A 57,671-nucleotide genomic window follows, 5' to 3' on the forward strand; every position below is an offset into this window, starting at 1 on the left:
GAAAAGCAGGATCTTTTCTTTGATACAACGTCAGGATCTGCGGTTGAGGTTGACTTGTTTTTGTATACCAACCTGCCACAAGTTGTAAAGTATGCTGAGGGAGAAGATAAGGCTGAAACGCTTTTGTTTGGAAACCTTACATCTTTGGATCTTGGCAAGCTGCACCGCGCGCCTTCCAAAGTCCGGGTAAAAGTTATTTACCGTAAAGCTGGGGTAGTTGTCGCCATTCAGCAGGCAGATGTTTCTTTCCGTGTTCCGCTTGGACCTGAGGATTATTCAGGGCTTCGGTTTATTTCGATTAAGCAAAGCGGCGGTATTGGCATTACTGTCATTGACGCAAATATGCCAAAACAGGGGCGTAGTTATGTGTTGCCCTTACCTGAATTTTGGAGCGCTTCGGCTCGCAGCTTCAATGGCGAGTTGTTTAATGCCGTAAAAATAGAATTGTCGAAGGATGGAATATGGCTTCGAACTGTGGCAAATCCTGATTGTGTTACTTATTTTGAGCACACAGAGATTGTTACAGAGCTTCCATCCGATGATATGGCCTACGTTGTAGGTACTAATATAGACGGCATCCGGTTTCTGCGCAGCATTGCGGACGGAACGTTAATACCAATTGATGACCTTGGTGAATTTGTTGTAAAAGCAACATTTTATCTGAATTCTGTTGAGATTGGTGTAGTGCAGTCTGAATTCACGTTGACAGATGAAGAACCGGAAGATCTCGAATATGAGCCAGTAGATTTCCAGGCGATATTTGATGAACTATTCGGGTTAAAGACAACGGATGATCTGCCAGAGGGCGAAGAAAATCTTTATTTTGAAGAAATCCGGGTGCTTGACACGATTCTTGTCGGTCTTCCTACCGGAGTTAATTCTCCAATTGTAGAGGGGACTTCGGTATTGCAAGCATTCGCCGACCTGCAAAAACAGATTGACATGCTGGTTACGGGCGGCGGTGGTCGGTATGTATCACTTAATCCAATCCTTGGATACGCAAGTGATACAATGGCAAGCTTTAATCTGGCATCAGTTATTAATTCAAGTCAGTTCTATGTTACAAACCTGATTGACGGGCCTTTTGCAAATAATGGATTTGTAAGCACAGTATCCCGAAACGGATCATCCCATTTTCAAACCGTAGGATCCGAAACAGTTGAAGATTCTTTCTGGTGGAGAAGAAAGTCAGGCGGATCGACCGGTGCCTGGTATAGGGGTGCAAGTCAATCCTGGACGAATGTAAATTACATGTCTTATGTAAACTTCCCTTCTTATTTTTCGTCTTTTTTTATAACCGCATTCAACCTTAAAAGGCCAGATATTGAAGCGTGGGTAAGAGCTACGCCTTTGACTGGGTATGCAATCGGAACAAACGCAGCATTATCGCCAACCGATACGGTGCTATCCGCATTCGGGAAACTGGAAGCAAAAATTAACGCAACCGGATATTCTGGAACGTTAAATTATTATGCGAAATATACGTCTGCCGGATTGGGAATTGGGTTGATGTACGATAGCGGTACGCGCGTTGGTATTGGGACATCTTCACCAGGCGGACGACTGCATGTGTCTGGTGCGGAATCTGGCACGGGTACTGCTGCATCTTTGCTTCTTAGCAACACTTCTGCAATCGGATCAAATGTCTGGTATGTAAATGCAAACGGCCCTGGATATTCCGGTTTTTTAGACGGCGGTTTTTCTCTTTCGGATAATACCAATTTCCGCTTTACAATAACCAGGACGGGCTTAGTTGGTATCGGGCTTGGATCTGTCGCTGCGTCTGAATTATTGCATGTTGGCGGTAATATTCGAACTTCGCTATCTTTCATAAGTGACCGCACCTCTGGCGCGCCAATGGTCGTTAATTCAACGTCGCTGGTGTCGAATTTTAACTCTGATTACCTGGATTCACAGCATGGAGCTTATTATCTTGATAGGGTAAATCATACCGGCATGCAGGCCATCAGCACGATAACCGGACTGCAAGCCGCATTGGACGCAAAAAGCCCTGCACTAACCGGGACGGGGCTAGTTAAGTCAACGGGTGGGGTAATCTCCTACATTACTGACAACTCGGCAAACTGGAACACTGCTTTCGGATGGGGGAATCATGCCGGACTATATTATTCAAAGGCCTATATTGATGCCTTGGATATGGTTCCTGGATTTAGGATAATCTCCGCTGGAACTGGATTATTAGGGGGAGGTAACCTGTATGCAGATAGAAGCTTTTCGGTTCTTTACGGCACATCATCTGGCACTTCGGCGCAAGGAAATGATAGTAGAATACTGAACGGTCAAACTGCATTTACATGGGGGAATCATGCACTTGCGGGCTATGCTTTAAGTGCGGCAATATCGGGCACTGCTGGTCAGATTATGAAGTTTGGGACTTCAACGACAGCGGTTAACAGTATCATGGCCGAAACCTCAGGAAGGATCACAACATCCGGAACCCATGCCGCAGTTAACTTTGAAAGTAATGCAGCGCCGAACGCTGTTACAGCCTATGGGTATGCCTGGAAAAACGGAACTACTGCAAGGTGGGAGTTATCTAAACTCGGTGCAGAGAGTAGTGGTAACGCAGGCTCTGATATGTACTTTTCCAGATTTGCTGATAATGGTGCATTTCTTGGGAATATTTTTTCAATAACAAGATCAAGTGGATTATTGACATTCTCCCAGGTGGTGGCCGGCGTTAATCCAACAGCATCAAACCATTTGTTGACACTCGGGTATGCAGATGGAAGATATGCACCAATAAGTCACACGCATACTTTTGCCTCCCTTACCAGCAAGCCAACCGATCTGGCAGGGTATGGTATAACTGATGCGTATAACAAGACATACATTGATGCGATAGACAGAGTGCCTGGAAATAGAATCATAAGTGCAGGGACCGGACTTTCGGGCGGAGGCAACTTGTATGCAGACCGTTCATTTGCTGTAATTTATGGAACATCTGCCGGAACTTCCGCGCAGGGGAATGATAGCAGAATCAACAATGGTCAGACTGCATATACATGGGGTGATCACAACGGGCTGTATTACAATAAGGCTTATATTGACGCAATTGACCGTGTTCCTGGTTCGCGTATTATAGCAGCTGGAACAGGTCTTTATGGCGGCGGGAACCTTTATGCAGACCGGACATTATATGTTTTATTTGGTTCAGGATCTGGCGAAGTTGCACAAGGGAACGACTACCGAATAAATAACGGCCAAACTGCTTACTCTTGGGGGAACCACGCAGGCCAATATTTAAGCAACGGTGCGCAGATAACTTTTAATGGCAATACTTACAATTTAAACAGTAATCCAAACATTGGATCAAGTGGAGGCGGAAGTAATTGGAGTGTTTCTGGGAGCGATATATACAGAGCGTCTGGTAATGTTTCAATTGGGCGAACATCAAGTATTGGTAGTGCGCAATTATCTGTGCAAGGTGAAATTTATACGTATTCCCGAGTTTATGCAAGTGGTTTTACTTGCGCCCCTGGCAATATCACCTACTTATACAATACACTAATTGGAGGAGGGGGGTTAGATCCTAGTGCTGCTCTTCAAATAACATCAACAACGCAAGGATTTTTACTACCCAGAATGACAAGAGCGCAAAAGTTGGCAATAGTTAGTCCCGCAGACGGATTGATGGTGTGGCAAACGGACTCCCCGTCCGGCTCAACGGGAGGGGCATATGTAGCAAGCGGAGGTAACTGGCTAAGAATAGATAATGCAACAACACCTTCATAACAAATATCATATTGATATCATTATAGTATCACTTTTAACCGGTCTGGCTTTTAGCTATTCCGGTTTTTGTGTCTGCAATATGTATGCAAAACTACAAAGGTTCGGGTTCCTGATTCAACTCAACGAGTGGAAGTATGGCGTTATGTAATTTTGTTCCTCTTAAGTTCGAGAAAAGCAATCCTCTCGTGACTGAGATAGATACTAATGCAACTTTATCAAGAATGTCTATTGGAATTAAGTGCTTGCCTGTGTCGTCTGTGGTTACAGCGTTTTTGAGACCTTCAATGTTAAAAATATTAGATACTTCAAAGATAACTAAGTTCTCCTTCTCGTAGGAAATCGTTATAGATACATGAGAGTTGATGAACTCTTTTCCTTCCAGTATCTGCTCACTTACTCTATTATCGACGTTAATGCCATAATTAAGCACTAAGTTATCGCTGTTAACACGATTTATTTCAGGACTTAAAAACAAGGATAAAATCTGGATTTTCCCTAAATGATAGTTAAAATCAGGCATATATTTAATTTAAATCGAATTCCATATCCATTTTTCCAACTGCACTATATCTCTTTGTTGTTTCCAAATGAATTTTTTGTGGCGCAAATTGCTCAAAAAACTCATTTAGGTCGAGTAATGGTGTTGTCTCTTTCTTATTGAAATTATATTTATGAGAATGGATTTTAACAGATAGCAAATTTGAAATCTTGCAATTAAAAGCCATCGCTATTAACGTTAGTTCATTGGTGTCAAAAACATGACCTCCACTTAACCAATCGTGAACTGTGTCCACATCTTTATCTACTAAGGCCGCAAATTCCGGGATGCTTAATGACTTATCAGCCATAATATCGTCTATTCTTGAAGATATTATCATCTGCGTTTTCGCGCTTTCTTTTTCCAAATCTGGTATTTGGCTGTAAATTATTTCTTCTATTGACATTTTAGTTTATTTTTAAAGGTTATTCCTCATCATCATTTAAGTCAATAAAGTTGAGTCTCCCCCCAAACTCACCATTCGATAAATAAAAAATATCACCTGCTTTAATTCGTTGCGTCAAGTCCTTCGAAAGTTGTTTAATAATATTAGCTTCTTTATCTAATATTTCATCCTCCTGATATGCCCTTATCGCCTTCGATTTGGGACCACCGCCACCCAATATTATATTGTCTTTACCATTTTTCAAGAAATATACTCTTAATTCTTTATTTGGACTATCAAATAGAGCGCAGACACCATCAAGCAAGGCTCCCTCATTTTCCTTATAAAATCCCAATCGTAGCCCAGTATCGTTCCCAATTACTTTTAATCGAGACACAATGGAGTTAATTTCAGTTTTGTAATCAGAATAATATTTCGATAGAAATTTTTCGAACTGAGTCACCTTTTCCCCTTCTAATTTTATTGAATAAATAGTGGCGGCATCCCCTGAAAGCTTCGATTTAACGAGTTCGTACTGCACATTAGTGTATTTTCATTCGGTAAAGTCTGCAAATGTATGTATTCGATGTGGTAAATCTATAATGTTTAACAAAAAGCGTAAAGTAATAGTGCGAAGAGTTATTTAATGGTAAGATTTATAGCGAAAGTTCTTCTAAGCAAAGCTCTTTCAATTCCTGGAATTACTCACTCGGTTGTCGGTGCTTTCCGATATAAGTCTGGATTTAAGTACGTTGATAACGCTTTTGGTAAAGGAGCGCGCGCTTTGGATATATTCGGCAGTGTGGCCTACGGAACTATGCTTAACGATTGGTTCATTAAGAAGGGCGGCTATCATTATGGACAAGGCTCAGAGAAGGTAAGTTCAGCAGCTGGCAAAAACTGGATTATTGGCAAAGCAACTCCTCTCGGGCTTGGATTGGCAGGAACGCTGAACCTGATAGACTTCAAAAAACTGGAAGAACGGAGGCCACTGCTGGGTCTATGTTGAAGGTGATACTGAATATTACCATAGTTTGCCTTATCAGGGACGCGTTAAGTGGCATTACACCGCTTCGTTTATCATAATCGCATCGACACTGCTTTACCTGTCTTTTAAGCTGGTGAAGTGGCTTTATTTACTGCAATTCACACTATTTTCATGACATTTGAACAAGCTATTGATCATGTGACCGATAAAGAAGGAGGTTTTACCAAAGATCCTGATGATTCAGGCAACTGGACATCGGGAGTTATTGGCAAAGGAATCCTCAAAGGCACAAAGAAGCGGATAAGCGCGGGTTCATATCCTGATTTGGACATCGAGAAGCTTACAGATGCTGAAATCTATACAATCTACCGCCGTGACTTCTGGAATGCTGTAAAAGCTGAATATTTGCCGCCACAAATACGACTGCATGTGCTTGACTTCGCTGTAAATGCAGGTCAGCAAACTGCCCGCGTATTACTTCAAAAGATTGTGGAATTAAAACAGGATGGGATTTTTGGCCCGGCAACGTTAAATGCTGCATCAAAGACTACACCCTGGCAATATGCTCAGGGTCGTATTGATCACTATAATGCCGTTGTCATTAAATATCCGGTTAAGCGTAAGTATTTTTATGGCTGGATGAAAAGGAATTTAGCGGTAACGGAATTGTGCTTTAAGAGTTGACGTGACAGGATATGAATAAGGGAGGCTTACCGCCTCCCTTATTAACTACTTCCTAATGCGAACTCCTAGTTTATTTATTATCCCTTCTGTTCTCTTAATTTTAGCTATCCGACTCGAAATTATTTGATCAATATAGTTATCAAAATCATTGTTGTAATCCTGCAGATCTCGTTTAAGATTAATTGTATTTTCCTTCAAAATGTTTACAATAGAGTTAAAATCGCTTATAATTTTCTTATCATCTCCTCCATTTACAATTTTAACAATAAGTACCTTTTTATCAGGGTCAGCTTCAATTTCTCCGGACGAATTGTACGTTCTAATCGACGATCGAATCTTCAACAGACTCGCGTCACCGGTATATGGTATGTGATAAACAATAATCTTTTGCCCCCCTATTTTCTCCTCTTTTGCTGATATGTCAGAGTAGTCTAACTCCGGGAAATAAATATGGACTCGCTCTTTAATCCTCTTTGTTAACTCCGAAAGTATCGGATTTTCAATTTCACTATCTGAGATTTTACTAACTTCATATTTAATTTCTTCCAATTTTTCGCTTCTGAAACTCGAAAAATCATTTTCAGCGAAAAGCTTAATTGTTTATATCATATTATTTATTGATTTAGTTATCTACAAAGTTAACTATTATCAAAATAAGTATACTTAACAATCTCAAGTCGGGTATTATTGGTTTCTCATTATCTCATGGATTTTTTCATAGACTCGATCTGACAAATTGCCACTTCCGAAAACGACACTTATAAATTTCGGGACAATAGTATTGGCTTTTTTTGCTCCACTTACTATATATTCAGCCAGCTCTGCATCTCGGTCATATGCCTCTAATTCGGTTATAACTTCCTGTGTTGACCTTATTTTACCAAGAACTTCAGCAACTATTGATGTTCTAACAAAATCTCCCTCTGATTCAGCAAGAACCTTATCAAGTTCACCAATAAGGGACTCCAATTTTTGCTTTTCATCATTAATTGACTCTTGCCTTTTGTCTATTACATCCTTTAGACCACTGGCGAATGTGCCCATTTCATCTGCAAGTCCTGATATTCTATTTAGAATCATCGAGTAAGCCTTTAATTCTGGATCATCTTGATGATATGGATATCGAATTGTATGATCAACCTCGCTCCATGCTTCCTCATTGATTGTACGCGCCTGAAATTCAGCTATATATGGAACACCTTCGTTTTCAATTTTTACGTCATAGTGAATAGACCGATAACCTTTATCATGCTTTTTTATTGTTACATCGTTGTTTTTATATTCATCCAATAAGTCTTGGGAGTCTCCATCTCGGACGTTTGCTATTACCGGATTATTGCAGTCGAAATTCCCCTTAATATGATCAAAAAGTGGTTTCCAGTCCTTTTTGAACAAATGAAGAATTCTGACGCCAATTAAATCTGTTATTTGAGAAGTATAGTTGCCAACATTAATTACAACATGCGGGTCTTTAACTTTCTTTCTGATTATCTTTTCTACTAAATGCTCGGGATCTTTAACCCTGAACTTAGCTGTGTGGACGATATCATTTTCCAGAATATGATTCATCATTTCTTTAGCCACGTCAGTTAGGTAGGGAACTCTCGGGAAATAGTCAGTATAAATGTCTTCAAGCATATTCCATTCAAGTCCAGACTTCTCGAAATTTTCCCGGCTGTTTGGAAACTTTGCAAAAAACTCTTCTTGACTTATTAATTTTTCTGGAAACATAAAGCGGAGGGTTTGTAGATTTCAGATTAAAGTAACCGATCTAAACTATTTACTTCCTGTTCTGGTATTTTGTTTGTAGCTCAGGATGATTCTTTCTTCAAAGAAATTAATTATCCAGAGATATTGGAGCGAGCAGATACAGATTGGATTGATCAGACCAGGATTCAGGTAACGCTACTTGAAAAAAATAGCTCCGCAAATAATGTCATCGAGAAAATACTTTTGTCGCCATCGGATTCTGATACTCTTCGGCAATCTTGCCGGGATCAGCTTGGCAAAACTGCTGAATACGTTGAGTCTTGTATAGCGCACATCTATGATGTAGAACATCAAGATGAGTGGCTGCATTAGTTATGGAATAGTACATAATAGTAAATCTGAAATCATCAAACTAAAAAGTATATGTCGAAAAGAGATGAATCATACCCAGACCATAAGCTGTGGAGAGACGGAACGCGTCAGGAATTGATTGCTGACCCCGGAGAAGGGTTAGATGATGCTATTGGTTTCATGAAGGCATCATTAGCATTCTACAAGCATCGAGATCTAACATTTTTCAGAAATGAGATAAAAAAAGAAGGGAACAGCTATTGGTTCACTTTAAGAAAAACAGATCCAAAAAGAAATAGGCTTTTCAGGAAGGAGTCGTTTGATAAGGTTTTGACTTAGACTTGTTCTTGCAAATCGACTGTTTATCACGCCAGTTTATTTAGGAGCTGCAATAAAGATTGATTAGGCAATTCATTGCCATGCTCCTTATATAGCAGCCACACTTCAAACCAAAAGTCGCTACCCTCAACTGTATTTTCCCACTTGCAAAAGTACTTTATCCATTCTGATAGGGGAGCATTCTCCTCAATCTTTGAGCCATCTATTTGAGTTGTCATGCGTTCACTCAGAATTGCGGGGAACTTCTCTATACACTGTTGTGCTTTGTGTTTTAGAAATGCTTCCTCGGCAGAATCAGCTGTAAGATTCTTGGGTACTAAATCCTTTATAAATCGTTTAGTTGAAATATCTTCAAAAGACCCAAGGTACTTCTGGGTTGTCTTCAAGCTACCGTGTCCTAGGGATCTTGAAATGAATGTCAGTGGAGCTTCTGACCTCAATAGTGAGGTGGCAAAGCTGTGCCGAGCTTCATAGGTATTAATCTTTCCTTCGATGCCAAGCTCGTTGGCAATTTTGTTCATGTGAAGATTGATATTTTTTGTTACCTGGTTAACAAGTGGCTTTTCCTGCTGAGGAGTAACATTTTTGGGAAGGAACGGAAAGAGGAATGATTCCGGATCCTTGTCATCAGTTTTCCATTTTTCTATAATGTTTAAAAGCTCAGGCAACAGGGCTATCGAAATTTTAGACATGCCTTCTCTCTTCGTCTCCATGGTTTTATCACGGAAGAATGTAATCTCTGCGTTTTTGTAATGAACATCTTTATGTTTTATTTTACAAAGATCTACTGTATTTAATCCATTGCCAAGGTAGATAAATAGCCACATATCCTTCCACTTATCCCGGGAGCTGCCCAGTTTGCACTGGTAATTAAATATCTTCAATAGCACTTCATCAGAGAGTGCCTTCTTCTTATTCAATACTTCCGGAATCTTGTAGCCCTGGTCTCCGAAGGGATAGTCCTCATCTTTTATAATCTTTGCTCTTTTGGCATCATTAAATATCTTCCGGATCCGGGCTATGTATATCGCGACTGTGGTTATGCTGGCCGGCTTCTCTTCTCCGTCCTTCTTTTGCGGCGCCTTGCCTTTTACCAACATCCATTTTTCATAAAGGCGGAGGAATTTAGCTGTTACAACTGGAATAGGTAGTTTAGCTGTTTCGATGGACTTAGCTAGCTTAGCGTACAATGTATAGCGACGTAAGCTCATTGCTGCTGAGTTAAAGAGGTTTCCGTTACTCATGTCGCCTTCGGCTATGAGTTCGATAGCTTTATTTTCAAGAGCCTTGATGAGGTCCGCATCAACTGTTGCTTTCGTCTCAGGTTTAAAGTCGCCCGCAATTACCCTGGCGAAGATTTCAAACGAAAAATAATCCTCGATTTGTTTTGCAGCATTTCTACCGATAGTTAATACACTCGGTATATATTTGCCTGTGACCTCATCGGTATGTCCGTCACCGTAGATCTTATGCCAGAGCTCTCGGAGATAATCATCTTTTACGCGGCCGGATAGACCGGTTTTATTTTGCTTCAAGAATGCGACCTCCTTTTCAGTGACGATTTTACCGGAGGCGTATTGTTTCTGCTTTGAATCGAAATACACCGACCATTTTACCTGATATGAATCAGCTGGCATATTACGGTTGTCGAAGTAAATGGAGATAGAAGGTTTCTTCATCTGAGACTAACAATGTACTAACAATGAAACTAACAATGTAAATGTATACAATGTAAGTATAATGTTAATCAACAGAACGCTAATAAATTTTAAAATATGCTATTAATCAAGTAGTTGGAGATATGGTTCTTTGGCCTAAATTAACTGAAAATAATAGAGCAACTGCCTTCTAAGTAGTAGGTCTTGTGTTCGAATCACAACGGGATCACCAGAAAATCAAGCACTTAGCGAGCTTTGCTAAGTGCTTTTTTATATGCATACGGTGGCTATCAAAAGTTCTGGTTTTAAAATTCCGCAATCACCCCTCCATCGACGTACAAATTTCGATCAAAAATCCATCAATATCTTTTACGTAAGCTACCGTTTGTCCCCATGGTTTTGTTTTTGGTTTTTCTACCAAAAGCGCTCCGGCTTTTAAAGCGTCATTTAAAGTTTGCTCCACATCATCAACGGCAAATCCTATTTCAATACCGAAAGGTTTGGAAGCTGAATTACTTTCAATAAAGCCTTCCGACAGATTTGTGTTTGCCAAATCCTTTGATGCAAAAGAGATCGTGGTTTCTCCCGTTACCAGCTCAGCATAATCTTGGTCCGGAGAAATAAACCTTCGTTGTAAACCGAAAGCCGTTTCGTAAAATGAAATTGAAGAAGCCACATCTGTGACGTACAAAATAGTATATGCAAATTTGATCATCATTAAGAAGTTGTGTTGGTTGTGAAATGATTAAATTGTTTCACAAATGTAAGACCGGGCTGGGTCATCACCTATATTCAAAATAATATCTACACATCCATCCGGTAAAATCTTTTGAGTTTTCAGCTCCGGGCCAACTCCTGTTACTTTCCAGCAGCCGTCGATAAAGGGTGTCAGCTTGGGGTGCGGTTGAAATTGGATATAACTCATAAAAGTGAATCATATCAAGTATCTCAAAATTATTAACCAGGTCAATTTGGTCAAGGCGAAAAGGATTAATAGTGATTGCAAGTCAAAAAATGCTGCCTGGTATCAAAACCTCCAAACCTTTTTTATTGAAATTGAAACTGACTTTCATAAATTGGCTTTTCAACAATTCATAATTCTGCATGAAAATCAGTTACAGAAGATCCGGCTTGCTATTTATTTTTTCAATGACGGTTATAATGGCAGCAGGACAGGACGTGCTAAAATTTGTCAACCCGGAAATTGGAACTGCACATAGTCGCTGGTTTTTTTACACTCCTGCCGCATTACCTTATGGAATGGCAAAACTGGCGCCATCCACCAATGGACATTATGGAAACCCATCGGGCTGGGAAGCAGTAGGATATGATACCCGGCATCAATCCATTGAAGGTTTTGTGAATTTTCATGAATGGCAGATTGGCGGTGTAAGTTTCATGCCTACAACAGGGAAAATTAAAGTCCGTCCAGGCGACCTTGAAGGAGATTCCACCGGATATCGTTCGAAATTTGATCGTAAAAATCAGATAGCAGAACCCGGATATTACAAAGTTTTTCTGGATGACTATGGAATCACGGCTGAGCTAACTGCGACCAGGCGCGTAGGTTTCCACAGGTACACGTTCCCGGAAAAAAAACAATCACATATTGTTTTGGATATCGGTAACAAGCAGGGTGAAAGCGGTGACGTTACTGATGCCAGCATCAAAATGATCGATGAAAATCATTTTGAAGGTTTCGTGGTAACCTACCCAAAATATGTTCAGCTGTATGATCCGAAGGGCAAAATCACGATGTACTTTTTCGGGGAACTTAGCAGAAAACCTGAAAATATTACGGCATTTACAGGAACTGACGTTAAGGAAAATACTTCATCAGCGCAGGGAAAAGGCGCAGGTCTTGTTTTAAATTACGAGACTAAAACCGATGAACAAGTGACTATTAAAGTCGGACTTTCTTATACTTCGATCTCAAATGCGAAAGAAAATCTGCTGACCGAAGCAGTTGGCCTCACTTTCGACAATGCAAAAAAGAATGCCCAGGAAATCTGGCGGAACGAGTTGGGGAAGATTCGGATAAAGGATGATAACGAACAAAACAAGACCAAGTTTTATACAGGATTATTCCACGCGTTGCTGGGGCGGGGCATAGCAAGTGATGTCAATGGCTCGTATCCTAAACATGCGGGATTGTCCGGCAAACTTGTAGGAACCGGAAAAAATAAGCGTCCTGAATTTATGAATACGGACGCTATCTGGGGAGCATTTTGGAATATCACGCAGCTTTGGTCTTTGTCGTATCCGGAGTGGTACGGGAACTACGTGAATACGCAACTGCAATTGTATAAGGATAAAGGCTGGTTGGGCGATGGTATTGCAAACAGTGAGTATGTTTCTGGTGTGGGGACCAATTTTGTCGGCCTGGCTATCGTTGGAGCATATAACTCAGGCATCCGGAATTATGACGTTAATCTGGCTTATGAGGCCGTGAAATCCAATGAACTTAATTGGAAAAACCGAGTGGAGGGTTCCGGGAAAATGGATACAAAAGTGTTTACTGAGCGAGGTTTTGTGCCATTTTTGAGCACAGAAATAACGGACTCGACCGGCTCTCAATATTCAGCCTCGCACACGTTGGAGTATAGTTTCAGTGCCTTTGCAGCCGCTCAAATGGCGAAGTCTTTAGGGAAAAAGATGGACTATGAGCGTTTCATAAAGTACTCAAATGGCTGGAAAGTTATTTTTAATCCCGAAAATAAATTGATGCAGCCGAAAGGAATGGACGGGAAGTTCATCGATAAATTTGATCCTTACCAGCCTTGGCGTGGTTTCCAGGAAGGAAATGCCGTACAATATACTTTTTATGTTCCGCAAAACCCTGCCGGTCTGATCAACGCAATTGGCAAGGAAACTTTTAATAACAGGCTCGACAGTATTTTTACCGCATCTGAACAGAACGGGTTTGGCGGAGGAAAAGTGATTGATGCTTTTGCGGGAATAAAGTCAATTTATAACCATGGAAATCAACCGTGCCTGCACATAAGCTGGTTGTTCAATTTTTCCGGAAAGCCGTGGCTAACTCAAAAATGGACGCGTGCGATTTGTAATGAATTTTACGGAACCGAGCCAATTCACGGATATGGATACGGTCAGGATGAGGATCAGGGGCAATTGGGTTCCTGGTATGTGCTTGCATCATTGGGGCTGTTTGACGTAAAAGGATTCACGGATGCAAGGCCTATTATCGAATTTGGCAGTCCGTTATTTTCTGAATCATTGATCCGCTTGGGAAACAACAAACAGTTGAAGATCGAAGCTGTGAACAATTCCAAAGAGAATATTTATATACAATCAGCCGAGTTTAACGGAAAAAAACTGGATAATTGCTGGCTATACCGCGACGAGCTTATGGCGGGAGGCACGTTGCGTTTTAAAATGGGAAGTCAGCCAAATAAATCCTGGGGTGTGCAGGTTCCACCTCCTTCGGCACAGTAAAATTCCAAAACTTGATGATTTAGAAAAGGGTGGAAAGGTTGGTGTTTAATTCCTTAAACTAACGCAATATTGTCACAAATGCCCCTTGAAGATGTCGGTTCTGCACGCGCAAAATTTATTCTCCTCTCATTAATTTTGACTTTTTAAATCATTATTAAATCTCATTCATTATGAAAAGTCGGATTGTTTCGCAGAAGATCACACCAAACTTATGGTTTGATAACAATGCTGAGGAAGCGGTAAATTTGTACTTGTCCATTTTCGAAAATTCCCGCTTATGAAGAATTGTTCGTTATGGAAATGAGGGCCAGGAAATACACAAAATGCCGGAAGGCTCAATAATGATCATCGAATTTATTATTGAGGACCAGGAATTTGTTGCCTTAAACGGTGGTCCTGTTTTTCAATTCAGTGAATCTGTTTCGTTTGTTATCAATTGCGATACGCAGGAAGAGGTGGACTATTATTGGAAAAAACTTTCCGAAGGGGGTGATGAAAACTCGCAGGTTTGTGGCTGGTTGAAAGATAAATTTGGTTTGTCGTGGCAAGTAGTCCCAACTATTTTAACGGAGCTAATGATGGATGAAGATCAGATGAAAGCAAATCGGGTAATGGCCGCGATGTTGAAAATGAAAAAGCTGGATATAGCTGCTTTGGAAAAGGCCTACCACGGTTAGTATGTTTAACTGAGTCGTTACCAGAAATTAAAATAACTTGATTAGTACCACACAAACGTTGACTTCTACCCTTGTCAGCTTTCGTTCTCATATACCTTTGTTATGACAAAAAAGACAGACTGTTCTGTTTTCTGATAAAATTAAAATTATTTATTTAGCTAACAAAATGGAAAAGAAATTTCCTTTGCCACCATTTGATTTTGAAAGTGCAACGCATAAAGTTCAGCTGGCGGAAGACGCCTGGAATAGTCAGGACCCGGTTCGCGTTTCACTTGCGTACACGCTTGACACGGAATGGCGCAACCGCTCTGAATTCATCAACGGAAGGGAAAATGTTGTGCATTTTCTGTCAGGAAAATGGAAACGCGAGCTAAACTACAAATTGAAAAAAGAACTTTGGGCGTTTATGGATAATCGTATTGCGGTGCGTTTTGAGTATGAATACCACGATGTCAGCGGACAATGGTTTCGTGCTTATGGAAATGAAAACTGGGAATTTGATGAAGATGGGTTGATGAAAAAACGATTTGCCAGTATTAATGATCTCGCCATCGAGGAGTCAGAGCGCAGATTATAAATGAACAGTGATTGATTTCTGTGGAATCAGCTTTTTAATGATTGAGAGTGATTTTTATTTATTTATTAGTTAAAGATCTATTATCACAAGAACTAAAACCAACCCGCCATTAACTTTCAATTACTTTAAAAACAATTTGAAGAAATTTAATTTAGTGTATGCATTTGCGTAACTGATTACGTAAATGTATACATAATGGAATTTATTGAACAGATTGGCAAGGTGGCGCTGGGTAGCAGACTCCGGCGATTAACTGAAAAAATTACTGAAGATTCAGCGCAGATCTACCGTCTTTATGATGTGGATATGCAGCCTAAATGGTTCCCGGTTTTTTATGCTCTTTCCAAAGGAGAAGAAAAGACGATAACAGCTATCGCCCGGGAAATCGGTCATTCGCATCCTTCGGTGAGCAAAATTATCAGTGAAATGTCAAAAGCTGGTTTTGTTATAGAAAAACGTGATGAAACTGACGGGCGCAGAAATGTAGTGTCGCTATCTGAAACAGGGATGAAGGTAACCGAAAAAATAGGGGATTTATATCTGGATGTTGCCAGTGGAATTGATGACGTTTCTGCGCAGGCAAGCCATGATCTTTGGAAAGCGATAGGGGAGTGGGAGTTTCTTTTGGAGCAAAAAACGCTGCTTCGTCGCGTGCAGGAACAGAAAAAGTTACGGGAAAGCGCTAATGTGGAAATCGTGAATTATGCGCCGGAGTATCAAAAAGCGTTCAGAGCGCTGAATGTAGAATGGATTTCCACTTACTTCAAAATGGAAGAAAATGATTACAAGTCACTGGATAATCCGGATGGTTATATTTTGAGTAAAGGAGGGCATATTCTCGTTGCTCTTTACAACGGTGAGCCTGTCGGCGTTTGTGCATTGATTAAAATGGACGATCCCGAATATGAATTTGAACTGGCGAAAATGGCTGTTTCTCCGAAAGCGCAGGGGAAAAATGTAGGCTGGCTGCTGGCGCAGGCGATTATTAAAAAAGCAGAAGCATTGGGTGCGAAGAAAATTTATCTGGAAAGCAATACGATACTGAAACCTGCCATTAATTTATATCACAAACTTGGATTTCAAAAAGTTGCTGGTCGCCCTACGCCGTATGAACGTGCCAATATCCAGATGGAATTGATAATAAAATAAATGTTACAAAACCTTGATCCCAACCTCCTTAAATGGTCTGAACTTCTCATTTTGCGCATCCATTTCAGTGATCATATAATCCAGCGAATGGATCGGGCACACGCGGTATGACTCAAAAGTTTCCAGTTTGTCGAAAGTACTGAGCGCGATCGACATACCGGATTGTCGCAGCATAGCCTGCTTCAGTTCAGCTTCTTCCATGTAGCTGGACGTGACGCCTTTGCCCATATCCAATGCGCAAACCCCCATAAAATAAAGATCCGCCTGGAAATTTTCAACCATTTTAATTGCCTGGTAACCGATAATCGTTTCTGATTGTTTTAAATATTTTCCTCCAAGAACAATTAATTCCACACCCGAATAAGCGGAAAGCGTAGGAATAATGGCCGTATTATTTGTTATCATGGTAAGTTTGATATCGGTCGACAGGAGTGACACGAGCGTGTAAACGGAAGTCCCGCCATCCAGAAAAATGGTTTGTCCGGATTTAATTAGCGTTTGTGCTTTTAAAGCGATTACCTCTTTATCATCCCTTAGTTGCCCAATACGATCTTTGAAAGAAAGCGGATTATGCGATCTTGGAATCGCACCGCCACGGATTTTTAGTAAAAGTCCATTGTTTGCCAGCGCATCGATATCGCGTCGGATGGTATCTTCCGAAACATTCAAATCGGTGCTTAATTCGCTGAATGCAACTTCATTATTATCATGAAGTTTTTCAAGAATATAATTGAACCGTTTTTCTCTGGCCATATTAAAAATGTTTTTGCAAACATATGCAAATTTGCATATGTTTGCAAAATACTATTCGTAATCGTAATGGAAAACGCTGTGATCACAGACGCTGGAAAAACCGGGGCGGCAAGAAGGGCAAGTTTATTGATATTTTTAGTGTGTGGAATCGGGCTTTCAAGCTGGGCTCCCATGGTGCCATTTGCCAAAGTTAATCTCGGTCTGGACGATGCCGCTCTCGGCCTTGTGCTTCTTTCACTCGGTGCCGGCGCTATCCTGACGATGCCTTTCACCGGTTTTTTAATCAATAAATTTGGAAGCAGACGGGTAATGCTCGTCGCTGCCATTGTTATTGCAATTACGCTTCCATTGCTGCTGTTGACTTCCACTGCTACCCAACTCGCCGTTGCATTATTTGTATTTGGTGCTTCCATTGGCTCCATCGATGTTGCCATGAATTCGCACGCAGTTCTCGTTCAGGACAGGTATGGCCGGCACATCATGTCGTCTTTTCACGGAATGTTCAGTCTTGGCGGTTTGCTCGGTTCGATTGGACTTGGTTTTCTAATCAAAATCGGATTATCTCCCACCATCGCTGCGGTAAGTATTTCCGCTTTACTCGTCTTGATCGCGGTAAGCCAATACAAAAACCTGTTTCCAAAATCAGAAGAAAAAAGTGTTGATTCATTTTCATTCAGTTTGCCGAGAGGCCCGGTTTTAGCTTTGGGCCTGATGTGTTTTGTATTCTTTCTCGCGGAAGGGGCATTGTTAGATTGGAGCGCAGTTTTTTTGCAGTTCAACAGAAATTTCGAGCCTTCAATGGCCGGTTTGGGATACGCTGTTTTTTCGGTTGCCATGGCGGTTATGCGGCTGACCGGCGATAAAATTGTCCATCAAATTGGGTCTTCAAGAGTTGTGTTAATTGGCGCCTTGGTATCTTCTGCCGGATATATGCTCGCGGTGATGGTTCCCTGGCAAGGTGCGGCACTGATCGGTTTTGCACTTGTCGGTTTGGGAGCCGCCAACGTTGTTCCTGTCTTTTTCACAGCTGCTGGCAATATTCCCAACATTCCAGCTTCGGTCTCCTTACCTGCCGTGACAACTCTCGGTTACATGGGGCAGCTCGCCGGGCCAGCGATGATCGGTTTTATTGCGGAAGCCTCTTCTTTACCTATTGCTTTGGGTTTTGTCGGCGTTTTGTTGCTGATCGTTGCTTTTACTTACAAAGAGAAAAATTAGTTTTCCAACACAAAAAAGGCTTTCGAAATGATCAAAAGCCTTTCTAAACTAACTCATCTAATCCATTAGCTTCCACTAAGGAATTTTTTAACCAAGCGTAACATACCTGCCGGAATTGCAGTTTTAATGTTCCGGAGAGACATATTCTTAGTTGATATGGAGATATTCTCCCGCCAGAATTTCCTGAATTTCGGGAATTCTTCTCCGGGCAATCGGCAGCTGCTGACCGCAGCTCAGCAAGACGGTGCCCGCGTCGATACGTGCCACCAGATGTTCAGGATTAATCGTGTGAGACTTATGAATGCGTAAGAATTTTGCGTTGAGCAGTGCCGAAATTGTCTTCATTGTCTTAGAAACAAGGTATCTTTTCCCTGTGGTTGTGTGCACAAAAGTATAATTCCCATCTCCTTGCAAATAAGTAATTTCTTTTGCTTCCAGTAAAAGCACTTTATTTCCCAGATGTACAGTGACGATGTTTCTGCGTTTTTTTCGTCTGGGATGAATCAGGTTTTGAAATGTCGTAGGGTGAATTTGAGTTTTCATTGTTTTCTAGCTTTCAGGTTAAAAGGATTGGGTTGGATATGCTAAAACTAAAATCGATGCACTGCCTGCACTGGTTAAGCTTAGCGATGCGACGCTGAGTTTCAACGCTCCTTCATGGTTTTTCCTAAGATGTTTTTTCATGGCTAATAAAATTTATTTTATTGGTTTATACCCCGCAAGTCCGCCTGCCATCGTTCCAAGCCATTTGCGCCCTTTACTATCCAGAGCCATCGCCTGGATGAGCGTTTCCTGTCCGGGAATCTGCACACATTCTGCGTTTTTACTTCCGAAAATGGCCAGGCTATTACCACCCACCCATATTTTTTCATCCTCTAATAGAATTGTTTTTAAACCTCTGGCTCCATCGGGTCGGGTGATTTCTTCCCAATTGCTTTCATTGTTTCGGATAACGGCCCTGGTTGATGTGCCCGCCAAAACCGCTAACACCGCGTTGTTTTTATCAATTGCCAAACCATAAGGAAAGGAAGATGGGTAACCAAGGTTATGCAGATTGTGATGTTGCCAGACTCCGTTTTCATACTTGCTGATTTGCCCGATAAAGGCGAATGACTTGAAAAAGCCAACCCAGAGCGCCCCATAATGATCCGTTGTCACGGACAGAATGGTGTTATCAGCTACGCTTATATGTTCAAGACTAAGATTTTTATCTGCTTTTACCAGACCTTCATCAGTACCAATCCATGTGACATTCACCTTGGTATCGTGAGCTAAACATTTGATGTTATTATTAGTCAGAACACTATTTTCATTTGTATAAACAGACCAGTTGTTGCCGTCGAATCTTGCCAGGCCGTCATCTGTTCCCACCCAAACTGTTCCGTCATTTTCCAAAGTCAGCGCAGTGACATGGTCAGACGGGAGCGAAGAATTTGCATGAGTAAAAATAGTCCAAGTCTCGTTTTTAATTCGAACCAGTCCTTTGGCAGTTCCAATCCATTTATTATCCTGATCATCAATAGCCAATGCGTTGACCTGATTGTCGGGGAGTTTGGAATTTTCTTTATTGTAGATAATCCATTCGACTTCGTGTTCTTGCGGCGTTGTTATCTCAGTATTTTCAACGCTGCAAGAAGCGGTTACAAATATCATTGAGAGAAGGGCGAGTTGACGTTTCATTCTATACGTTCGCAGAATTTTGTAAAACTGACTGATCATTTTGTGGTCTTTTATTCCATCCATAAAGTGCGCATGCGGTCAGGAAAAGTGAAGATTCAGCTTTAATCCAGAAATTGCCAAAATCACCAAGAGGGCCTTCATTAAAAATTGTGATCGCACGTGAAAGGGCATAAAAACCCCACAGCAGCATCAAAAACGCAAGTGCGCTTTCTGTATGTTTTCTGAAAGAATAAATAAGGCTGATGACAATGGCAAAACCTGCACCTCCATAAACTCCTCGTATGGAAGAAAAAGCGTCATTGTTTGGTAAAGTCACATTGACAAGATTCATTACGGATTGAGGGTCGTTGAAAGCCATGATGCTTACGGACAGGATGCTCAGTGCGGATATGATGATAAATGTTTGCGATAATATTCGTTTCATTTTCATGCTAAAATTTAATTTTGATTGGATAAAATGATTGTCGTCCGGTTGCCTCCGGGTGTCAACAACCTGATACAAAATTGTTAGCATGAAGAGCTATTTGAAAACAGAATTTGGTTGAAGTGTGAGTTTTGGTTTCTGAATTTTCCATTTTCAAGGCTGACCTGTAATTCAGTGTTTTACAATTATTTTTAAATATTAAAACACAGGAAAATACATTGACCCGAGATTTCTGACACTTCAATAATTATTTGTGACGTTTGAGGTACCTCGCGATTCCTTTCTATAAAACGCTTTTTTATTTTTACAACTCATTTTGTTTCTGATCGGTATGCGGTTTATTTCTTTGGAGCAATATTTTGATTCCGTTCGGCAAAACCGTCTGTATTTTTATATTCTATTTTTACTTCTTCCGTGGTTTGTTCCGCTGATCGGTTATCTGATGTGGGGAAATGCATATTTTACAGATCTTGGCATTTTTGCGGGCGGGAGTTTTATAAACCTGATATTATGTCTGATGGCAAATCAGGTCAATCAGTTGACGGCCAAGTTTATCGCCGGAATCTACCCAGGCATCGATCAGACTGCCTATCGGGTTACGCTTTGGTTTATGGTTTATTCCGTTGTAAATGTTATAATACTATATCTGGTTTTGTCTGTTTATGACTTCATCGATTTATTCAGCTATAAGCTTGATATGTTGCATCTTAAATGGTCGGTTATTACAATTGTCGGTGTATCGCTTATTGCCTCAGGATTGTCGGAGCTGGCTTATACCTTCATGCAGTGGAAAACAAACCAGAATGAGTTAAAAGAAATGGAGCAACGCCAACTGCAAAGTGAATTGGAACTCGTGAAACAGCAGGTTAATCCTCACTTTTTATTCAATTGCCTGAACGCACTGTCAGTTTTAATTTCCGAAGCCCCGTTGACCGCGGAGAAATTTGTGGATGAAATGTCGCAGGTATACCGCTACTTATTGACGGTCAACGGACAGGACTGGGAAACTAATCTGGTATCGCTGGAAGCAGAGCTCAGGTTTATTCGATCTTATATTTATCTGCTTGACATACGATTTGAAGAGGGAATCAATATTAAAATTCACACGGCAGACCTTTGCCAAAATGGGCAAATGGCACCGTTAACGCTGCAAATATTGATCGATAATGCCATACGCCATAACATTGTTTCAGCAGAACATCCGTTGCATATCAGCATTAAAACCACAGCAACCGGGCAGCTGGAAATCAAAAATAATCTTCAAAAGCGTGCTGTTAGAATGCCAATGACGAGTGCCGGATTGTCAACGATCATATCAAGATACAAGTTACTTTTTAACCAGGCTGGAACCATCCAGGTGAAAGAAGATGAAGAAAGTTTTACCGTTTTGCTGCCTTTGATTTACACATGAGAAACTGGTCGGTTTTTAATAGGTTGGGCAAAATTATCTGGTTTAGCCTTTTTGGCAGGTGGATGTTTATTCTGCTGTTGCCATGGTTTGTGCCGACGATAAGCTATCTATTGATCGGGGATCCTTATCTGGAAAGCTTTTCCAATTTTTTGTGGGGCACTCTGATGGTTACGCTGATGACGACGCTGGCTTTCATTCCTCACGACTGGGCCGCGCAGTTGATTGCTGATAAATATCCATCGATTCACTCATCGGCAAAACGAGCACTTTTGACCGCGTTAGCATTTTTTGTGTTAACAGGTGCTTACGTTTCCTTTTATGGCTGGCTCATCATCAAATTCCGACCGTTGAATGCGGAGCTCAATTTTAACAAAATGCTTTATGTTTACCTTTTTGAGTTGTTAGCCATTTTCCTCCTTACCGGACTTTATGAGGTTAATTATTCGCTAAAAAAATGGAAGGAAATAAAAACAAATAAAGAAGCTATCAAAAAAGCCGGGATGCAAGGGCAGCTGCAAAGTTTGAAAAGCCAGGTGAACCCGCATTTTTTATTTAACAGCCTGAATACGCTTTCTGCACTTATTACTGATGAACCGAGAAGGGCAGAGCAATTTGTGGATGAAATGGCAAAAGTTTACCGGTATCTTCTGCAAACAAACCAGCATGAACTGACGACACTGAGCACGGAAATAAAATTTATCCAGTCATATTATCATTTGTTGCGGACGCGGTATGATACTGGGCTTGAATTGGTTGTCGATGTCGATGAGGCTGCACTGGCACGTTATATTCCTCCATTGACATTACAGCTTTTGGTTGAAAATGCCGTCAAACACAATGCCATTCTGGAGAAGAATCCACTTTATATTATCATTACTTCCGTTGGTGGTGAAATGCTGGAAGTAAAAAATAATTTACTGGGAAAGTCAACACCTGTGAAATCCACGAAACTGGGTCTGGCGAACATTCATGCCAAATACCTGATCTTATCAGACAAACAGCCAATTGTAGATTTCGGACCTGATTATTTTAAAGTTTTGCTACCACTGCTTACTGAAAAACCTGTACATCAATGAACATTTTAATTGTTGAGGACGAAAAACTTGCTGTTCGAAAACTTACCAAACTTTTGGAGGAAAATGCACCCGAACTGGTTGTGAAAGGCGTCGCGCCAAGCATAGCGGCCACAGTCGAATGGATCGAGGAAAATCGGATTGCAGGAGAAAAGGAACCTGACCTGATTTTCATGGACATTGAGCTTGCAGACGGGCAAAGTTTCGAAATCTTTAACCGGATTGAAATCAGAAGTACGGTTATTTTCACCACTTCATATGATGAGTATGCACTTCAGGCATTCAAGGTCAACAGTATCGATTATTTGTTGAAGCCGGTTCAGAAGGAGGATCTGCAACGGAGTCTTAAAAAGTTTCATGATCTGACAGGATATCAAAGAAAAGAGGAGGCCATTGCGCTGCCCTCCAGTCTGGAAAATATCTTGAAAAGTTTTCAGATGCAACAGCCCGCTGTGGAATATCGGAAACGGTTTTTAGTGAAACAGGGGGCGAGATTGTTGTCTGTCGAAGTTACTGATATCGCCTATTTTTATATTGATGAGGGAATTAGTTTTTTCAAAAATCACCAGGGACAGAAGTTTGTTGTTGATTACCGTATCGAAGAACTCACGGATTTTCTTGATCCTCAGCATTTTCTGCGTATTAATCGCAGTCTCATCGTAACACACCAGTCAGTTGCTCAAATCCAGCCCTATTACAACAACAGGCTGGCACTCACGCTAAAACCCGCATTTGATAAAGAGGCCATTGTGAGCCGTGAAAAATCAAATGATTTTAAAAAATGGATGGGGAAATGATTGTGCCTACTCTGGATTCTCTTCGTTTGGAACGGTATTTGATTGCTTCCTGTAAACTGGTAAAATCCCGGTTAGGTTATCAAGAACACAAATTTAATTCTCAGAAAATGAAAGATATCAGATTTATAGCAGGCGGTTTGGCCGGAGCAGTGGCGTTAAATATTTTACACGAAACCGCAAAAAGGCTGGATCCGGATGCACCAAGAATTGACCTGGTAGGAGAGGAGGCATTGGGGAAGGTAGTTGAGATGACGGGAGCTGAACCTCCGAAGGGTCAAAATTTATTCGCCGCCACTTTGGGCGCTGATGTGATCAGCAATGCAATGTATTACAGTGCAATCGGCCTTGGGGGTAAAAAGGGAATATTAATGCGCGGTGCCGGATACGGTCTGGCAGCTGGTATCGGTGCCCTGTCACTGACGGAACCTTTGGGTCTTGACGATGAGCCAATCACTAAAACTACGAAAACGAAGGTTTTGACGGTTGCGTGGTATGTTTTTGGAGGGCTGGTTACTGCGCTTGCGATTAAGGCATTAAGTAAATAATTTCTTCATTTTTCAGATGATTTAAATGGAGAAATTTAGTCAGCCGGAATTTTATGCGGGCACAAGCGGCCTTATTCTCCCAGTAAAAAATAAACTTTTTTATTCGGAAGAATTTCAGGATAAAAGTCGGCTGACATACTATGCATCATTATTTAAGAGTATCGAAATCAACAGTTCGTTTTATAAAGTCCCTATGAGCTCCACTGTCAGGAAATGGGCTGAACAGGTTCCTGACGACTTTCGGTTTACTTTTAAGTTATGGCGTGAAATTACTCATAATAAAGGTCTTCAATTCAAGGTGGATGATGTCGAGCGTTTCATTGACGTTATTAATAATGTCGGGTCAAAAAAAGGATGCTTGTTAATCCAGTTTCCGCCAAGTCTGAAAAGCGACATGCGTGGTCAATTGGAAAAACTGATTATCAATATCTCTGAGGCCGATACTGCTAAACAATGGAAAACAGCTTTTGAATTTAGACATGGTTCGTGGTATCATGAGGAAATCTTCGAAATTCTTGAAGAAAATGGTTTCGGTATCGTTATTCACGACAAGCCCGGTTCAGCAACTCCATTTATCGAATCTGATGTAAATTTTAAATATCTCCGCTTCCACGGCCCGAACGGCGACTACAAGGGTCATTATCCGGATGATTTTGTTTATGAATATGCTGAGTATGCCAAAGACTGGATTCGGGAAGGAAAGTCTGTTTTCGCTTACTTCAACAACACCATGGGGGATGCCATAAAAAATCTCAATGAGCTTAATTCTTACGTAACTAGTGACTCTGAGGATTTATAATCAGAATTTCAATTCCATATCTTAGTACCGTAAATAACCTTCACTTCCTCTCGATTATCCTTAAATTCCTTAAACTTATTGGCATCGTCAAGATCAAGCTTGGTGCCATCACAAAGATACTGATGCTGGTTGGTGGAGCTAAAAACAGAGTTTTGTACTTCAATAACCTGTTCGCCATTAAAATTGTATAATACGACAGCATTACTTTCCTCGCCTCCATAAAACTCATTAACCTGATTTCTTAGCCAGAGGAGCTCCTCGGCAGGTCGTGCCGAGCCGCATACCATAGCATCTTCGCCAGTGGGATCATCACTTTTACAGCTAACGATAGTTAGTATAGTAACTGTTAGTAATAAGGATTTCAAAAATTCGACTACAAACTTTTTCATATAATCTCACAGCTACATTTTTGAAGATAATTGATTGTATTCCGGTATCTGGATTTAGTTAATATAAAATTAAAACATTTGAATGAACTAAAAAAGAGTGTCCTTTGAGTCTTTCACATATTTCCTATTTGTTTTTATTTGTGTAAAAATAAAGTTGTGCCGCAAGTAGGTGTATTTAAGTTTAGGGATTTTGTGGCTATTTTCAATTCTAAAATAAAAATTATGAAACTCAACGTTCAGAACGATTTGCAGGATGTTAACCCACCGATACCGGACAACGAATTTGAAAGATTAATCAGTCTCTCAAATCTCGATCTGGATTATTCTGATCATCAAAATAATTTTAAAGATCTTGTAAAGCTTGCAGCCAAAGTTGCAGGAACGAGCATTTCTCTGGTAAATATGATCGATTCGCTTACGCAGTGGACAATTTCCAACTATGGAATGGATATCGATCAAATGCCTCGGGAAGATACTGTTTGTCAGTACACGATCATGAATAATGAGCCGCTTGAAATTGGTGATTTATCTCAGGATGACCGTTTTCGGGAAAAGGCTTATGTTACCGGTGACCCAAATATTCGCTATTATTATGGTGTCCCGTTACAGGTCAGTTCAGGACTTAATATTGGTTCATTGTGTGTAATTGACAGGCAGAAAAAAGTACTGGATCCTGAAAAAGTAGAACTGCTGAAAATAATTGCAGATGAAATTGTAAGTCGCCTGAAAACCTTCCGGGTAATGGACAATTTAAAGGCGAAACTTTTGGAAGCAAATAATACGCATAAGAAAGTTGCTCACGATATTCGTGGGCCGATCGGCGGAATAATCGGACTTGCCTCAATTATCAAGGATCAGGGCGCTAATAATCAAATGGAGGAAGTGTTGGAGTTTATTAACCTGATTCAGAAAAGTGGAAATTCTGTGCTCGATCTAGCCGACGAAATTTTAAGCAGCCATAAACCTGAGCCCAAGTCAGGGATTGCGGGCACGAATGAGTTCAATTTATCTGTCTTTAAGGATAAACTTTTGAAGCTTTACGAACCACAGGCAAGAAATAAAAAAATTCGGTTTGAGATTAACACAACGCTTGAAACGGCCTCAGTGCCATTCTCTAAAAGCAAACTGCTTCAGATTGCCGGAAACCTTATTTCTAATTCCATGAAGTTTACTCCCGAAAACGGAGATGTTATCGTTGATCTGGATTTGAGTATTAACCAATTTGACAAAACACTGGTCATCTCTGTGAAGGACACAGGTATCGGTTTGACAGAAGAATCAGCGAAAGCTATTTTGAACGGGACATCTGGGACAACAGATGGAACGGAAGGTGAATCCGGCTATGGATTTGGCCTTGCCCTTGTAAAACATTTAATTGAAAGTCTAAATGGAAATCTCCGCATAAATTCTGAGCCTGGAGAAGGTGCGACTTTTATAGTAACCTTACCACAGAACTAGAATGTTACCGTAGATTTGACGTTTAACTTATTTATTATCAGCTAATAAAAAAAAACTAAACAATAATAACCCAATATTAGAGTTCTATATGCAAGGACTAAGGAAGTCTCAACCAGCAAACGTCTACTACCTACTGCATTGGCCACCGCTGATCAGGTCAACCCGGCAGAAATTTTTAACAAATATCTTCAAACCGGACTGCAACTTTCAATCAAAAGATAGCTTTTAGCAAATTTTCAATCTTCCGCCAACATAAGACAGTTGATGGAAGATAAGACTGTCAAACCCATTTATTTTATAATCCACTTTCAATGGCATTTTTAGATCACGTGTTGCAACCCCCGGCTTATGGCTGGAAGGATGACGAAGGTAACTTGGTAAAACCGAGCGTTGGTGAAATCTTTAAAGAGTTTTTCACGCGGCTTAATGTTTTTAAGACAAGAAAAAACTGGCTCCCATTTTTTAGCTGGCTTAAAGTTTTTTGCCTGATGCCTTTCTTTTTTCTCTTTGTCTTTAAATATTTTAGCCTTTCCCTGTTCGTGGCTGCTTTTATTTACAGCATGATCATTATGGGAACGCACGGGACGATCTGGCATCATCGCTATTGCACACACGGAGCTTATAAATTCCGAAATAAATTCTGGCGGTTTTTTACGCAGAATCTGACAATCAATGTCATACCGGAAGAAATTTACGTGGTATCACACCATGTTCATCATGCCAAATCCGATCAGCCGGGTGATCCTTACAACGCAGAGGCTGGCTTTTTCTATTGTTTCCTGGCCGACGTAAATCATCAGCCTATCGCGAAAGATCTTTCGGAAGCAGACTACAATCGTGTGAAACTGCTTATGAGCCACACGGGTGTGAAGGCCAATACGTATGAACAATATCAAAAATGGGGTTCTTATGTAAACCCATGGCGCGCAACGATTGCCTGGGTTTTAAACTGGTCATTTTGGTATACAGCTTTTTATCTTCTTGGCGGTCATGGTCTTGCCTGTACGTTGTTTGGTGCGGCGGGTTTTTGGGCCGTGGGTGTCAGAACTTTCAATTACGAGGGGCATGCGAAAGGTGAGCATAAGCAACAGGAAGGAACTGATTTTAGTCAAAAGGATAAATCGATTAATCAGTTATGGCCTGGTTTTGTTGCCGGCGAATGGCATAATAATCACCATTTGTTCCCTAAAAGCGCGAGAAGCGGATTTAAGGCACATCAGGTTGATATGGCCTTTTATTATATCAAACTAATGAATATGCTCGGCGCTGTAAGCTCTTACACAGATTCAAAAGAGCAGTTTATGAAACAGTATCATTTGCCTTATCTTGAACGCAAGAATGTAAATAAAAAGGTTTTGGTCGAAGATTGATCAAATAAATTTATAGAAAGGGTCAGCTTGTCACAAACAAGCTGACCCTTTTTTTATTCGCTCTGCAAAGATTTAACAGGATTCATCAAAGCAGCTTTGATACTCTGGAAGCTGACGGTAAACATCGCTACGAGAATTGCAATGGCTCCTGCGAGTGCAAAAATTTCAAAGGTAAGATCAATGTGATATACGAAACTTGCAAGCCATTTATTGACGGCATACCAGGCAATTGGTGTGGCTATAAAAATTGCAATGATGATCAGTTTTACAAAATCCTTGGACAGCAAGGCAATTACACTGCCAACATTTGCTCCCAATACTTTTCGTATACCAATTTCCTTAGTCCGTTGCTCGGCTGTAAAAGCAGCCAGCCCCAGCAGTCCTAGGCAGGAAATTACGATGGCAAGGATACCGAAATATTTGATCAATGTGTTTACAATGATTTCTGACCGATACATCTTTTCATAATCCTCATCCAGAAAATGATAGTTGAATGGGTAATTTGGATTGAAATTTTTTGCTACTTTTTCTACATGACTTACTGCTTCTGAAGTTTTGCCGGCTTTGGCTTTGATCATCATATATTCAGTATTCAAACCTTTATAATTCACGAAAATCAATGGCTGTATGGCAGAATGGAAAGTACTAAGATGGAAATCTTTCATAACACCCACGATTGTGCCTTTTCCCATCCAGAATTTCACTTGCTGCCCGACAGGATTTTTCATCTTCATCATTTTGGCTGCTGCTTCGTTGATGATATAATTGGCGGTATCTGCGGCAAATTCCTTCGAAAAATCTCTGCCTTCGACCATCTGGATGTTCATTGTTTTAGCAAAATCATACCCCACGTAAGTTGCGTTTACCCAGTTTTCAAGGTCCTTGTCGCGGCCAGCCCAGTCCAGATCGCCAGAACTGCTCTGAATATTGGTAGGAATCGCTCCCGTGGTTGTAGCAGCTCCGATAAAAGGGGAGTTTAAAATTTCCTGCCGAAAAGCTTCCAGTTTATTTGGCAGCTCGCCTTCCAGAGAAATATACATCACGTTTTCGCGGTCAAGCCCAAGTTTTTTCGTCTGGATGTAATTCATTTGGCGGCTGATCACCAGCATACCTGTAATCAGGAACACAGAAAGAGAGAACTGAAAAACGACCAGGCCTTTTCTTAAATAGCCACCTGATCTCGTGAAAGTCAATCTGCCTTTAAGGATACGAATAGGTTGCAAACTTGAAAGGTAAAGTGCCGGGTAACTTCCTGCGACAAGTCCTGTGATGAGAATTAAACCCAGAACTGAAAGCCACAATACGGGATCAGAAACGGTCAAATTTATCTGTTTTTGCACCACTTCGTTAAACGCCGGAAGTAATAAAATAACAAACAGAATAGCCAGAACTGCCGCAAGGATACTGACAATCAATGACTCGCCCATAAATTGCATGACAAGAAATTTCCTTTCTGCGCCGACAACTTTTCTTACACCAACTTCTTTCGCGCGCTTTACCGAACGTGCCGTGGCCAGATTCATGAAGTTGACACAGGCAATCAGCAAAATAAAGATTGCGACAATAGAAAATACCCGCACATATTCAATCCTTCCTCCGACAGGTTTCAGATCTTCATATTCAGAATAAAGATAAACGTCTTTCAGACCTTGCAGTATCGGATAACTTGTAAACTGAGGAGGGGAATTCTTTTTTATGATCTTCTGTATGACCTGTTCAGCGTGAGCTACATCGGCTTTATCTGATAATCGTGCATAGGTTTTAAAACTATAATTTCCCCATGTTTTCATCCAATCCTGTTCCTGAACTTTGAAATTTACGATCCAGTCGAACCTTACCGACGCATTTTGCGGGATATCTTCAAAAACGGCACTGACAGTAAAATTCGTCGCATTATCAAGCTGAAGTGTTTTGCCCAAAGCACCTGTGTCGCCAAAATATTTTTCAGCCAGTTTTTTTGAAATGGCAATGGAGGTTGGCGAACTGATCGCTGATTCAGACTTACCTTCCAAAAATGGTGTCTGGAAAACTTTAAAAAAATCCGAGGTGGCATAAAGTCCACTTTCCTTTGTCGATTTTTCGCCAACTTTAACAAGTAAGTCGCGGTTCCAGGTAATTTTTGTGATTGCCGCTAAGTCGGCCGATTCTTTTTGAATGGCCTCAGACCAAGGCCCCGGTGTCGCTTCGCCCACATTTTTCTGCCCCTTCCAATCCGACGCCGAGCGTATGATGTAGATGTTTTCAAGATCCGCATAAAAGCGGTTAAACGATAGTTCATCCTTGACCCAAAGCCAAATTAATAAACTGCAAGACATACCAAGCGCAAGCCCGAATATATTAATGAATGAAAAAAGTTTACTTTTTAGCAAACTTCTGATCGCAATTTTGAAGTAGTTTTGGAACATATGGCTGATGTTATTTAAACTCAGGTTTCAGAATTAATGCTTGTCCAAAAAATTTATACCATTAATAGGTTTTTATTTAACTTCCTGATAATCAAATATTGAAATTTTATCTTGACGTTCTGAATGTTCGAATTTGAACACTTCATTAGCAGAATCGGACGCGTTATAACATTGATGTTAATACCAATTGGTTGAAATAATTTATATGAAGATCTTCATAAGTCTTCATCACCAAAATTCCATAGCGTTAATTTATTTTTAGCCATCCCGTTATGCTCATTCTTGCGGTGTTTGTAATTAAGACTTCATGTTCTAATTCACTGCTTTTGAAAAAGACACTTTTCCCATTCGTGGGAGCGATATTTTGCTCGCTTCCGGACTGATGAATTCGTAATTCCCCGCCGTCCTTTTGTTCCCAGTCGGCGTTGAGGTACATAATCATCGAATACTGACGGCTTCCATTATTGCGAAACTGATCCAGATGTTTTTTGTAGAAACTGCCTTTTTCATATAGGGTATAATGAAATTCATACCCCGTTATTCCTGTGTAACAAGAGCTATTCAGATGACTTACAAATTGGTCTATCAGATCAAAAAATTCATTTTCGTAAGGATCGTTGTGCGTTCGGTCCAGCCAGTAAATTTTGTCTCCCCTGACCAATTTATCCTGCATAGCAACTGCCTCGTTGCCAGTGCCGGCGTTAAGTAGTTGTTTATTAAAGAATAATGTTTGGAGATTGTCTTTTAGATGCGATGCCAAAGCATCGCTTAAAAAGTTTTCTGCGATGCCCACCTTATTGTCTATGAAACTGTCGATGAGGGAATTAAAGGCTTTTAGCAAGAAGCTGAGTTAAGCACGCCGGCAGAACGCCGTGGCTAGTGAAGGTAACTGTAAATGAGCATTTAATAAGATTTATTTTCACTTATCAGATGGATCCTAAGCGGAATGATCTGGAATGGTTATTTTAATCGCCAATAGCATCAGAAACGCAATTAAAATGAATGATAATCAATTACCTTTGCTAAGAATTAATCAACACAAAATGATGACATCAGAAGAAACAGACCGCGTAGTAGAAATGGCCTGGGAGGACCGTACACCATTTGAAGCGATCGAAGCTCAGTTTGGATTATCAGAGAGCGACGTAATTAAGTTGATGCGCGAACAATTAAAACGTAGCAGTTTTATCATGTGGCGGAAACGGGTGCATAGTGGTGTCAGTCAGAAACATTTGTTGAAACGCACGCCTGGTATCAACCGGTTTAAGTCAGCGTTGCAACGCATCATAACACACAATAATATCAGCAAGCGTTAATCCTGGTCGGTTTCCTTATTGATTTTTTCCTCCGCCAATGCGATATCTTCGCCATCGGCTTGTGGTTCTTCCTGATGCAGATCAGCATTTTTCTCGTATTGAAGCTCAATAAGAATCGGGAAATGGTCTGAATTAAAGTTTTCAAGTCTCATGATCCTGATTAACTTAAAATCTGTTGAGCAAAACAGATGGTCTAAGGGAAACCTTAAAAACGGATATTTTGCATGGAATGTGTTAAAGAATCCGCGCCCCCTCCTCGGGTCAAGGAGTCCGCTGATTTTGGTAAATAATTCCGTTGTGTAAGACCAGGCGACGTCGTTCAAATCACCGACAACGATAGTAGGAAAAGAATTTTCCTTCACCTCTTTGGCAACCAGTAATAGTTCCTTATCCCGTTCTGTTGAATATGAATTCTCACCCGGCACTGGCGGTGTAGGGTGTACGCAGTACAATCTAACCTTCTGCCCCGAGGGTAATTTTACTTCTGTTTTGATAGAAGGGATTTCTTCATCAACAAGATATCTCACCTCAGAATCAATCAGTTCCAGTTTGGAATATAGAAGCATTCCGTAAGTGTTGTTCAAAGGGACCAGGACCTGATGCGGATACTTTTCCTTTAATTCTTCCGTGCCTTTGTACCAGAATTCATCGGTTTCAAGCAACAGAATGATATCCGGATCGTGCTTATGAAGCATTTTAAGGCACCCCGAAGTGTTTTTATTGTCTTGAAAAACATTTGAAGATATGATGCTCACCTGATTTTTTTCATCTGATTTTGAAGCTTTCAGAAGCACTTTTTTTGAAAGAAAAGTGAACTTATAGATCTGAAAAATCAGATAACCGGTGTTGGCAAGCAGTGCGGCCAGGAAAACATATTGAAAGGGAGTTGAGACAGCAAACAAAGAAATATAAACGATCAGAACTGCCAGGTTCAGAAATAGTTTTTGCAACCGGGGATATTCAAATACCCGGAATGCCCAGTAGTCATTTTTAATAAGAGGAATGATCGAAAAGAGAATGATCAGACCTCCAAAAATTTCAAGGAATAGTTTAAGCGATTGCATTATTTTAAAGCATTGGTATGTAACGAATACGCACGAATATCGAATAAATTCAGTCCTGAAAAAAAATTTTTATTTTTCAAGGACTGAATGCTGTTAATATTATTACTGAAACCGACGATTTATTTTACCAAAAAAGGTTTCAGGAATTCAATTTCACTTTCCAGTTTATCAAGAAGTTCTGTAATAATTTTTTTATCGAATGATTCCATATATTCCAGTATTCCAGCGATTTTGGTTACCTCTGTCAAATAAGCTGCTGCCGAAGCACCTTTCAGTTTATGCCCTGCTGCTTTTATCTCGCTCAAATTTGCAGATGCGAGGCTGGCTTTAAGATCGTCCAGATTTTTTATTAAACTATCTCGTGTTAATTCTAGAAATTCAGCGATAAACTCGTCATCGCTCATGTAAACTGCTTTCAGCTTATCAATGTCGATGTGCTCATTTTGGATCATCTCTGCCTTTTGTTCACTTACTGCATTTCCATTAGTCAATCCTGTATATTTTTGGAAAATCTGCCAGATGGCATCTTCAACAAAAGGTTTTGAAATGAAATCGTCCATCCCTACTTCCAGGCATTTGTCACGCTCGCCCTTAACATTGCCGGCAGTAAGGGCGATAATAGGAATATGTCTGCTCGTAACTAATTCCCTGATTGCCAAAGTTGCTTCATATCCATTCATTTCAGGCATTTGAACATCCATGAAAATGAGGTCAGGCAGCTGCTTTTTACAAATCTCAACAGCCTTTAAACCGTTTTCAGCTTCCAGAATTTTTGAGTTGGGACTTATTTTTCCAATAATCGTTTTTGCTAGAAACATATTCACGGGGTTGTCCTCAGCAATGACAATCAGTAATTTTCCATTGCTGATCTCATGCTGAATTTCGATGTTGCTTTGCTCTTCTGCCTTTTCCTTTTGGGACAAACGGGTTAAAGACAGAAAAATATCATGAAGTTTTACAGGCTTGATCAGCCGGTAATTAATATCCAGTTCCTCGCAGCCTTTAAGAACAGTGGCATCATCCGCAGAGCTGTTTAGCAAAACGATAGGAAGCTCGTCTGCATTCATAAAAAATGTTTCACGAATTTGTCTTATCGTTTCTAAACCATCTTGGTATGGCATATGATAATCCATCAACACCGCATCAAAAGTTTCACCTCTCGCCAGGATATTTAGAGCGTCAAAACCATTGCTTGCCTGATCCGATTCAATTTTTAAAAGTCTAAGCATTTCTGCTAAAATGATACGATTATTGTCGTTGTCATCTACGATCAACACGCGTTTAATCGAGTCTAAGTTTTCCCATTCTATCGCTTCGCCGGTCTCAGAACGCATGGCAAGGTCAAAAAAGAAGGTACTGCCAACTCCGGGAAAACTTTTCAACTGAAGCCTGCTGCCCATCATGCCCAATAGCTTATTCGAAATCGTCAGCCCAAGGCCAGTCCCGCCATATTTTTTGGTTGTAGAACCGTCTTCCTGTAAAAATGCTTCAAAAATTTTATTCTGTTTATCCTCACGGATTCCAATTCCGGTATCTCTGACTGAAAACCGGCACATAATGTGTTCGCTTTCGGTTGGGTTATATTTCAGAATTTCAATTTTTAGCTCTATTTCACCGTTTTCGGTAAACTTTGCGGCGTTGCTTAGAAGATTAATCAAAACCTGTTTAAGCCTGATTTCGTCAACCCAAACAAAACGCGGCAAATCCGACGGAATATTCAGAAGCATCTCCAATCCCTTACTCTGGACAGGAAACGAAATTATATCCGCCGATTGCGAGGCTATTTCGTATATATCACACTTATCGATATCCAGCTCTAACTTCCCGGCTTCGATCTTTGAGAAGTCAAGAATATCGTTAATAATACTTAACAGAGCATTAGCAGATTGGTTGACTATACCTAAATATTGTTTTTGCGTATCCGTCATTTTGGTTTTTAAAACCAGGTCAGTAAACCCGATCACCCCATTTAGCGGAGTTCTTATCTCATGGCTCATATTTGCCAGAAATTCCGATTTCGCGATACTTGCCTGTTCAGCCTGGATTTTTGCCTGTTTCAATTCTTCTCTACGGAGCGCGGTTTCTGTAATGTCCTGAGTAAAAATCATGATACCGCCGACCACGCCGTCAAATTGATACCAGGGCCTGACCTCCCATTTCAAGTACTGATCCTGATCCCATCCTGGCGGCCGCCAGCTTTCTTCTTCTTTGGTTATTACTGCTCCCTTGAGACTTCGCTGGTGGACTTCCTTCCAGTTTTCGTCGATACTCGGAAAAACTTCATAGTGGGACTTTCCGATAATATCCTGACCAACCAACCGATATTCTTCCAGCCAGCGATGGCTGATGGCAAGATATCTTATATCCTTATCCAACATTGCGACTGCGGCAGGTGCATGTTCAACAAAAGCCAGCAGTCTCGCACTTTGTATGACCAGTTCCTCTTCTGCCTGTTTTCTGGCTGATAAGTCACTGGCGACGCCGAGGTATCCTATGATCGTGTTGTTCACATCCCGGATTGTCGTCACGACAAGCGAGACAGGGAAAAGTGTCCCATTTTTCTTTCTATATGTCCATTCGCGGATTTCAGATCCTTCTCTTTCAGCTTTATAAACCAAAGTCTTAAATCCCTCAACTGGCATGTGGTAATCTCTCGATAGTTCCTCGGACCTTGATAAAATTTCCTCTTCCAGATGGATTATGGACGATGTCGACTTTCCGACCATTTCCTCGGCAGTATATCCAAGCAACTTTTCAGCTCCTTTGTTAAAAACCGTAATAATTCCACTGGTATCCGTGGCAATGATGCTGACTTCGGATGCAGCGTTCAGCACATCATCCAGCAGTTTTTTCGAGTTCCGGAATTCTAATTCTGCCCGTTTCTTTGCGTCAATATCCTGAAATGTTCCATGAAGCCTTTTACATACTCCGTTCTCCATATCAGAATTGCCTATCGCTCGTACCCACAAGTCTTCGCCCTTTGCCGTCCTAAGTTCCAGTTCAAGATCAAATCCAATTCCCTCTGTCAGCGCCAGATCTATTGCCTTTTCTATCTTTTCCCTGCTTTCGCCATCCTGATAAAAATTCATTGCCACATCAAGGCTTGGCTCAAAGCCAGGCGGAATCTGATGAATTTCTTTCGTAACCTCAGACCAGTTTATAATTCCTTTTACAAGGTCAACTTCCCAGCCGCCGACACGTGCTGTCCGGTTTGTCTGCAACAGCATTTCCTGCGTTTTTTGCAAACTTTTTGCCATTTGATGGCTTTCGGTAATATCTATTGAATTTCCAACTACATGGGCAGTTCCGTCGAGTGACTTCACAAGAATATTATGATAGCTCCAAATTCTATAAGTGCCGTTCTTATGCACCGTGCTCATTAATCCGCTGGCTTTGCCCGTATTCGAAATTTCTTTCAGATAAGCTTGTAAAATGTGATGATGTTTCTCTGGTACAAGGTCAAAAAGGCTTATCTTCAAAACTTCTTCGGTTGTATAACCCAGCAACTCGGCACCTGCCGAGTTGACCGTCAGGAAATTACCGTTTATATCATGGGTACACATCAACCCCTGGGAATTTTCAAAAAAGGACCTGAAATTTTCTTCGCTGATCCTTAATTTATCTTCCCTGTTTTTTTCTTCCGTGATATTCCGGGCGATACAGAATAAATTTCCAGTATCTGGTTCCGGCGTGGCTGTCCATTGAAGGTGTAGATATTTCCCGTTTTTTGTACGAAAACGATGGACAAAATTTATGGTGATCTGGCCGTCCGAAAGCCGGGCCATTTCCTGATATGTTTTTTCTAAATCTTCGGGATGGATAAATTCAAAAAATGCTGTTTTTAACAAAAATTCTTCATCCCAGCCTAGTAACTCTTCGAAAGCGGGATTGATTTTTCTAAAATATCCATCTGCTCCTGCAATACAAACCAGGTCATTTGACATTTGAAAAAGCTTCTCAAAATACCTCAGCTCGACTCTTTTTCTTTGGTCAATAATCAGAGATATCGCTTGGTCCGCCAGTAATTTCAATGCGTTTTTCTGCTGAGAAGTGAGTTGTCTGGTTTTAGTATCGATCACGCAAAGGGTTCCCAGCGAGTATCCTCCCGGATCCACGAGCGGGAATCCTGCATAAAACCGGATATCTGGTTTTCCTGTTACGAGCTCATTTGTTCTAAAGCGTTCGTCCCGCGTTGCGTCTTCGACCTCGAAGAGTTTGTCGCCCATGATGGCATATTGACAGAAGGCAAGATCTCTGGATGTTTCCCGGACATCAAGACCTTTTCTGGATTTGAACCATTGTCTTTTCTCATCAACAAAAGATACCAATGAAATCGGAGTTTCGCAGATGATGGAAGCCAGTTCCGTTAATCTGTCGAATTCCTGTTCCGTTTGGGTGTCTAGAATCTGATAGTTTAGAAGGGCCCTTAGTCGTTCGTTCTCATTGTCAGGGATGGGGACAAATTTCATTTTTATGTTGAGTATGTGATGTTCCAATTTCCTCTAAATCTCATGATTTTTTTTGGATTATTAAAGAATGGGAGACAAAAGGTATTTTTCGTTGAAATTAATATAGTCTGGCGCGTTTCAGGGCATATAATCCAATTGATAATTTTGCACTGTCAGACTCATTTTCGATATTCCAACCGGTCATTATTTTGTTATTGATAAAAAATATAATTGTTAAAGTATTTTAGCAGCGTAAAAAAGTATTTTAGGATCTTCCAATTTGTGTAAATCAAACTCTTCATTCTGATATCTGAAATATGATTACAGCCTATCTTGAAAGCGTAAGAAAGCAGTTTGAGTATTATAAATTGCTTGGCGAAATGACTTTTCGTCAGCTGTCGGACGATCAGCTTTTTTGGAAGTTCAACGAAGACAGCAATAGTATTGCATCCATCGTAAAACATTTGCACGGAAATATGCTTTCTCGCTGGACAGATTTTTTAACGTTGGATGGTGAAAAGGACTGGCGCAACCAGGACTCGGAATTCGATAATGATTTAAAAGACAGGAAAGAAATTCTTGAAAAATGGAATGATGGTTGGCAGTGTTTATTTAACGCTCTGGATTCGTCCAACGAAGAGAACTTTGACACTGTCGTCTACATACGAAATCAGGGGCATACCATAACGGAGGCCATAAACCGCCAGCTCTCGCATTATCCTTATCATGTCGGCCAGATTGTCTTTATCGGAAAAATGTTAAAGGATTACCATTGGGAGTCGCTTTCAATTCCCCGTGGAGAATCCGGGAAATATAATGCAGAAAAATTTGCCAAACCCAAAGGAAAACAACATTTCACAGACGAGTATACTGGTAAGGAATCTGGCCAGAATACATAAACCGACGAGCAAGGGATGTGTTTATTTTTTTGTTGAATTCAACTTCCTGGAATTAGGAAAAAGGCGCGGGAGCAAATTTATTATATTGTTTTAAAGAAACTTAATTTTCAAATGTTTAGTATTAATTAACATTTAGATAATATTCTTTTAAAATTTCACTGCTACTTTTACAGTAGTAAAGGATATTATTTGACCGTTTGTTTAATATGTGTAAACTTTTGTTTGGTTATATTTGCAATTTTAAGTATTTTTATAGCGCCGGTCGTTGATGTTAGATTGTCAAAATTTCATCTTTTGTTTAGTTATACTTTACAAGAAAGTGTGAGGAGTTTCTTTGTAGTTGATACAGTTCTGACTAAAAAGTGCATAGTTAAGTATTAGTTCACCAATTAAAAATAATATAAAATGTCGATTGAACTTGTTGTATTTGATATGGCGGGAACCACCGTTAAAGATAAAAATGCAGTGGGGCTTGCGTTTCAAAATGCGATGAATGCCTACGGTTATAATATCGCAATTGAAAATATTAATCCGATTATGGGTTATGAAAAACCAGTCGCAATCAGAATGATGCTTGATAAGCATGAAGCAGATAAAAGCAAAATTACGGAGCAGCTGATTGAAAATATTCATGCTGAGTTTGTGACCAGTATGGTCCATTTTTATGAAACTTCCAATGAAATAGTTCCGCTCCCTAATGTAGAGGAAACGTTCAGGGTTCTTCGCGAAGCAGGAGTGAAAATTGCGCTGGACACCGGTTTTTCAAAAAATATAGCAGATGTCATCATCCGCAGATTGGGTTGGGCAGATAAGATTGATCTTATGGTCGCCAGCGATGAGGTTGAAAACGGCCGTCCTTTTCCCGATATGATCGAAAAAATTAAAGCAGAGCTTGATGTTGTTTCCTCGGAAGTTGTAGCCAAAGTGGGTGATACCGAAGTTGATATAAATGAAGGAATTAATAGCGGCTGTAAATATGTAATAGGGGTAACCACCGGTGCGTTTACCCGGGAAGAGCTAATGCCTTATAATCCTACGCATATTATTGACGATATTTCGGAAGTGATCGCGATCATTTCTGAGGATGTCAAAATTTTAATCGAAAAAGAAAGCTAGTAAAATAAAAACTATTAAGCATGAGCAAATCAGCAATAGTGATCGGTGCAGGGATCGTAGGGTTGGCGAGTGCACGGGCATTGGGCGCAAGAGGATATCAGGTGACGGTTATTGAAAGGTCAAGTAAAGCAATTGGAGCGTCAATCAGAAATTTCGGGATGGTCTGGCCGATCGGGCAGCCGGAAGGCAAACTTTACGAAAGAGCTCTGAAAGCGAAGAGTATATGGAAAGAAGTTCTGACTGGCGGAAAGTTATGGTTTCATGAGGGCGGGAGTTTGCACATGGCGTATCAACAGGACGAACTGGAAGTCATTCAGCAGATTGTTGATGTTAGTGACAAACGGCCGGTAAGTATTCTTACACCGGAAGCAACGCTTTCAAAATCACCTGCGGTTAACCAGAACGGCTTGTTAGGGTCTCTGTTTTGTAAGGACGAGATGATCGTTGATCCGAGAGAAGCGATCGCAGGAATTCCTGCTTATCTTAATGAAAAATATGGGGTAAATTTTATCTGGGATACGGCCATTTCCGAAGTGAGTTATCCAACCGTAAGTTCTGGTAAAAACCAGTGGTCAGCAGATGAGATTTTCGTTTGCAGCGGACAGGATTTTGAAACGCTTTATCCGGAAGAATTTTCGAATACTGCCATTACCAAATGTAAGTTACAGATGCTTCGTCTGGAATCTCAGCCAGATAACTGGAAGATCGGACCAGCCTTATGCGGTGGGTTATCACTTATTCATTATGATGGATTTAAATCTGCGGCCTCTCTGGACAAGTTAAAAGAAAGATACAAAGCGGAATACGCAGAATATTTGAAATGGGGAATCCATGTTATGGCTTCACAGAACGGCCTTGGTGAAATAACGGTCGGAGATTCTCATGAATATGCGCTGACTTTTGACCCTTTCGACAGAGAATTTATAAACACCATGATTCTGGATTATCTGGCAACTTTTGCTGAGTTCAAATCTTCCAAAGTTTTTCAGACATGGCATGGCATATACCCGAAGATGACCAACGGAAATACGGAAATAGTAATACGTCCAAACGAAGGGGTGACAATTATCAACGGACTTGGAGGAGCAGGTATGACGCTGTCTTTCGGTTTATGCGACGAGGTTATCGGCGGGACTTATTAAGGATTTTGTCTTTGAGAACTATATCCTTGTTGATTCTTACCTGAAACATCTAAGAAAAATAATGTAGCAAAAACCTTAACGTAAATAATGCTTCGTATAGTACTTGGCGTTCAAATTTAGAGGCGCTATGATCGACATTGATAAGTTTTAAGTTGGCGCCAACAAATGAATTCGAGTCGCATGTCTGTAAGGAAAAATGCAATGCAAGGATTACCAAGAGCAAACCATAATCAAGATGACTTTCAATTCCCAAACCCTTAAATTTCTTTTTTTGATTGCCCTGTTCGCATCTTGTAAAAAAGATGGCGAAAAGGCTCCTTCTGGTATTGAGCACGTCATTGTCATTGGCATTGACGGGCTCAGTCCCGATGGGATTCAAAAGGCAAAAACGCCTGTGATTCATGATATGATTGCTAACGGCAGCGTAAAATGGAATGTGCGTACGGTACTTACTTCCAGCAGCAGCCAGAATTGGGCTTCCATGATTATGGGCGCGGGCCCGGAGCAGCATGGCATTATCAGCAACGACTGGGAAATGGACGACCACACATTGCCGCCTATCGTTCAGGAAGCGGATGGCCGTTTTCCAACAATTTTCAGTGTTTTTCATAAAGCGAAACCGGAAGCAGAAATCGGGACGGTTTATCACTGGGATGGTTTTGGCAGATTGTTTCAAAAAAACGCACTCAATTACGATAAAAACTTTTCAACAGAGGATTCAACGGCGACGGATTTTATCCGGTATATCAAAGATAAAAAGCCGGCACTTGGATTTGTACATTTTGATCATGTAGATCATGCAGGCCACCATGGCGGCCATGGGTCCCAGGAGTATTACCAATCAGTTGCGAAGGCTGACTCGTTGGTCGGACAGATTTTGAAGGGTATCAAAGACGCAGGTATTGAAGAAAATACTTCGGTCATTATCTGGGCTGATCATGGTGGGATCGGATATGGACATGGAGGCGCAACGCCTCAGGAAGCAGAGATTGCCGGAATATTTTATGGCAAGGATGTGAAAAAAGGTTATAAAATTGAACAGCAGGTGTATACCTATGATCTGGCGGCAACAATTGCATTTGCTCTGGATATCACCCCGCCATATGCCTGGACGGGCCGTCCGGTGAAATCTGCTTTTGACGGATTTTCAGAACCTGAAAATTTATGGCTGGGAGAAAAAATGGTAACTCCGCCAGTTATTTATCCTGAACGAAAACTTTATCAGCAAGCTGGTGGATTATTTACCACTGAAACAGCAACGGTTAAAATCGATACAAAAGCGGAAAAAGGGATAACCAGATATACAACCGACGGTAAGGATCCGGATGAAGCTTCACCGGAGTATAAGGCTCCGTTTACAGTCAATAAGACGACGGTTGTAAAAGCGAAATCTTTCGATGAAAAGGGGAATGCAAGTTTGTTGTCAACAGCCTATTTTCGATTGGTTAAACCGGGTTCGGGAAATGGCCTAACTACCACTTTTTATCAGGGAAAAGAGCTTTCAAAACTCCCTGTATTTGGCACTTTAAAGAAAGGATCATCCTGGATCAGCCCGGAGTTTAATATCAACCGCGATCAAATTAACGGGATACTTGAAAAAGGGAATGAGAGTTTCGCGTTGCAGTTTTCAGGTTTTATCCAGATTGACACACCCGGAAAATATACATTCTCAACACAATCTGATGATGGAAGTAAACTGTTCATTGACGGTAAAGAATTCGTGGATAATGACGGAAATCATGGCGTGATGGAAGAAACCGGATCAATCGAACTGACAGCCGGCAGACATCCGATTCGTGTGGAATATTATAACAATGGAGGCGGGTTCTGGCTTGATGCTTTTTATAAAGGACCAGGAATTACCAAACAATTGATTCCCGCCAACAAGCTTTTTGCGAAGTGATAACTGATTATTCCTAAACACTTTATATATTTTACAAATAATCTGACGCCGACATTTTTTTGAATAGCAATGAGTGAAAAACAACACAATCGGACAGAAGGAGATATCAATCTGACATCAGCGCGGAGTAACTGGTATGCCGTAATAAAGGACGAAGATACCCTTTCTTTATTGGCAGAAGACTCTGAATATTTTCTTCACCAGGCACTTTCTACGCCTTGTCTGGATGTACTTGCTTCTTGCGAGGGAATTTATCTGACTGATATTCAATGCAAAAAATACATGGATTTTCATGGAAACAACGTGCATCAGGTTGGTTACAGAAATCCTTATATCATTGACCGGATTAAGGAGCAATTGGATATTTTGCCGTTTTCTCCACGGCGTTATACCAACGTCCCGGCCATAGAACTGGCGAAAAAATTAAGTGCGCTCTTACCCGGCGATTTGAAGCGGGTTTTGTTTGCGCCAGGTGGCACGTCTTCGATCAGTATGGCTTTGAAACTGGCGAGAATTGTTACTGGAAAACATAAAATTATTTCGCTCTGGGATTCCTTCCACGGCGCTTCCCTGGACGCTATTTCAGCGGGCGGCGAACTGGATTTCAGGAAAGATATTGGACCGCTAATGCCCGGTGTCGAACGAATTCCGCCTCCGATGACCTATCGTGGCCCTTTCAATTCTGCTGGTGGCAGCGACGTTGCCTATGCAGATTACCTGGAATATGTCATTGAAAAGGAGAGTGATATCGGTGCTTTTATGATCGAGACCATTCGCAATACAGATGTTCAGATTCCATCGCAGGCTTATTGGACACGCGTTCGTGAAATTTGTAATAAACATAACGTACTGCTTATTCTGGATGAGATACCCATCGCATTTGGGCGTACGGGAAAAATGTTTGCTTTTGAACATTACAACATTGAGCCCGATATTATCTGTCTTGGAAAAGGGCTCGGCGGAGGTGTGATGCCGATTGCGGCAATCGTCGCCAGAGAAAGTTATAATGTCGCCGGAAGCGTTTCGCTTGGACATTTTACACATGAGAAAAGTCCGCTTGGGTGCGTGGCAGGGCTGGCCATGCTTGAATTTATTGAAGATCATAAAATTCTGGAAAAAGTACTGGACGACGAGCAGTTTATGAAATTTGAAACTGATCGCCTGAAAGATAAATTTCCATTGATAGGAGATGTTCGCGGTATTGGTTTATTGTGGGGTATCGAGTTGGTACGTGACAGAGAAACAAAGGAAAAGGCGGTACGTGAGGCAGAAATTGTCATGTATGAATGCCTAAAAAATGGGCTAAGTTTTAAAGTTTCGCAAGGCAATGTTTTGCAGCTTTCGCCACCGCTCACCATCACACGGGAAGAATTAACAAAAGCTTTACAAATATTGGAAACTGCTTTGGAGACGGCTTCCGTTTAAGATAAATATCAGCATTTTATCAGAGCGTCATGCGAATTAAGAAGGCATTACTGGATTCAAATTTTTTATTTATTGCCTGGTCAATTATCGCATCCTTTGGCGCGTACTTTTGCATGTATGCATTCCGCAAACCATTCAATTCCGGCTTGTATGAAGGATTACAGCTGTCAGGAATTGGTTATAAAACAATACTGATCCTATCTCAGGTTGCTGGATATACCTTGTCAAAATTTACCGGTATCAAGATTATTTCAGAACTCAAATCTACGTCACGCGTCAGGCTAATTATTTCGCTTATTCTCGTTGCCGAGGCTGCTTTGTTATTATTTGGCATCGTTCCTTACCCCTATAATTTCGTTTTTCTTTTTATCAATGGCCTCCCGCTCGGGATGGTTTATGGCGTTGTTTTCAGTTTTCTGGAAGGCCGGCGTTTTACTGAAATGATCGCGATGGGGTTAAATATCAGTATAATCATTGCATCCGGCGTATTGAAAACAACCTATCTGGAAGTCCATAGCTGGTTTCCCTGGATCACGGAATTCTGGATGCCTTTTAGTATCGGATTGCTGTTTCTGCCTTTCTTTTTTCTTTTTGTGTGGATGCTGGACGTTTTGCCTGCGCCGACAGAAGAAGATATTCGGTTAAGGACGGAACGTGTTCCGATGACGAATGACGACAAAAGAAACGTACTGACGGAGTTTGGTCTTCCGGTTTTTTGCCTGCTTATTTGTTATATTATGCTAATCGTCGTCAGAGATTTTCGGGACAATTTTACCATTGAAATCTGGAATGAAATTGACACCAACTGGGTTAGCAGCGTTCTGTCCCAGACTGAGATGATAACTGGTTTTGTCGTTCTAGTCGTGATTGGCAGTTTGGCTTTTATTAAAAATAATCTCATTGGTTTCCGGATGACGAATGTTGTCATTTTTGCCGGTATTCTTATGAGCGCAGTTTCAACATATCTGTTTGAGAATAATCTGATAAGCGGTTTTTACTGGATGCTCTCGATAGGTACCGGAATGTTTCTGGCTTTCACAGTAATCCAGTCCGCCATTTTTGACCGCCTGATCGCCCTGTTCAGATTAAGAGCAAATGCAGGTTTTTTTGTTTACATCTGTGAAAGTTTCGGTTACCTGTCAAGCGTTGGATTGTTGTTATATAAAGAATTTTTCATGAAACAGATGAGCTGGTCGCACGTTCTGATGCAGTTCATTTACTTGCAGGCAGCGGTCAGTTTGGTCTTGCTGATTATTGGAAATGTTTATCTCGAAAGACATCGGAGAAATGGTAAAGTTATTCAGGAGAAGAAACTTGTAAAAGCTTTGTGACCGTTATCAATGGAGTTGCATGATAGGTAAAAGAGCAAGGAAAGCGATAAATACTACGATGATAAGATAGTTAACTCAGTTGTATGCCGTAGTATCTATTATTGAAATCCTATTTTTTAATGTATATGCTGTATTTGTCATAAATAGTGAATTGTTGAAATGAAGCAGCATCTGAAATTAATTTTTCAGGTGCTTTTTTATTTTACTTTTTAATATTAATGCTCAATCTATGAGTAGAGAGTTGTAGTAGTATACTTAGCTAGCTAGTTGATATTATATAGAAATAGTTACAAACTCTTCTCATTAACGTTATGGACTTTAAAGATCAGGTAAAGCAGTTTAGCGAACGCGTTTCAAAACTGAAAGACAACATTCACACAGAAGAAGCGACTAAAAATGCTTTCATCATGCCATTTTTACAGGTTTTGGGTTACGACGTTTTCAATCCACTTGAAGTTGTTCCGGAATTTATTTGTGATATTGGCATTAAAAAAGGCGAGAAAATTGACTATGCGATATTCCGCGATGGAAGCCCAATTATTTTAGTGGAATGCAAACATTGGAAACAAAAACTTGATGTTCATGATGGTCAGCTTTTAAGATATTTTCATGTCTCCAAGGCTAAGTTCTCGATTCTCACCAATGGCCTAATTTTTAGATTCTACACAGATTTGGCAGAGCCAAATAAGATGGATGAAAAACCCTTCCTAGAATTTAATATTGAAGAAATTAAAGATGGGCAGATAGAGCAGTTAAAGGAATTTCATAAGGCATATTTTGATGTTGAAAGTATCTATCAGTCAGCAAGCGAATTGAAATATATCAATGAGATAAGAAAGCTTGTACAAGTAGAATTCCATGAACCAAACGATGATTTTGTTAAATATTTTGTAAAACAAATATACTCGTCAGTTGTTACCTCAAAGGTTATAGAAGCATTTAGGCCTTTGGTTAAGAGGACAGTTACAAACATAATCAATGACACGATAAATGAACGGCTAAAATCTGCGATTGCTCAGGTAGACGCGCCATTGGCGGAGGATGTGCCATCGCCATCACCTTCAAACCTTGCGTCCAAGTCAGACAAGGAAATAGTTACAACCGAAGAAGAACTTGAAGGATTCTACATTGTCCGGTCAATTCTTAGGCCATTTGTAAAGGCAATACGTATAACACACAGGGACGCTTTATCATATTTTGCCATATTCCTAGATGATAATAACCGTAAGCCGATTTGTCGTCTGTATTTAGATAGTCCAAGCAAAAAGTACATTGGTTTGTTTGACAAGGATAAAAAAGAAACAAAATATGAAATAAAGTCTCTGGATGACATTTACACCTTTTCAAAAGAATTAGGAGCGACCTTAAATTCTTACATGGAAGTCAAAGCGGTAAACGCATAAAAAAATCGGACTTTCGACTGTGAGCTAGGTGGAGAAACCAATCAGTAAAGAAAATGGACCACCTAGCTTCAATATTCTTAATCCAATATTTTATATAAACAAAAAAATACCATTTGCAGTAATTTCTTACGCTTCAATCCTTATACCAAATGTAGTGATCTCGATAACAGTCAAAACATTGGTATTCTGGTATGAACACATTAAGGTCAGTTCCCCTCTTTTTATTTTTTGTAATTATAAATTTCTGGTACCCTTTCGCTGAACCAAAAAAATCTACGGATTCGTCCGTCTCAAAGGATCCTGTACTAACAATTGTTCAGAATGCATCAAAGGAAACGATCAGTATTTTCAGGGGTACTGAGGTAAAACCTATCCTGGTTCAAAATACAAAAGCAGACTTCCGGCCGTATCTCCACCCAATCATAGCACCGGATGGAAAAGGTGTTCTGACCGAATATAGTCCTGGTCATCACAAACATCAAACAGGTATTTATTGGGGATATACCCGCGTCAACGGTCGTGATTATTTCCATCACCCTGATGGAGCTTATTGGCGGCGGGTCTCAGCGACGGTTGTGGAAGCGAAGGGTTTGGAAGTAAAATGGAGGACGGTTTACGATTTACTGGATTCGACTGGGACCGCCGTTCTGACGGAAACGCAAAACTGGTCGATGCGGCAAAAAGACGGAAAATATCTGCTTGATCTGGAATGGAGTGGTGAGGCAAAAACAGATGTGACAATCGGAAAGTATGATTATGGCGGATTGTTTGTAAGAATGCCCTGGAAAGAAGGAATAAAAGGCGAGGTGATCAACGCCGCCCGCCAGCGAAATGAAAAAGCAGAAGGACAGCCTGCGATGTGGGTTGATATTGCCATGCAGGTTGAAGGCAGAAATGATCTGGCACATATTGCCATTCTTGATCATCCCGAAAATAAAGGTTATCCGCAAACCTGGCGGGTAGATGGTCAGCTGGGCGCAGGTCCTGCGAGGGCAAAAAAAGCTGATTGGCATATTAAAAAAGGAGAAACCGAAGTGATCAAACATGAACTGGTTATCTACACCGGTGTGCTGAATGATGTTGAACTTACCAAAACCTTTGGCGAATTTATTGGCAACAACGGTACCTACAACACTGCCGCGTTGTGGGCAATTGCTCAAAAGGAGGGAAGAGAAGCAAAATTTTTAAGTGCACAGGAAGCAGTTGCCGCAATGACAATCAAAGATGGTTTTCAGGTGAACGCGTGGGCGTCCGAGCCGATGATGACGCAACCGATGGCTTTTTGCTGGGATGACCGGGGGCGTATGTGGATCGCTGAAAATAAAGATTATGAATCAAGAGGAAAAGGATTTTCCAATGCAGGTGACAGCAGAATACTGATTCTTGAAGATACTGATCATGACGGAATGGCTGACAAACGAACTGTTTTCATGGAAGGAATTGCGTTCCCGTCTGCGATCGCGGTAGGTTTTGACGGTGTGTTCGTCGGGGCTCCACCAAATTTGCTTTTTGTCCCCGATAAAAACGGAGATGACAAGGCTGATATGGATGCCATTGAAGTTCGGCTGACAGGCTGGGGAATCCGGGACCGACATGAAACGCTGAACAGTTTTCACTGGGGGCCGGATGGGTGGTTATATGGTTTGCAGGGTTTTGCAACGCCATCGAAGGTTGGGAAACCAATCGGGAAAGGCAGGATTTTTAGGCACAAAGATCCTTTTCCGACCGACAATTTGAAGGAAGGAACTGATATTAACGGCGGAGTATGGCGTTACCATCCTCTCAAAGATAAATTTGAAGTTGTTGCACATGGATTCAGTAATCCGTGGGGTATAGATTATGACGCAAAAGGTCAGCTGTTGATGACTGCATGCGTTATTCCGCATTTGTGGCATGTTGTACCGGGAGGAATTTATCACCGTCAGGGCGGTCAGCATTTCAATCCCTACGTTTATAATGATATCAAAACCATCGCCGATCATAGCCACCGTTCTGCCCATGGGGGAGCGCGTGTATACCTTTCCGATGCATTTCCTGAAACAGAAAATGGCAGAATTTTTATGGCTAATATTCATGAACACGGCATTCTATCAGACGTTCTGGAACGCAAGGGTTCCGGTTTTTCAGGCAAACATGGCGACGATTTCATGATGGCAAACAATGCGCAGTGGGTTGGATTTAGTATGGAAGTCGGACCGGAAGGCGGGCTTTATGTGCTCGATTGGCATGATGCAGATATTTGCGGATCAGATGTTTTGAATTCAGAAACCGGACGGATTTTCCGCATTATGCCTAAAATTTCTCAGGCTAAAAATTGGGAAAACCGATACGCCGATCTTACTAAACTTTCTGACGATGAATTAGTTGACCTGCAATTGAGTAAAAGCGAATGGCATGCCAGAAGGGCTAGGATTATTCTTCAAAAACGTGCCTCAAAAAAACCTTTACCACAAGAAATCTATGATAAGTTGTTTTCGATTTTTTTCAAAAATACCAACCCCGATTGGCGCCTGCGTGCCATGTGGAGTCTGCAGGTAACTGATGGTCTGGATAATAAAATGCTGGTGGATGCTTTGTCGGATGAGGACGAATATGTCAGAGCCTGGGCGATCCAGTTTTTGACAGAAGAGAAAAATGCAGGGAAGGAGGTTGTTGCAAAATTTGCTCAGCTTGCCAGTAGCGAGCAATCGGCTGTTGTTCGGCTGTATCTGGCTTCGGCTTTGCAGCGGTTGGGTTATGACGACCGGTGGGATGTCGCAAAGGGTTTGTTGTCACATCAGGAAGATGGGAATGACCATAATTTGCCAAAGATGATCTGGTATGGGATTGAACCGTTGATACAGGAAAACACTTCCCGCGCGCTGGAACTCGCCGTTCAAAGTAAAATTCCAATGGTTACTCAGTTCATCGCACGAAGAACAGTAGATGCGGACGTACTTGAACGATTGGTTTCATTGGTAGGCAAAAAGTGGACCAACCAGGTTTCATTGCTGGAAGGCATGCGTGACGGACTGGAAGGAAGAACAGATCTGAAAACACCTGCGAATTGGAATGCTGTCTATGCCGGTTTGAAATCGCAGGGAAAACCCGTCGCTCAGCTGGCCTATGAAATATCAAATCATTTCGGAGATACCGAGGCTGCAAAAAATGCGCTTGTTGTTTTGAAGAATAAAAACGCAACAGCCGACCAGCGCCGTAAATCCTTGCAGTTATTAGCGATCAGACAACGCCCTGAACTGGTTAAAGAATTACCTGCACTGCTTGATGATAACAATATCAGTATAGACGCGATCCGCGCCATGGCTGGATTTGACAATGAATCACTCGCCAGGCTGTTGATTGAACGTTATCCAAAGTTCAACACTGCGGAAAAGGCCGAAGCCATTCAGACACTTGCGTCCCGACCTAAATCAGGATGGATTTTAACGCAGGCACTTTCTAAAAATATAATTTCAAAAAAGGACATTCCGACTTATGTTGCCCGGCAGTTGAGAAGGGTTGTCGGCAGCGGCTTTGTTGAAGTATGGGGGCCGATTGACCATGTGGCGTTTGATGAAAATGCTTACAAAAAATACAAAAATCTGTTAACTGATCAGAACATTAGTCAGGCGAATGTTGGTCAGGGCAGGTTGATTTTTAAAAGAACCTGTGCGCCGTGTCATAAAATGTATGGCGAGGGCGGGATTATCGGGCCGGAACTCACCGGTTCAAACCGTGCCAATCTTGATTATTTACTTGGAAATATCCTGGATCCAAGCGGAGAAATTCAGGACGATTATAAAATGGTTGTAGTGACGACGCGGGATGGACGGACTTATGTTGGAAATATTGCCAAGGAAACTGAGCGGCAGATCACGCTTCGGATTGTGGGACAGGATGCCGTGGCCATCAATAAATCCGATATCCAGACGCGGGAAACAACACCCGTTTCCATGATGCCTTCCGGTTTGCTGGATGATTTATCGGATAAGGAAATTACGGCATTGGTTGGATATATGAGGACAAGTAAGCAGATTGAGTTGTCAAAATAAACTTGCTTCTTCGTTACTCACTAATTATTTGAAAACCATGTCGCTCAATTACATCTTCCGATTTTATTTGCTGATCGTCATAATTTCGTCGAGCGCTGCTTCAAATGTAAATGCTCAAACGACTCCCAAACCTGGTCTCTTGTCCAATTATATTAAAGTTATTCCGGCTTCCAGGAATTCGGAACAGCATCGGCTCATACTTTCCTCGGATGTGGACAGCACCTGGGATAAATGGAAGGAACGGGGATACAGTTTTGGGTTTAATCCCAAGATCACTCCCATGTACACGACGATTGAAGGCATTTTAAGCACACCTTATATGATTCAGGTTCGGGGAAATGCGCAGGAAAAAAATCGCAAACGTTGGGGATATCACGTTTTTGAAGGGTATGCCAGCGACGATAAATCGCGGATCACTTTTTTGGTCAATAAACATACTGAACTTGATCGCCCGGTTGCTGAGGCATACTATTACAGCACTGCCTATGATCATTCTGAAAATGCTTACAACTGGTTCAAGCTGGGCTCGGATGTCAGGCAGCACTCATTTTTGTTTGGCCGCGATAAGGCTGTTTTTTATGGTTCATTAAAATTGACCAACGCCTTGACTTTGGGTAATGTTGGAAAAGAAGATATTCTGGAAAAACAACCGGAAAAAGATGCTGAACAAAATTTTGGAGACGATGCAAAACATGTCAATTTCAAAGAATTAAAAGGGGCGGGAAATGGAACTATGTTTTACGACAAAGACAGAAATATTGTTGTTATCAAAGTCAATGGAAAATGGATGAAGGTCGTTGTAGAACCGCTTCCTGAAAATACTGAATATCCCTTTTGAAATACGATAGATTCGTGTGCGCTTCACCTTTATCCAATAATCTGAATCAGCTGTAAAACATTATCTCATATGAAAAATCAGGAAATTTCCAGAAGACAATTTTTAGGTGCGTCTTCGCTGGCTGTGGCCGGGATGGCACTTATATCAGAATCAGGTTTTGGTATGCCTGCTTATATAAAAAATCTTGGCAAACCGAATTCGCTGTTTAACGGCGTGCAAATCGGCGTGATCAGTTATTCCTGGCGCAGTATGCCAAGCAGTGCCGAACAGGTTTTGCAATATTGTATTGATAGTAACATCAGCGCAATCGAACTGATGGGGCCAGCGGCTGAAACTTTTTCGGGAGCGCCGATCGCACCGCCGCGTCCTTCCGGCACACCTGGTCAGCGGCCGGAACTCACGCCCGAAAAAAAAGCCGAACAAGCCGAGTACGCAAAAAAAATAGCATTATGGCGGTCAAAAGCACCGATGGAAAAATTTGTGCAGCTTCGGAAAATGTACAATGATGCCGGTGTCAGTATTTATGCATTTAAGCCGTCGGCTTTGGGCGTAAATAATACTAATGAAGAGGTCGATTATGCATTCCGGGCGGCGAAAGCACTTGGAGCAAATCAGGCGACGGTTGAGCTTCCAACCGATCCCGCACAAACAAAGCGGTTAGGCGACATTGCTGCAAAAAATAAAATTTATGTTGGATATCATGGACATTTGCAGCAGACCTTTACTGCCTGGGACGTAGCACTTGAACAGTCAAAATACAATGCACTTAATTTCGATATGGGGCATTATGTGGCTGCCGGTTTTGATCCGTTGGAATTGATCAAGGCCAAACATGAAAATATTGTCAGCATGCATACAAAAGACCGGAAGTCAAAAGCGAATGGCGGACAAAACGTACCCTGGGGTGAGGGTGATACGCCCATCATTGCAGCATTGGAATTGATGCGAAAAAATAAATATAAATTTCCCGCTACTATTGAGCTCGAATATGAAATTCCAGCAGGTTCAGATGCCGTTAAAGAAACAGCAAAATGTGTTGAATATGCACGGAAGGCTTTGATGGCATAGGATAATTTTGATGACTAAAATGCAGATTCCTGGTATAGGAGTCTGCATTTTTTATTTCAATTAATATCAATCAAAATTTGCTTTATGAAATTCTAAATTCAGTAGCTTTACTTTCTCCTGATAATTGATCTTTCCATTTTTTTATCCCGATGCAAACCGAAGATTTAATCAAACAAATCGAATTCATTAAAGAAATCGACAAGCTAAAATACATTCAGCGTCGTACGAAATTATTTAACAGTGATCGAAATGAGAATGATGCTGAACACAGCTGGCATTTGGCAATGATGGCCATCATTTTATCACAGCATGCAAATGTTCCGATTGATGTTTTAAAAGTGGTCAAAATGGTTTTGATACATGATATTGTTGAAATCGATGCCGGAGATACTTTTATTTATGATACGGTAAAAAATCATACAAATACAGACGAAGAATTATTGGCTGCAAGAAGGATTTTTGGGTTATTGCCGGATGCGCAGCGCGATGAAATGATTGCACTTTGGGAAGAATTTGAAGCCGGAAAAACCGCCGAAGCTAAGTTTGCAAAATCAATGGACCGGTTGGAGCCTCTGCTGCAAAATGTGTCCAACAATGGCGGGACGTGGAAAGAATTTGATGTGGATTATCAGATGGTATATTACAAAAAAAGTGTAATAAAATATGGTTCAGAATCTATCTGGCGTTATGCAGAAAACCTGATCAATGAAAGTGTTGATAAAGGAACTCTAAAAAAGGAATAATTGAAGTATCTTACATGTTTATTTTTGTAAGTAACTCATTGTTATAAAGTTATGATGACCGTTTGCTAAGAAGTTGATTTTTAAACTTATAGATTGAGTAAATTTGATTTCATCCTTAAACGTAAAATTTATGTATATTTTCGTTGAAATGTGGAATCCAAAACAAGCCTGGCTTGACCTGCCAGCTTCTGAACGTACTGCCTACGTAGCCGCTGTCGGCGGAGCTGTTGAAAATGTGTTGGCTGCCGGCGTCGAGATTATAACATGGTCATTTAACGATAGCACGATTGATAACTTTAACGGCTTCCAGTACTTTGCAATCTGGAAATTTCCAACTCAGGATTTGGTGAAAAGTTTTCAGGAGATGGTTGTTGATGCAGGTTGGTACAATTACTTTGAACAGGTCAATGCATCCGGAATGATCGGGGAGCCGGGCCCAGTACTTGATCACTCTATCAATCTTTAATTTTTAACAGGACTCCGCCATTATTTCTGTCAAAAAAAGATTGATAGTATCCGCTTTCCCAAAATAAATGCGCCTTTTCCGCTGATACTATGTTTAGGAATCTTATGTTTATTGTAAAATTCCTAAACATATAAATGGGCCCGACTCTACATATTCGTTTGAAAATTATTTTGCTGTTTTTTAGCAGCTTGTTGAACACTACTTTTGCCCAGCAACTTCCCGTCTGGAACGCTGAATTTGAAAATAAAAAACCTGTCGATTGGCTGGTTAAACCTGTCGCTGAAAAGGCGCAGGTTTTCCAAAGTAAAGATGGACGTGATATCGTTTTATACAACGGACTTTTAAAAAGGACTTTTCGCATAACGCCTGATCTGGCATGTATTGATTTTAAAAATCTCAGCAACGGACAACAACTTTTAAGGGCAGTTAAACCGGAAGCGCGTTTGACAATAAACGGGAAATCTTATCCTGTCGGCGGCTTGTATGGACAAAAGGAAAATGCTTATCTGTTACCGGAATGGATCGATTCGTTCGAGATTTCTGATAGTGCTTTTCACTATGTCAAATATACTGTTGAAGATATTAAACCTTATCTCAACTGGAAAACTTCCATGTGGACTGGGAATAGCAAAAATCCGGCAGGGAAATCAATCACATTTTATTTTCAATCTTCAATGCCGGCACTGAAAGGGCTGGATGTCGCTGTGCATTATTCCATTTATGAGGGAATTCCTCTGCTCAGCAAGTGGGTAACTTTACAAAATAATAGAGACGAAAATGTCAGGCTTGATCAGGTTGTCAATGAGATTTTGGCGGTTGTGGAAGAGGAAAGTGCTGTGGAAGGAAACACAGAGCAAATGGCAGTACCAAACGGAATCTACGTTGAAAATAATTTTGCCTTTAATAATGCGATGCGTTACAAGTTGAGTGATCAAGCGACGCATTGGAAAAGGGATTCGACTTATACTTCCCAGGTCAACTATCGTTTTCAAACACCTTGCCTGCTTGAAGTTCACCCTAAGATTAATGTTGGGGTTGACCTGAAAAAAGGAGAGCTTTTTGAATCAGTCAGAACGTACGAGCTTTTACAGGACAGTTATGATCGCGAGCGAAATGGACTGGCGATTCGGAAGATGTACAGAACCATTGCGCCATGGACGACGAGCAACCCGATTTTCATGCATCTTGTGAGCAAGAATGATGCGGAAGTAAAAACGGCAATCGATCAATGTGCCCAAACGGGTTATGAAGCTTTGATCCTGAGTTTTGGGAGTCATTGTGATATGGAGGATACATCGGCAGCCAATATGGTAAAATGGAAAGAACTGGCGGATTATGCACACAGCAAAAATATTTTTATTGGGAGTTATTCTCTATTCAGTTCACGCAAAATAAGTTCTGAGGACGACGTGATTGACCCCAAAACCGGAAAACCCGGCGGTGCTTTTTTTGGTAACGCGCCATGCATGGGAAGTAAATGGGGATTGGCTTATCTGAAAAAACTCAAACTTTTCATGACTTATACCGGGTTCAATATTTTTGAAAACGACGGACCATATCCCGGCGATGTCTGCGCCTCTACAACCCATCCCGGACATGAAGGCTTACACGACTCGCAATGGAAACAAATGGCATTGCAGAAAAGTCTTTATCACTGGTGTAACGAAAACGGAATTTATGTCAACGCACCGGACTGGTATTTTCTGGATGGGACAAATAAAATCGCATTAGGTTATCGGGAAGTAAATTTTTCGTTGTCCCGTGAGCAGCAGATGTTGCTGAACCGACAGAATATTTACGATGCTTCATGGAATGAAACACCCTCAATGGTTTGGGGATTTGTTCCATTGACCAAATATCAGGGTGGAGGCCCGGATGCTATTCTTGAACCGCTTTCAGAACATCTGGACCCCTATGAACAATTGATGATGCAATATTATGGGTCAGGTATTCAGGCTTGTTACCGCGGTCCGAGGTTATATGATACGGAAACGACAAAAAAGACGGTTCAGAATGTAATTCAGTGGTACAAGAAATACAGGCATATTTTGAACTCGGACATGGTCCATTTGCGGCGCGCAGACGGTAGAGATTGGGATGGTATGATGCACGTCAACCCGTCACTGAAGGAGAAAGGTTTGGTGATGGTTTATAATCCGCTGAACGAAAATATCGTCCGCGATATCAGATTGCCGGTATACTATACGGGCAAACATCAAACGATTCAAATTAGAGAAAAGGAAAATACGGCGAAGTCATATCAGGTAGATCGTGACTACGATGTTTCAATAAAACTAACGCTGCCAGCGAAGGGATATACCTGGCTGGTTTTGGAGTGATGCGGTTTATTAATTTATTGGTTGTCGACCCGATATTGGATGAGCATTCTATTTGATAATAATTTTTTGGTGCTATACTAAGGGTCAGGCAGATTATTATCAGAATAACGTTAAATTCGGTTTCGATTTAAATCTACCTGAACCTGTTAAAATGAAATATTATTTATCACAACTGATGCATCGCTGCATTCAGGCTTTTGGCCACGCCCCGATGGCCGTCATCACTTCTAGATTAAGCGTCTTTGTTTCGCGACTTTCCCCGATGCAACGCATCAACAATTTCTATTATTTTTCAAACTGGAACTGACAAGAAAAACCGATCCGATTAAAGTAGCCTGACAGGATATTGTTTCACTCAGCTTTTTGAAAAAATAAATAACGATACTAAATGACTTCAAAAATTTCCCTAAACCGACTTGATTCCATTGATATTTTCAGGGCAGTGACCATGTTCCTGATGATTTTTGTAAACGACTTATGGACGCTCGAAGGTGTTCCAAAATGGCTCGAACATAGCGCCGGTCCTGATGACGCATTGGGATTTTCCGACATCATATTTCCCGCATTTCTCTTTATCGTTGGCTTGTCCATTCCGTTTGCAATTGCCAACCGAAAATCGAAAGGAGACTCGGATACGACCATCTTGATGCATATTGGAGAAAGAACCGTTGCTTTGCTTTTAATGGGATTTTTTACGGTGAATCTCGAAAGTGCGCATAGCGAAATGATGGTCAGTAAATATATATGGCAAATATTGATGGTCATCGCGTTTTTTCTAATCTGGAATGTATATCCCGAAGATCCTGGTAAAAAGTCGTTTTACACCTTGCTGAAATTTATTGGGTATATGATGCTTGCTGGACTTGCTGTTATTTACAAAGGAGGAGAAGGAAGTGACGTTACCTGGATGAAACCGCATTGGTATGGAATTCTCGGGCTGATCGGCTGGTCTTATTTGCTCTGCGCGACGATATATCTTTTTATCCTCGACCGTACCGTATTGATCGTCATGGCCTGGCTGTTTTTTGTACTCTTTAATCTGGCTGACTTCGAGGGTGTTCTGAAATTTCTTGACGAGGTAAAACAACATGTCTGGATTGTGGGTAGCGGGTCCATGCCGGGCTTTACTATGGGCGGAGTTGTGGCGTCTGTTATATATCGGAAGTATGCGGACCGTTTGAATCCGGCTACTTTCATTGCCATTTTAGTAACACTTGGAATACTCTCACTGGCTTATGGTTTTGGAACCCGGCCTTTTTGGGGAATTTCAAAAATCCGGGCAACGCCTGCCTGGTTGGGAATATGTTCAGGAATAAGTTTCGTGGCTTTTGCATTTTTTTACTGGCTAACAGATTTGAACGGCAGGAAAAACTGGGCGCAAATTCTAAAACCTGCTGGTACGTCGACTTTGACCTGCTATTTAATTCCCTATCTATGGTATGCAATTATCACCCTTGTTGGCATCAGTCTACCGATGATTGTGAGAACAGGAGTTGTCGGAATAATTAAATCATTACTTTTTTCACTGATCGTAGTTGTGTTAACAGGC

The 57,671-nt window shown here is 41.0% G+C and carries 48 protein-coding genes, 1 tRNA gene and 1 pseudogene (2 of these 50 running past the window's edge); 32 read left to right on the top strand and 18 right to left on the bottom strand.

Annotated features, from left to right (window positions below):
• Positions 1-3,756, top strand: the 3' end of a protein-coding gene (locus L0657_RS06780) for a hypothetical protein (RefSeq protein ID WP_235149660.1). The gene continues 3,912 nt to the left of window position 1, outside the view; only the last 3,756 of its 7,668 coding nucleotides appear in the window; its start codon lies beyond the left edge, outside the window; it ends in the stop codon at positions 3,754-3,756.
• A 91-nt stretch (positions 3,757-3,847) separates the two neighbouring features.
• On the opposite strand, the gene L0657_RS06785 is transcribed toward L0657_RS06780, so the two are convergent.
• Genes L0657_RS06785 through L0657_RS06795 form a run of 3 tightly spaced genes read right to left on the bottom strand, consistent with a single transcriptional unit; the run spans position 3,848 to position 5,220 of the window.
• The gene (locus tag L0657_RS06785) at positions 3,848-4,276 is read right to left on the bottom strand and encodes a hypothetical protein (RefSeq protein WP_235149661.1); all 429 of its coding nucleotides are present in this window, start codon (positions 4,274-4,276) and stop codon (positions 3,848-3,850) included.
• A 4-nt stretch (positions 4,277-4,280) separates the two neighbouring features.
• On the bottom strand, positions 4,281-4,700 hold the full coding sequence (locus L0657_RS06790; protein ID WP_235149662.1) for a helix-turn-helix transcriptional regulator: 420 nt from the start codon (positions 4,698-4,700) through the stop codon (positions 4,281-4,283).
• Positions 4,701-4,719: 19 nt separating this feature from the next.
• Positions 4,720-5,220, bottom strand: a complete 501-nt coding sequence (locus L0657_RS06795) for a hypothetical protein (RefSeq protein ID WP_235149663.1) — start codon at positions 5,218-5,220, stop codon at positions 4,720-4,722.
• Between the two features lie 105 nt (positions 5,221-5,325).
• Here L0657_RS06795 and L0657_RS06800 point away from each other — a divergent pair, with 105 nt between their 5' ends.
• Together L0657_RS06800 and L0657_RS06805 are read left to right on the top strand one after the other, a co-directional pair.
• Complete coding sequence (locus L0657_RS06800; RefSeq protein ID WP_235149664.1) at positions 5,326-5,688, top strand: hypothetical protein; 363 nt, start codon at positions 5,326-5,328, stop codon at positions 5,686-5,688.
• Positions 5,689-5,838: 150 nt separating this feature from the next.
• A complete protein-coding gene (locus tag L0657_RS06805; protein WP_235149665.1) occupies positions 5,839-6,351 on the top strand; it encodes a glycoside hydrolase family 108 protein in 513 nt (170 codons plus the stop codon).
• A gap of 45 nt (positions 6,352-6,396) precedes the next feature.
• On the opposite strand, the gene L0657_RS06810 is transcribed toward L0657_RS06805, so the two are convergent.
• Entirely contained in the window at positions 6,397-6,900 is a 504-nt protein-coding gene (locus L0657_RS06810; protein ID WP_235149666.1) for a hypothetical protein, read from the bottom strand.
• Positions 6,901-7,035: 135 nt separating this feature from the next.
• Positions 7,036-8,082 (bottom strand): RelA/SpoT domain-containing protein, encoded by a 1,047-nt coding sequence (locus L0657_RS06815; protein WP_235149667.1) that lies wholly within the window; start codon positions 8,080-8,082, stop codon positions 7,036-7,038.
• A 402-nt stretch (positions 8,083-8,484) separates the two neighbouring features.
• Between L0657_RS06815 and L0657_RS06820 the strand changes: the two genes are divergently transcribed.
• Positions 8,485-8,751: a hypothetical protein gene (locus tag L0657_RS06820; RefSeq protein WP_235149668.1), complete on the top strand. Its 267-nt coding sequence runs from the start codon at positions 8,485-8,487 to the stop codon at positions 8,749-8,751.
• Between the two features lie 26 nt (positions 8,752-8,777).
• On the opposite strand, the gene L0657_RS06825 is transcribed toward L0657_RS06820, so the two are convergent.
• Positions 8,778-10,388 carry a tyrosine-type recombinase/integrase gene (locus L0657_RS06825; protein WP_235149669.1) on the bottom strand — a complete coding sequence of 537 codons (1,611 nt, stop codon included), beginning with the start codon at positions 10,386-10,388 and terminating at the stop codon, positions 8,778-8,780.
• A 161-nt stretch (positions 10,389-10,549) separates the two neighbouring features.
• Here L0657_RS06825 and L0657_RS06830 point away from each other — a divergent pair.
• Positions 10,550-10,641: transfer RNA gene (locus tag L0657_RS06830), tRNA-Arg, on the top strand.
• An 87-nt stretch (positions 10,642-10,728) separates the two neighbouring features.
• On the opposite strand, the gene L0657_RS06835 is transcribed toward L0657_RS06830, so the two are convergent.
• Together L0657_RS06835 and L0657_RS06840 are read right to left on the bottom strand one after the other, a co-directional pair.
• Positions 10,729-11,127 (bottom strand): VOC family protein, encoded by a 399-nt coding sequence (locus L0657_RS06835; protein WP_235149670.1) that lies wholly within the window; start codon positions 11,125-11,127, stop codon positions 10,729-10,731.
• A 27-nt stretch (positions 11,128-11,154) separates the two neighbouring features.
• On the bottom strand, positions 11,155-11,334 hold the full coding sequence (locus tag L0657_RS06840; protein WP_235149671.1) for a DUF6597 domain-containing transcriptional factor: 180 nt from the start codon (positions 11,332-11,334) through the stop codon (positions 11,155-11,157).
• A 179-nt stretch (positions 11,335-11,513) separates the two neighbouring features.
• Here L0657_RS06840 and L0657_RS06845 point away from each other — a divergent pair, with 179 nt between their 5' ends.
• The 4 genes and pseudogenes from L0657_RS06845 (at position 11,514) to L0657_RS06860 (ending at position 16,268) form a co-directional block, all read left to right on the top strand.
• A complete protein-coding gene (locus tag L0657_RS06845) occupies positions 11,514-13,865 on the top strand; it encodes a GH92 family glycosyl hydrolase (protein WP_235149672.1) in 2,352 nt (783 codons plus the stop codon).
• Positions 13,866-14,035: 170 nt separating this feature from the next.
• Positions 14,036-14,542 (top strand): annotated as a pseudogene (locus L0657_RS06850) (VOC family protein).
• A 166-nt stretch (positions 14,543-14,708) separates the two neighbouring features.
• Positions 14,709-15,119: a nuclear transport factor 2 family protein gene (locus L0657_RS06855; protein ID WP_235149673.1), complete on the top strand. Its 411-nt coding sequence runs from the start codon at positions 14,709-14,711 to the stop codon at positions 15,117-15,119.
• 195 nt (positions 15,120-15,314) lie between these two features.
• Complete coding sequence (locus L0657_RS06860) at positions 15,315-16,268, top strand: bifunctional helix-turn-helix transcriptional regulator/GNAT family N-acetyltransferase (RefSeq protein ID WP_235149674.1); 954 nt, start codon at positions 15,315-15,317, stop codon at positions 16,266-16,268.
• 3 nt (positions 16,269-16,271) lie between these two features.
• On the opposite strand, the gene L0657_RS06865 is transcribed toward L0657_RS06860, so the two are convergent.
• Positions 16,272-17,021, bottom strand: a complete 750-nt coding sequence (locus L0657_RS06865; RefSeq protein WP_235149675.1) for a DeoR/GlpR family DNA-binding transcription regulator — start codon at positions 17,019-17,021, stop codon at positions 16,272-16,274.
• 66 nt (positions 17,022-17,087) lie between these two features.
• Between L0657_RS06865 and L0657_RS06870 the strand changes: the two genes are divergently transcribed.
• Positions 17,088-18,239 carry an MFS transporter gene (locus L0657_RS06870; protein WP_235149676.1) on the top strand — a complete coding sequence of 384 codons (1,152 nt, stop codon included), beginning with the start codon at positions 17,088-17,090 and terminating at the stop codon, positions 18,237-18,239.
• A 147-nt stretch (positions 18,240-18,386) separates the two neighbouring features.
• On the opposite strand, the gene L0657_RS06875 is transcribed toward L0657_RS06870, so the two are convergent.
• From L0657_RS06875 to L0657_RS06885, 4 genes are read right to left on the bottom strand one after another with little or no spacing between them, the layout of a single operon-like run.
• On the bottom strand, positions 18,387-18,782 hold the full coding sequence (locus L0657_RS06875) for a LytTR family DNA-binding domain-containing protein (protein WP_235149677.1): 396 nt from the start codon (positions 18,780-18,782) through the stop codon (positions 18,387-18,389).
• A gap of 18 nt (positions 18,783-18,800) precedes the next feature.
• Positions 18,801-18,923 (bottom strand): hypothetical protein, encoded by a 123-nt coding sequence (locus L0657_RS27880; protein ID WP_255717751.1) that lies wholly within the window; start codon positions 18,921-18,923, stop codon positions 18,801-18,803.
• A gap of 12 nt (positions 18,924-18,935) precedes the next feature.
• On the bottom strand, positions 18,936-19,919 hold the full coding sequence (locus L0657_RS06880; RefSeq protein ID WP_235149678.1) for a two-component regulator propeller domain-containing protein: 984 nt from the start codon (positions 19,917-19,919) through the stop codon (positions 18,936-18,938).
• Position 19,920: 1 nt separating this feature from the next.
• On the bottom strand, positions 19,921-20,343 hold the full coding sequence (locus tag L0657_RS06885) for a DUF4345 domain-containing protein (RefSeq protein ID WP_235149679.1): 423 nt from the start codon (positions 20,341-20,343) through the stop codon (positions 19,921-19,923).
• Positions 20,344-20,674: 331 nt separating this feature from the next.
• Between L0657_RS06885 and L0657_RS06890 the strand changes: the two genes are divergently transcribed.
• The 5 genes from L0657_RS06890 to L0657_RS06910 all read left to right on the top strand — a co-directional run bounded on the left by L0657_RS06890 (position 20,675) and on the right by L0657_RS06910 (position 24,968).
• A complete protein-coding gene (locus L0657_RS06890; RefSeq protein ID WP_235149680.1) occupies positions 20,675-21,754 on the top strand; it encodes a sensor histidine kinase in 1,080 nt (359 codons plus the stop codon).
• Positions 21,751-22,830, top strand: coding sequence for a sensor histidine kinase (locus L0657_RS06895; RefSeq protein WP_235149681.1), 1,080 nt, complete (start codon positions 21,751-21,753; stop codon positions 22,828-22,830). Before L0657_RS06890 ends, L0657_RS06895 begins: the two co-directional genes overlap by 4 nt.
• Positions 22,827-23,624, top strand: coding sequence for a LytTR family DNA-binding domain-containing protein (locus L0657_RS06900; protein WP_235149682.1), 798 nt, complete (start codon positions 22,827-22,829; stop codon positions 23,622-23,624). The genes L0657_RS06895 and L0657_RS06900 overlap by 4 nt, the downstream gene beginning before the upstream one ends.
• A 107-nt stretch (positions 23,625-23,731) precedes the next feature.
• Positions 23,732-24,169, top strand: a complete 438-nt coding sequence (locus L0657_RS06905) for a hypothetical protein (RefSeq protein WP_235149683.1) — start codon at positions 23,732-23,734, stop codon at positions 24,167-24,169.
• 25 nt (positions 24,170-24,194) lie between these two features.
• On the top strand, positions 24,195-24,968 hold the full coding sequence (locus L0657_RS06910) for a DUF72 domain-containing protein (RefSeq protein ID WP_235149684.1): 774 nt from the start codon (positions 24,195-24,197) through the stop codon (positions 24,966-24,968).
• An 8-nt stretch (positions 24,969-24,976) separates the two neighbouring features.
• On the opposite strand, the gene L0657_RS06915 is transcribed toward L0657_RS06910, so the two are convergent.
• Positions 24,977-25,357: a hypothetical protein gene (locus L0657_RS06915; RefSeq protein ID WP_235149685.1), complete on the bottom strand. Its 381-nt coding sequence runs from the start codon at positions 25,355-25,357 to the stop codon at positions 24,977-24,979.
• Positions 25,358-25,579: 222 nt separating this feature from the next.
• Here L0657_RS06915 and L0657_RS06920 point away from each other — a divergent pair, with 222 nt between their 5' ends.
• Complete coding sequence (locus L0657_RS06920) at positions 25,580-26,815, top strand: GAF domain-containing sensor histidine kinase (RefSeq protein ID WP_235149686.1); 1,236 nt, start codon at positions 25,580-25,582, stop codon at positions 26,813-26,815.
• Between the two features lie 311 nt (positions 26,816-27,126).
• Positions 27,127-28,185, top strand: coding sequence for a fatty acid desaturase (locus L0657_RS06925; protein WP_235149687.1), 1,059 nt, complete (start codon positions 27,127-27,129; stop codon positions 28,183-28,185).
• Between the two features lie 53 nt (positions 28,186-28,238).
• On the opposite strand, the gene L0657_RS06930 is transcribed toward L0657_RS06925, so the two are convergent.
• Positions 28,239-30,590: an ABC transporter permease gene (locus L0657_RS06930; RefSeq protein ID WP_235149688.1), complete on the bottom strand. Its 2,352-nt coding sequence runs from the start codon at positions 30,588-30,590 to the stop codon at positions 28,239-28,241.
• 247 nt (positions 30,591-30,837) lie between these two features.
• Positions 30,838-31,431 (bottom strand): 2OG-Fe(II) oxygenase, encoded by a 594-nt coding sequence (locus L0657_RS06935; RefSeq protein ID WP_235149689.1) that lies wholly within the window; start codon positions 31,429-31,431, stop codon positions 30,838-30,840.
• A 205-nt stretch (positions 31,432-31,636) separates the two neighbouring features.
• Here L0657_RS06935 and L0657_RS06940 point away from each other — a divergent pair, with 205 nt between their 5' ends.
• Entirely contained in the window at positions 31,637-31,906 is a 270-nt protein-coding gene (locus L0657_RS06940; RefSeq protein ID WP_235150431.1) for a TIGR03643 family protein, read from the top strand.
• Here the strand turns inward: L0657_RS06940 and L0657_RS06945 are convergent.
• Positions 31,903-32,970: an endonuclease/exonuclease/phosphatase family protein gene (locus tag L0657_RS06945; RefSeq protein WP_235149690.1), complete on the bottom strand. Its 1,068-nt coding sequence runs from the start codon at positions 32,968-32,970 to the stop codon at positions 31,903-31,905. The genes L0657_RS06940 and L0657_RS06945 overlap by 4 nt on opposite strands.
• Before the next feature lie 119 nt (positions 32,971-33,089).
• Positions 33,090-37,439, bottom strand: coding sequence for a PAS domain S-box protein (locus tag L0657_RS06950; RefSeq protein ID WP_235149691.1), 4,350 nt, complete (start codon positions 37,437-37,439; stop codon positions 33,090-33,092).
• A 296-nt stretch (positions 37,440-37,735) separates the two neighbouring features.
• Between L0657_RS06950 and L0657_RS06955 the strand changes: the two genes are divergently transcribed.
• From L0657_RS06955 to L0657_RS07020, 14 genes are all read left to right on the top strand, one after another.
• The gene (locus L0657_RS06955) at positions 37,736-38,317 is read left to right on the top strand and encodes a DUF1572 family protein (RefSeq protein ID WP_235149692.1); all 582 of its coding nucleotides are present in this window, start codon (positions 37,736-37,738) and stop codon (positions 38,315-38,317) included.
• Positions 38,318-38,722: 405 nt separating this feature from the next.
• Complete coding sequence (locus L0657_RS06960) at positions 38,723-39,433, top strand: HAD hydrolase-like protein (RefSeq protein WP_235149693.1); 711 nt, start codon at positions 38,723-38,725, stop codon at positions 39,431-39,433.
• 20 nt (positions 39,434-39,453) lie between these two features.
• Positions 39,454-40,575 carry a TIGR03364 family FAD-dependent oxidoreductase gene (locus L0657_RS06965; RefSeq protein WP_235149694.1) on the top strand — a complete coding sequence of 374 codons (1,122 nt, stop codon included), beginning with the start codon at positions 39,454-39,456 and terminating at the stop codon, positions 40,573-40,575.
• Positions 40,576-40,810: 235 nt separating this feature from the next.
• Entirely contained in the window at positions 40,811-42,478 is a 1,668-nt protein-coding gene (locus L0657_RS06970) for an alkaline phosphatase family protein (protein WP_235149695.1), read from the top strand.
• 69 nt (positions 42,479-42,547) lie between these two features.
• Entirely contained in the window at positions 42,548-43,903 is a 1,356-nt protein-coding gene (locus tag L0657_RS06975; RefSeq protein WP_235149696.1) for an aspartate aminotransferase family protein, read from the top strand.
• 29 nt (positions 43,904-43,932) lie between these two features.
• The gene (locus tag L0657_RS06980) at positions 43,933-45,234 is read left to right on the top strand and encodes a DUF5690 family protein (protein ID WP_235149697.1); all 1,302 of its coding nucleotides are present in this window, start codon (positions 43,933-43,935) and stop codon (positions 45,232-45,234) included.
• A 311-nt stretch (positions 45,235-45,545) separates the two neighbouring features.
• Positions 45,546-46,637, top strand: a complete 1,092-nt coding sequence (locus L0657_RS06985) for a type I restriction endonuclease (RefSeq protein ID WP_255717753.1) — start codon at positions 45,546-45,548, stop codon at positions 46,635-46,637.
• Between the two features lie 191 nt (positions 46,638-46,828).
• On the top strand, positions 46,829-50,668 hold the full coding sequence (locus tag L0657_RS06990) for a PVC-type heme-binding CxxCH protein (RefSeq protein WP_235149699.1): 3,840 nt from the start codon (positions 46,829-46,831) through the stop codon (positions 50,666-50,668).
• A gap of 37 nt (positions 50,669-50,705) precedes the next feature.
• Positions 50,706-51,506 (top strand): hypothetical protein, encoded by an 801-nt coding sequence (locus L0657_RS06995; protein ID WP_235149700.1) that lies wholly within the window; start codon positions 50,706-50,708, stop codon positions 51,504-51,506.
• Between the two features lie 69 nt (positions 51,507-51,575).
• Positions 51,576-52,574 (top strand): sugar phosphate isomerase/epimerase, encoded by a 999-nt coding sequence (locus L0657_RS07000; RefSeq protein WP_235149701.1) that lies wholly within the window; start codon positions 51,576-51,578, stop codon positions 52,572-52,574.
• Positions 52,575-52,723: 149 nt separating this feature from the next.
• Positions 52,724-53,317 carry an HD family hydrolase gene (locus L0657_RS07005; RefSeq protein ID WP_235149702.1) on the top strand — a complete coding sequence of 198 codons (594 nt, stop codon included), beginning with the start codon at positions 52,724-52,726 and terminating at the stop codon, positions 53,315-53,317.
• Between the two features lie 130 nt (positions 53,318-53,447).
• Positions 53,448-53,783: a DUF6616 family protein gene (locus tag L0657_RS07010; protein ID WP_235149703.1), complete on the top strand. Its 336-nt coding sequence runs from the start codon at positions 53,448-53,450 to the stop codon at positions 53,781-53,783.
• Between the two features lie 134 nt (positions 53,784-53,917).
• On the top strand, positions 53,918-56,122 hold the full coding sequence (locus tag L0657_RS07015) for an alpha-galactosidase (RefSeq protein ID WP_235149704.1): 2,205 nt from the start codon (positions 53,918-53,920) through the stop codon (positions 56,120-56,122).
• A 388-nt stretch (positions 56,123-56,510) separates the two neighbouring features.
• Positions 56,511-57,671: the 5' portion of a DUF5009 domain-containing protein gene (locus L0657_RS07020; RefSeq protein WP_235149705.1), read on the top strand. The gene runs 36 nt beyond the window's last position; only the first 1,161 of its 1,197 coding nucleotides appear in the window; its start codon is at positions 56,511-56,513; the stop codon falls past the right edge of the window.

This window comes from Dyadobacter sp. CY345 (assembly GCF_021502725.1).
Lineage (GTDB): Bacteria > Bacteroidota > Bacteroidia > Cytophagales > Spirosomataceae > Dyadobacter.

What these genes read in the sequence shown, in the direction of transcription:
- L0657_RS06885 (WP_235149679.1), bottom strand. Translation starts at nt 20,343, where the DNA reads ATGAAACGAATATTATCGCAAACATTTATCATCATATCCGCACTGAGC.
- L0657_RS06835 (WP_235149670.1), bottom strand. Translation starts at nt 11,127, where the DNA reads ATGATGATCAAATTTGCATATACTATTTTGTACGTCACAGATGTGGCT.
- L0657_RS06800 (WP_235149664.1), top strand. Translation starts at nt 5,326, where the DNA reads ATGGTAAGATTTATAGCGAAAGTTCTTCTAAGCAAAGCTCTTTCAATT.
- L0657_RS06930 (WP_235149688.1), bottom strand. Translation starts at nt 30,590, where the DNA reads ATGTTCCAAAACTACTTCAAAATTGCGATCAGAAGTTTGCTAAAAAGT.
- L0657_RS06970 (WP_235149695.1), top strand. Translation starts at nt 40,811, where the DNA reads ATGACTTTCAATTCCCAAACCCTTAAATTTCTTTTTTTGATTGCCCTG.
- L0657_RS06950 (WP_235149691.1), bottom strand. Translation starts at nt 37,439, where the DNA reads ATGAAATTTGTCCCCATCCCTGACAATGAGAACGAACGACTAAGGGCC.
- L0657_RS06955 (WP_235149692.1), top strand. Translation starts at nt 37,736, where the DNA reads ATGATTACAGCCTATCTTGAAAGCGTAAGAAAGCAGTTTGAGTATTAT.
- L0657_RS06960 (WP_235149693.1), top strand. Translation starts at nt 38,723, where the DNA reads ATGTCGATTGAACTTGTTGTATTTGATATGGCGGGAACCACCGTTAAA.
- L0657_RS06985 (WP_255717753.1), top strand. Translation starts at nt 45,546, where the DNA reads ATGGACTTTAAAGATCAGGTAAAGCAGTTTAGCGAACGCGTTTCAAAA.
- L0657_RS27880 (WP_255717751.1), bottom strand. Translation starts at nt 18,923, where the DNA reads ATGAAAAAACATCTTAGGAAAAACCATGAAGGAGCGTTGAAACTCAGC.
- L0657_RS06855 (WP_235149673.1), top strand. Translation starts at nt 14,709, where the DNA reads ATGGAAAAGAAATTTCCTTTGCCACCATTTGATTTTGAAAGTGCAACG.
- L0657_RS06865 (WP_235149675.1), bottom strand. Translation starts at nt 17,021, where the DNA reads ATGGCCAGAGAAAAACGGTTCAATTATATTCTTGAAAAACTTCATGAT.
- L0657_RS06980 (WP_235149697.1), top strand. Translation starts at nt 43,933, where the DNA reads ATGCGAATTAAGAAGGCATTACTGGATTCAAATTTTTTATTTATTGCC.
- L0657_RS06870 (WP_235149676.1), top strand. Translation starts at nt 17,088, where the DNA reads ATGGAAAACGCTGTGATCACAGACGCTGGAAAAACCGGGGCGGCAAGA.
- L0657_RS06875 (WP_235149677.1), bottom strand. Translation starts at nt 18,782, where the DNA reads ATGAAAACTCAAATTCACCCTACGACATTTCAAAACCTGATTCATCCC.
- L0657_RS06905 (WP_235149683.1), top strand. Translation starts at nt 23,732, where the DNA reads ATGAAAGATATCAGATTTATAGCAGGCGGTTTGGCCGGAGCAGTGGCG.
- L0657_RS06815 (WP_235149667.1), bottom strand. Translation starts at nt 8,082, where the DNA reads ATGTTTCCAGAAAAATTAATAAGTCAAGAAGAGTTTTTTGCAAAGTTT.
- L0657_RS07015 (WP_235149704.1), top strand. Translation starts at nt 53,918, where the DNA reads ATGGGCCCGACTCTACATATTCGTTTGAAAATTATTTTGCTGTTTTTT.
- L0657_RS06915 (WP_235149685.1), bottom strand. Translation starts at nt 25,357, where the DNA reads ATGAAAAAGTTTGTAGTCGAATTTTTGAAATCCTTATTACTAACAGTT.
- L0657_RS06820 (WP_235149668.1), top strand. Translation starts at nt 8,485, where the DNA reads ATGTCGAAAAGAGATGAATCATACCCAGACCATAAGCTGTGGAGAGAC.
- L0657_RS06945 (WP_235149690.1), bottom strand. Translation starts at nt 32,970, where the DNA reads ATGCAATCGCTTAAACTATTCCTTGAAATTTTTGGAGGTCTGATCATT.
- L0657_RS06840 (WP_235149671.1), bottom strand. Translation starts at nt 11,334, where the DNA reads ATGAGTTATATCCAATTTCAACCGCACCCCAAGCTGACACCCTTTATC.
- L0657_RS06880 (WP_235149678.1), bottom strand. Translation starts at nt 19,919, where the DNA reads ATGAAACGTCAACTCGCCCTTCTCTCAATGATATTTGTAACCGCTTCT.
- L0657_RS06940 (WP_235150431.1), top strand. Translation starts at nt 31,637, where the DNA reads ATGACATCAGAAGAAACAGACCGCGTAGTAGAAATGGCCTGGGAGGAC.
- L0657_RS06790 (WP_235149662.1), bottom strand. Translation starts at nt 4,700, where the DNA reads ATGTCAATAGAAGAAATAATTTACAGCCAAATACCAGATTTGGAAAAA.
- L0657_RS06890 (WP_235149680.1), top strand. Translation starts at nt 20,675, where the DNA reads ATGCGGTTTATTTCTTTGGAGCAATATTTTGATTCCGTTCGGCAAAAC.
- L0657_RS06900 (WP_235149682.1), top strand. Translation starts at nt 22,827, where the DNA reads ATGAACATTTTAATTGTTGAGGACGAAAAACTTGCTGTTCGAAAACTT.
- L0657_RS06910 (WP_235149684.1), top strand. Translation starts at nt 24,195, where the DNA reads ATGGAGAAATTTAGTCAGCCGGAATTTTATGCGGGCACAAGCGGCCTT.
- L0657_RS06925 (WP_235149687.1), top strand. Translation starts at nt 27,127, where the DNA reads ATGGCATTTTTAGATCACGTGTTGCAACCCCCGGCTTATGGCTGGAAG.
- L0657_RS06990 (WP_235149699.1), top strand. Translation starts at nt 46,829, where the DNA reads ATGAACACATTAAGGTCAGTTCCCCTCTTTTTATTTTTTGTAATTATA.
- L0657_RS06895 (WP_235149681.1), top strand. Translation starts at nt 21,751, where the DNA reads ATGAGAAACTGGTCGGTTTTTAATAGGTTGGGCAAAATTATCTGGTTT.
- L0657_RS06805 (WP_235149665.1), top strand. Translation starts at nt 5,839, where the DNA reads ATGACATTTGAACAAGCTATTGATCATGTGACCGATAAAGAAGGAGGT.
- L0657_RS06975 (WP_235149696.1), top strand. Translation starts at nt 42,548, where the DNA reads ATGAGTGAAAAACAACACAATCGGACAGAAGGAGATATCAATCTGACA.
- L0657_RS06825 (WP_235149669.1), bottom strand. Translation starts at nt 10,388, where the DNA reads ATGCCAGCTGATTCATATCAGGTAAAATGGTCGGTGTATTTCGATTCA.
- L0657_RS07000 (WP_235149701.1), top strand. Translation starts at nt 51,576, where the DNA reads ATGAAAAATCAGGAAATTTCCAGAAGACAATTTTTAGGTGCGTCTTCG.
- L0657_RS06965 (WP_235149694.1), top strand. Translation starts at nt 39,454, where the DNA reads ATGAGCAAATCAGCAATAGTGATCGGTGCAGGGATCGTAGGGTTGGCG.
- L0657_RS06920 (WP_235149686.1), top strand. Translation starts at nt 25,580, where the DNA reads ATGAAACTCAACGTTCAGAACGATTTGCAGGATGTTAACCCACCGATA.
- L0657_RS06845 (WP_235149672.1), top strand. Translation starts at nt 11,514, where the DNA reads ATGAAAATCAGTTACAGAAGATCCGGCTTGCTATTTATTTTTTCAATG.
- L0657_RS06785 (WP_235149661.1), bottom strand. Translation starts at nt 4,276, where the DNA reads ATGCCTGATTTTAACTATCATTTAGGGAAAATCCAGATTTTATCCTTG.
- L0657_RS06995 (WP_235149700.1), top strand. Translation starts at nt 50,706, where the DNA reads ATGTCGCTCAATTACATCTTCCGATTTTATTTGCTGATCGTCATAATT.
- L0657_RS07005 (WP_235149702.1), top strand. Translation starts at nt 52,724, where the DNA reads ATGCAAACCGAAGATTTAATCAAACAAATCGAATTCATTAAAGAAATC.
- L0657_RS07010 (WP_235149703.1), top strand. Translation starts at nt 53,448, where the DNA reads ATGTATATTTTCGTTGAAATGTGGAATCCAAAACAAGCCTGGCTTGAC.
- L0657_RS06860 (WP_235149674.1), top strand. Translation starts at nt 15,315, where the DNA reads ATGGAATTTATTGAACAGATTGGCAAGGTGGCGCTGGGTAGCAGACTC.